At 60.0% G+C, this 57671-nt stretch carries 50 protein-coding genes (2 of these 50 running past the window's edge); 16 read left to right on the top strand and 34 right to left on the bottom strand.

Going from position 1 to position 57671, the window contains the following annotated elements; all coding sequences use genetic code 11:
• From EXY20_RS13260 to EXY20_RS13275, 4 genes are all read right to left on the bottom strand, one after another.
• Positions 1-704: the 5' portion of a Gfo/Idh/MocA family oxidoreductase gene (locus tag EXY20_RS13260; protein ID WP_135551717.1), read on the bottom strand. The gene continues 148 nt to the left of window position 1, outside the view; only the first 704 of its 852 coding nucleotides appear in the window; its start codon is at positions 702-704; its stop codon lies beyond the left edge, outside the window.
• Between the two features lie 114 nt (positions 705-818).
• Complete coding sequence (locus EXY20_RS13265) at positions 819-2354, bottom strand: extracellular solute-binding protein (RefSeq protein ID WP_135551719.1); 1536 nt, start codon at positions 2352-2354, stop codon at positions 819-821.
• A 99-nt stretch (positions 2355-2453) separates the two neighbouring features.
• Positions 2454-3362, bottom strand: a complete 909-nt coding sequence (locus EXY20_RS13270) for a carbohydrate ABC transporter permease (RefSeq protein ID WP_135551722.1) — start codon at positions 3360-3362, stop codon at positions 2454-2456.
• A 39-nt stretch (positions 3363-3401) separates the two neighbouring features.
• A complete protein-coding gene (locus EXY20_RS13275; protein ID WP_135551977.1) occupies positions 3402-4307 on the bottom strand; it encodes an ABC transporter permease in 906 nt (301 codons plus the stop codon).
• Between the two features lie 711 nt (positions 4308-5018).
• Between EXY20_RS13275 and EXY20_RS13280 the strand changes: the two genes are divergently transcribed.
• The 6 genes from EXY20_RS13280 (at position 5019) to EXY20_RS13305 (ending at position 13952) form a co-directional block, all read left to right on the top strand.
• Positions 5019-7898 (top strand): YbhB/YbcL family Raf kinase inhibitor-like protein, encoded by a 2880-nt coding sequence (locus tag EXY20_RS13280; RefSeq protein ID WP_135551724.1) that lies wholly within the window; start codon positions 5019-5021, stop codon positions 7896-7898.
• A gap of 246 nt (positions 7899-8144) precedes the next feature.
• The gene (locus EXY20_RS13285; RefSeq protein ID WP_167859203.1) at positions 8145-9971 is read left to right on the top strand and encodes an AfsR/SARP family transcriptional regulator; all 1827 of its coding nucleotides are present in this window, start codon (positions 8145-8147) and stop codon (positions 9969-9971) included.
• The gene (locus EXY20_RS13290) at positions 9968-11572 is read left to right on the top strand and encodes a PP2C family protein-serine/threonine phosphatase (RefSeq protein WP_135551728.1); all 1605 of its coding nucleotides are present in this window, start codon (positions 9968-9970) and stop codon (positions 11570-11572) included. The genes EXY20_RS13285 and EXY20_RS13290 overlap by 4 nt, the downstream gene beginning before the upstream one ends.
• Positions 11569-13005 carry a PP2C family protein-serine/threonine phosphatase gene (locus EXY20_RS13295; RefSeq protein ID WP_135551730.1) on the top strand — a complete coding sequence of 479 codons (1437 nt, stop codon included), beginning with the start codon at positions 11569-11571 and terminating at the stop codon, positions 13003-13005. The genes EXY20_RS13290 and EXY20_RS13295 overlap by 4 nt, the downstream gene beginning before the upstream one ends.
• 70 nt (positions 13006-13075) lie before the next feature.
• Positions 13076-13603, top strand: a complete 528-nt coding sequence (locus EXY20_RS13300; protein ID WP_167859204.1) for an ATP-binding protein — start codon at positions 13076-13078, stop codon at positions 13601-13603.
• Positions 13581-13952 carry an STAS domain-containing protein gene (locus EXY20_RS13305; RefSeq protein WP_135551735.1) on the top strand — a complete coding sequence of 124 codons (372 nt, stop codon included), beginning with the start codon at positions 13581-13583 and terminating at the stop codon, positions 13950-13952. The genes EXY20_RS13300 and EXY20_RS13305 overlap by 23 nt, the downstream gene beginning before the upstream one ends.
• A gap of 701 nt (positions 13953-14653) precedes the next feature.
• Here the strand turns inward: EXY20_RS13305 and EXY20_RS13310 are convergent.
• The 6 genes from EXY20_RS13310 to EXY20_RS13335 all read right to left on the bottom strand — a co-directional run bounded on the left by EXY20_RS13310 (position 14654) and on the right by EXY20_RS13335 (position 20541).
• Positions 14654-16252 (bottom strand): response regulator transcription factor, encoded by a 1599-nt coding sequence (locus EXY20_RS13310; protein WP_135551737.1) that lies wholly within the window; start codon positions 16250-16252, stop codon positions 14654-14656.
• The gene (locus EXY20_RS13315; RefSeq protein ID WP_135551739.1) at positions 16249-17520 is read right to left on the bottom strand and encodes a glycoside hydrolase family 10 protein; all 1272 of its coding nucleotides are present in this window, start codon (positions 17518-17520) and stop codon (positions 16249-16251) included. The genes EXY20_RS13310 and EXY20_RS13315 overlap by 4 nt, the downstream gene beginning before the upstream one ends.
• A 3-nt stretch (positions 17521-17523) precedes the next feature.
• A complete protein-coding gene (locus EXY20_RS13320; RefSeq protein WP_135551742.1) occupies positions 17524-17913 on the bottom strand; it encodes a hypothetical protein in 390 nt (129 codons plus the stop codon).
• 127 nt (positions 17914-18040) lie between these two features.
• A complete protein-coding gene (spoIIM, locus tag EXY20_RS13325; protein ID WP_235885819.1) occupies positions 18041-18685 on the bottom strand; it encodes a stage II sporulation protein M in 645 nt (214 codons plus the stop codon).
• A gap of 81 nt (positions 18686-18766) precedes the next feature.
• Positions 18767-19984 carry an endonuclease Q family protein gene (locus tag EXY20_RS13330; RefSeq protein ID WP_135551744.1) on the bottom strand — a complete coding sequence of 406 codons (1218 nt, stop codon included), beginning with the start codon at positions 19982-19984 and terminating at the stop codon, positions 18767-18769.
• The gene (locus tag EXY20_RS13335) at positions 19981-20541 is read right to left on the bottom strand and encodes an NUDIX hydrolase (RefSeq protein ID WP_135551746.1); all 561 of its coding nucleotides are present in this window, start codon (positions 20539-20541) and stop codon (positions 19981-19983) included. The genes EXY20_RS13330 and EXY20_RS13335 overlap by 4 nt, the downstream gene beginning before the upstream one ends.
• Positions 20542-20692: 151 nt before the next feature.
• On the opposite strand from EXY20_RS13335, the gene mciZ reads away from it, so the two are divergent.
• Complete coding sequence (gene mciZ / locus EXY20_RS13340; RefSeq protein ID WP_135551748.1) at positions 20693-20881, top strand: Z-ring formation inhibitor MciZ; 189 nt, start codon at positions 20693-20695, stop codon at positions 20879-20881.
• On the opposite strand, the gene EXY20_RS13345 is transcribed toward mciZ, so the two are convergent.
• On the bottom strand, positions 20878-21699 hold the full coding sequence (locus EXY20_RS13345) for a PPK2 family polyphosphate kinase (RefSeq protein ID WP_135551750.1): 822 nt from the start codon (positions 21697-21699) through the stop codon (positions 20878-20880). The two genes, mciZ and EXY20_RS13345, sit on opposite strands and share 4 nt — an antisense overlap.
• A 70-nt stretch (positions 21700-21769) precedes the next feature.
• Between EXY20_RS13345 and EXY20_RS13350 the strand changes: the two genes are divergently transcribed.
• Positions 21770-22249 (top strand): hypothetical protein, encoded by a 480-nt coding sequence (locus EXY20_RS13350; RefSeq protein ID WP_135551753.1) that lies wholly within the window; start codon positions 21770-21772, stop codon positions 22247-22249.
• Positions 22250-22558: 309 nt separating this feature from the next.
• On the opposite strand, the gene wsfD is transcribed toward EXY20_RS13350, so the two are convergent.
• From wsfD to EXY20_RS13370, 4 genes are all read right to left on the bottom strand, one after another.
• Positions 22559-23998 carry a glycan biosynthesis hexose transferase WsfD gene (wsfD, locus tag EXY20_RS13355; protein WP_135551755.1) on the bottom strand — a complete coding sequence of 480 codons (1440 nt, stop codon included), beginning with the start codon at positions 23996-23998 and terminating at the stop codon, positions 22559-22561.
• Positions 23999-24040: 42 nt separating this feature from the next.
• Positions 24041-25078: a glycosyltransferase family 2 protein gene (locus EXY20_RS13360; RefSeq protein WP_235885822.1), complete on the bottom strand. Its 1038-nt coding sequence runs from the start codon at positions 25076-25078 to the stop codon at positions 24041-24043.
• A gap of 157 nt (positions 25079-25235) precedes the next feature.
• Positions 25236-27779, bottom strand: a complete 2544-nt coding sequence (locus EXY20_RS13365; protein ID WP_135551759.1) for a S1C family serine protease — start codon at positions 27777-27779, stop codon at positions 25236-25238.
• 127 nt (positions 27780-27906) lie between these two features.
• Complete coding sequence (locus EXY20_RS13370; RefSeq protein WP_135551761.1) at positions 27907-29049, bottom strand: M20/M25/M40 family metallo-hydrolase; 1143 nt, start codon at positions 29047-29049, stop codon at positions 27907-27909.
• A 105-nt stretch (positions 29050-29154) separates the two neighbouring features.
• On the opposite strand from EXY20_RS13370, the gene prli42 reads away from it, so the two are divergent.
• On the top strand, positions 29155-29259 hold the full coding sequence (prli42, locus tag EXY20_RS13375; RefSeq protein ID WP_135551763.1) for a stressosome-associated protein Prli42: 105 nt from the start codon (positions 29155-29157) through the stop codon (positions 29257-29259).
• Between the two features lie 88 nt (positions 29260-29347).
• Here prli42 and EXY20_RS13380 read toward each other — a convergent pair whose 3' ends face one another.
• The 4 genes from EXY20_RS13380 to lpdA form a co-directional block, all read right to left on the bottom strand.
• Positions 29348-30688, bottom strand: coding sequence for a dihydrolipoamide acetyltransferase family protein (locus tag EXY20_RS13380; protein ID WP_135551765.1), 1341 nt, complete (start codon positions 30686-30688; stop codon positions 29348-29350).
• A gap of 45 nt (positions 30689-30733) precedes the next feature.
• The gene (locus EXY20_RS13385) at positions 30734-31717 is read right to left on the bottom strand and encodes an alpha-ketoacid dehydrogenase subunit beta (RefSeq protein WP_135551767.1); all 984 of its coding nucleotides are present in this window, start codon (positions 31715-31717) and stop codon (positions 30734-30736) included.
• A 3-nt stretch (positions 31718-31720) separates the two neighbouring features.
• Positions 31721-32737 carry a thiamine pyrophosphate-dependent dehydrogenase E1 component subunit alpha gene (locus tag EXY20_RS13390; RefSeq protein ID WP_135551769.1) on the bottom strand — a complete coding sequence of 339 codons (1017 nt, stop codon included), beginning with the start codon at positions 32735-32737 and terminating at the stop codon, positions 31721-31723.
• A 152-nt stretch (positions 32738-32889) separates the two neighbouring features.
• The gene (gene lpdA / locus EXY20_RS13395; RefSeq protein ID WP_135551771.1) at positions 32890-34311 is read right to left on the bottom strand and encodes a dihydrolipoyl dehydrogenase; all 1422 of its coding nucleotides are present in this window, start codon (positions 34309-34311) and stop codon (positions 32890-32892) included.
• Positions 34312-34553: 242 nt separating this feature from the next.
• Here lpdA and EXY20_RS13400 point away from each other — a divergent pair, with 242 nt between their 5' ends.
• Together EXY20_RS13400 and EXY20_RS13405 are read left to right on the top strand one after the other, a co-directional pair.
• Complete coding sequence (locus tag EXY20_RS13400; RefSeq protein WP_135551773.1) at positions 34554-34832, top strand: DUF2627 domain-containing protein; 279 nt, start codon at positions 34554-34556, stop codon at positions 34830-34832.
• A gap of 143 nt (positions 34833-34975) precedes the next feature.
• Complete coding sequence (locus EXY20_RS13405) at positions 34976-35260, top strand: hypothetical protein (RefSeq protein ID WP_135551775.1); 285 nt, start codon at positions 34976-34978, stop codon at positions 35258-35260.
• 51 nt (positions 35261-35311) lie between these two features.
• On the opposite strand, the gene EXY20_RS38895 is transcribed toward EXY20_RS13405, so the two are convergent.
• From EXY20_RS38895 to EXY20_RS13415, 3 genes are all read right to left on the bottom strand, one after another.
• Complete coding sequence (locus EXY20_RS38895; protein WP_167859205.1) at positions 35312-35935, bottom strand: phosphatase PAP2 family protein; 624 nt, start codon at positions 35933-35935, stop codon at positions 35312-35314.
• A gap of 104 nt (positions 35936-36039) precedes the next feature.
• A complete protein-coding gene (locus EXY20_RS38900) occupies positions 36040-36399 on the bottom strand; it encodes a hypothetical protein (protein ID WP_167859206.1) in 360 nt (119 codons plus the stop codon).
• Between the two features lie 18 nt (positions 36400-36417).
• Positions 36418-36678 carry a hypothetical protein gene (locus EXY20_RS13415; RefSeq protein ID WP_135551779.1) on the bottom strand — a complete coding sequence of 87 codons (261 nt, stop codon included), beginning with the start codon at positions 36676-36678 and terminating at the stop codon, positions 36418-36420.
• Positions 36679-37792: 1114 nt separating this feature from the next.
• Between EXY20_RS13415 and EXY20_RS13425 the strand changes: the two genes are divergently transcribed.
• Both EXY20_RS13425 and EXY20_RS13430 read left to right on the top strand, forming a co-directional pair.
• Positions 37793-38227, top strand: coding sequence for a DUF1641 domain-containing protein (locus tag EXY20_RS13425; RefSeq protein ID WP_135551781.1), 435 nt, complete (start codon positions 37793-37795; stop codon positions 38225-38227).
• A gap of 13 nt (positions 38228-38240) precedes the next feature.
• Positions 38241-39419 carry an NAD(P)/FAD-dependent oxidoreductase gene (locus tag EXY20_RS13430; protein WP_407944914.1) on the top strand — a complete coding sequence of 393 codons (1179 nt, stop codon included), beginning with the start codon at positions 38241-38243 and terminating at the stop codon, positions 39417-39419.
• A gap of 104 nt (positions 39420-39523) precedes the next feature.
• Here EXY20_RS13430 and EXY20_RS13435 read toward each other — a convergent pair whose 3' ends face one another.
• Positions 39524-39973, bottom strand: a complete 450-nt coding sequence (locus tag EXY20_RS13435; protein WP_135551785.1) for a YdeI/OmpD-associated family protein — start codon at positions 39971-39973, stop codon at positions 39524-39526.
• 130 nt (positions 39974-40103) lie between these two features.
• On the opposite strand from EXY20_RS13435, the gene EXY20_RS13440 reads away from it, so the two are divergent.
• Complete coding sequence (locus tag EXY20_RS13440) at positions 40104-41681, top strand: class I adenylate-forming enzyme family protein (RefSeq protein ID WP_135551787.1); 1578 nt, start codon at positions 40104-40106, stop codon at positions 41679-41681.
• Between the two features lie 204 nt (positions 41682-41885).
• On the opposite strand, the gene EXY20_RS13445 is transcribed toward EXY20_RS13440, so the two are convergent.
• From EXY20_RS13445 to EXY20_RS13475, 7 genes are all read right to left on the bottom strand, one after another.
• Positions 41886-44006, bottom strand: coding sequence for a bifunctional diguanylate cyclase/phosphodiesterase (locus EXY20_RS13445; protein WP_135551789.1), 2121 nt, complete (start codon positions 44004-44006; stop codon positions 41886-41888).
• A 29-nt stretch (positions 44007-44035) separates the two neighbouring features.
• Entirely contained in the window at positions 44036-44338 is a 303-nt protein-coding gene (locus EXY20_RS13450) for an STAS domain-containing protein (RefSeq protein ID WP_135551792.1), read from the bottom strand.
• A 1-nt stretch (position 44339) separates the two neighbouring features.
• Entirely contained in the window at positions 44340-46061 is a 1722-nt protein-coding gene (locus tag EXY20_RS13455; RefSeq protein WP_135551794.1) for a methyl-accepting chemotaxis protein, read from the bottom strand.
• Entirely contained in the window at positions 46058-46543 is a 486-nt protein-coding gene (locus EXY20_RS13460) for an ATP-binding protein (protein ID WP_167859207.1), read from the bottom strand. The genes EXY20_RS13455 and EXY20_RS13460 overlap by 4 nt, the downstream gene beginning before the upstream one ends.
• Complete coding sequence (locus EXY20_RS13465; RefSeq protein ID WP_167859208.1) at positions 46540-47679, bottom strand: PP2C family protein-serine/threonine phosphatase; 1140 nt, start codon at positions 47677-47679, stop codon at positions 46540-46542. Before EXY20_RS13465 ends, EXY20_RS13460 begins: the two co-directional genes overlap by 4 nt.
• 443 nt (positions 47680-48122) lie before the next feature.
• Positions 48123-49073, bottom strand: coding sequence for a carbon-nitrogen hydrolase family protein (locus EXY20_RS13470; protein ID WP_135551800.1), 951 nt, complete (start codon positions 49071-49073; stop codon positions 48123-48125).
• Between the two features lie 97 nt (positions 49074-49170).
• Positions 49171-50157 carry a hydroxyacid dehydrogenase gene (locus EXY20_RS13475; RefSeq protein WP_135551802.1) on the bottom strand — a complete coding sequence of 329 codons (987 nt, stop codon included), beginning with the start codon at positions 50155-50157 and terminating at the stop codon, positions 49171-49173.
• A gap of 314 nt (positions 50158-50471) precedes the next feature.
• On the opposite strand from EXY20_RS13475, the gene EXY20_RS13480 reads away from it, so the two are divergent.
• Both EXY20_RS13480 and EXY20_RS13485 read left to right on the top strand, forming a co-directional pair.
• Positions 50472-51827: an extracellular solute-binding protein gene (locus tag EXY20_RS13480; RefSeq protein WP_135551804.1), complete on the top strand. Its 1356-nt coding sequence runs from the start codon at positions 50472-50474 to the stop codon at positions 51825-51827.
• A 250-nt stretch (positions 51828-52077) separates the two neighbouring features.
• A complete protein-coding gene (locus EXY20_RS13485) occupies positions 52078-52923 on the top strand; it encodes a chemotaxis protein (protein WP_135551806.1) in 846 nt (281 codons plus the stop codon).
• A gap of 95 nt (positions 52924-53018) precedes the next feature.
• Here EXY20_RS13485 and EXY20_RS13490 read toward each other — a convergent pair whose 3' ends face one another.
• From EXY20_RS13490 to EXY20_RS13505, 4 genes are all read right to left on the bottom strand, one after another.
• Positions 53019-54740, bottom strand: coding sequence for a DUF2207 domain-containing protein (locus tag EXY20_RS13490; RefSeq protein WP_167859209.1), 1722 nt, complete (start codon positions 54738-54740; stop codon positions 53019-53021).
• A 162-nt stretch (positions 54741-54902) separates the two neighbouring features.
• A complete protein-coding gene (locus EXY20_RS13495; RefSeq protein ID WP_167859210.1) occupies positions 54903-55454 on the bottom strand; it encodes a GyrI-like domain-containing protein in 552 nt (183 codons plus the stop codon).
• Between the two features lie 64 nt (positions 55455-55518).
• The gene (locus tag EXY20_RS13500) at positions 55519-56460 is read right to left on the bottom strand and encodes a helix-turn-helix transcriptional regulator (protein ID WP_135551813.1); all 942 of its coding nucleotides are present in this window, start codon (positions 56458-56460) and stop codon (positions 55519-55521) included.
• A gap of 41 nt (positions 56461-56501) precedes the next feature.
• A protein-coding gene (locus tag EXY20_RS13505) for a HAMP domain-containing sensor histidine kinase (protein ID WP_235885828.1) crosses the window boundary here: on the bottom strand, positions 56502-57671 show its 3' portion. It continues 138 nt past the right edge of the window; only the last 1170 of its 1308 coding nucleotides appear in the window; its start codon lies beyond the right edge, outside the window — the gene reads right to left on this strand; the stop codon is at positions 56502-56504.

Here is a 57671-nt window from a genome sequence, read left to right on the forward strand (position 1 = left end):
AAAAAGTCCGACTGCACGGTCACAAACGCCGACTTCCCGCCGCCTTCCGCTGCCGTGCCGTGAAACGCCATGCCGAACGGACAACCGTCGCCGTACAGATGCATCGTCGCCTGGCGGCCGTCCGCGAACCCGATCACAAGCGCGGGCGTATCCGCCGTTCCCGTCCACATGACCCGCTCGGCTCCCGTTCCGAGCAGCGCCACGATCGGCTCTGCCTGGTGTACGGCGTAATTGCCGTATTTGCCCGGTCCGAAGCTGAGCACCGAACCGACCCCGGCCATGTCCAGCGCGCCGTATTCGGCCGCGTAGCGCAGCGCCGACGTCGAATACATCGGCGTGCCGTGCGCTTCCGCCAGCGCAAACAACCGCTTCGCCGTCGCCAGATCCGGAGCGAACGTCTTATCCACAAACACCGGCTTGCCCGACCGAAGCGGCAGCTGCGACAGCTCCTCGTGGTATTCCGGATTGTCCGGCGACAGCACGACCAGCGCGTCGCAGCGCTCCACGACTTCCGCGATCGAATCGAGCAGCGTAATGCCCTTGCGCTCGCACCATTCGGCGTTGCTCGGCCGGCCCGGCACATTCGCCAGACCGTACGCGTACGCCACCTTCATCCTCCCGGCCGACGCCTCCTCAATCCATGCCGGGTACTTCTCCGCATGCCATTCGTTTAAATAGTAATCGATAAAGCCGATGGTAATCATGATGCTCCTCCTTCAATTCAACCGTCGATTGTACTGTCCGATCCATTTTACACCGCCTCCCCCTCCCGGGGCAAAACAATCCCCCGCGGCGCACAGCCGCGAGGGGAACGGAGCTTATTTGTTCGAAGCGTACCACTCGTTGGCGGCTTTCGTCATTTCGTCTCCGCCTTCGGCTTTCCATTGCGCCAGGAACTTGTCGTAGTTTTCCAGAGGCTCGGCGCCGGTAATGTACTTCAGGAACGTGTCTTCCATCAGCTTCTGCAGCTTCTGGCTGTATTTGCCGATCGCTTCGAGCGGCGGCGCAAACGCCAGCGGATCGAGCTGCGTGCTGCCTTTGGCCATATCCTGGATCTTCGTGAACGCATCGGTCAGGATCGGATCCTTGCGCACGCGGGCTTGCCAGTAGATCGGGTAGTTCGTTTCGTCGACGCCGGTCAGGAACGTGGAGGCGTTGTTATATTCGTCGTTGAATTTCGGCAAAATCGGGAAGAAGTTGCCGTTCTCGACTTTGTAATGCACGCCTTCCTTGCCGATCGCCGCTTCCTTGAAGATTTCCTTGTCCAGCTTCAAGTCCAGATACTTGATGATTTCCTCTTTGTTGTCCGCCCATTTCGGAATGCCGACGTAGAAGCTGATGCCGGCTGTGCCCATGACGTGCGGCTTGCCGTCGTCGCCGTTGATGAACGGCAAATACGTAATTTTGGCGTTCGGCGTGTTTTTCAGCAGCGCGTTCTGTACGGTCGGCGCATTGGCCCAGTTGTTCGAGATCATTGCCGCTTTGCCGCTCGTAAAGTTTTCGATCACTTTGTTCGACTGATTGATGGACCATTCCTGGTCGATCAGCTTCTCGCTGTACAGCTTCTTCATGAACTCGAGGTATTTCTTCATGTTCGGGTTTTCTACCGCGTTCACGAGCTTGCCGTTTACATCCTGCCAGCCGGTGTTTGTGGACACATTCGTGATGCCGAACGTCGGGAGAATTTCCGGCACGAGCGGGGTTTTGCCGCCGGACAACGGAATAACGTTTTTCTTTTCTTTCAACGTTTTCAGCACGTTGTACAGTTCGTCGCGGTTCGTCGGCGCCTTCAGGCCGAGCTCGTCCATCCAGTCCTGGCGGACGATCAGGTCCGAGTTGACGGTCGTACCCGAGCCGGTTTGCGGAATGCCGTAAATTTTGCCGTTCAGCTTCGCGCCGTTCCACGATTTTTGCGAAATGACGTTTTTCATGTTCGTGCCGTACTTGTTGACGAGCTCGTCAATCGGCTCCAGCGCGCCGGACGAAGCCAGCTTCGAATATTGCGTGGCTCCGAGCAGCATGAACGAATAGTTTTCTTTGCTCGACATGAGCAGGTTCAGCTTGTCGTCCGGATTTTCGACCGGCAGCATGTCGTAGGTGACTTTATAGCCGGTTTTTTCGTTCAGGAACTTGGCGACGACTTCGGCGTTCGGATCGAAGCGGCCGTATTGCAGCAGCGCCTTGAATTCCGGCTTCGGCTTGTTCGGCGTTGCGGATGCGGATGCGCTTGGCGACGTCGATGCGGAAGGCGAAGCGGAGCTTGCGTTTTTGTCGCTGCCGCCGTTGCCGCAGGCGGCGACGACCGCCGCCAGCGTCGTGACGGACAGGACGGTGAGCAAAGATTTTTTTACCATGGTTGAGCGGGACCTCCCTGAATGTTGTGATTGCTTGCTGCCAGGATGAAGCGGGACATCGTTTGCCGCACCACCTCCTCTCCAAGGGGCATGCCGCCCTCAGCCTTTGACGGAACCGACCAGCACGCCCTTGACGAAATACTTCTGCAGAAACGGATACACGAGCACGATCGGCACGGTCGCGAGGATGATCGACGCGGCCTGGATCGACTGCGGCGACACGTTCAGCGAAGCGTCGATGTTCGTCCGCAGGAACGTATCCGTCGAAGAAACGAACAGTTCCTTCAAATACAGCTGCAGCGGCTTCAGATGCGCGGAGTTGATGTAAATGAGCGCCGTAAAATAGTCGTTCCAGAAAAATACCGCGTAAAACAGCCCGATCGTCGCCAGCACCGGCAGCGATAACGGCAGCATGATGCGGAACAATATCGTCAGGTTGCTCGCCCCGTCGATTTTGGCCGATTCCTCCAGTCCGTCGGGAAGCGTTTCAAAATAACTTTTGACGATCAGCATGTTGTACACGTTGATCATGAATGGAAGGAACAGCACCGGCAGCTTGTTGATCAGCTCCAGGTTGTTCATCAGCAGGTACGTCGGGATGAGGCCGCCGCTGAACAGCATCGTAAACAAGTACAGCAGGATAAAAAACTTGCGTCCCCGCAGCCGCGGCTTGGACAGCGGGTAAGCGGCGAGCGTCGTCATGATCAGCGCCAGCGCCGTGCCGGCCACCAAGACCGTTACGGACATGCCGAACGCATGCAGAAACTGCGAGTTGCTGGCGACATAACGATACGTGCCGAATTGAAAATCGACCGGCAGCAGCGTCACCATTCCCGATACGACCGCCGCCTCGCTGCTGAGCGATTTGGCGATCAGGTTGACGAACGGAAACAGCGTCGACAACCCGAGCAACACGAATACGGTGTAATTGAAAACCGTGAATATTTTTTCCGGCACCGAGGTGCGGATGGCGCGGCTCCGCTTCGACCGGGCGGTTGTCGTGCTCATGATGGTCTTCCTCCTTCGTGGCCTGTCCCCGGCGGGCTTCTACCAGATGCTGCGCCCGAACAGCTTGCGGGAGAGCGCGTTGCCCGAAATAATCAGCATAAAAGCGACGACCGATTCGAACACGCCGACGGCGGTCGAGAAGCTGTAATCCTGGTCGCCCAGGCCGACGCGAATCACGTACGTGCCGATGACGTCGGCGACGTTGTACACGCTCGGGTTGTACATGACGAGAATTTGTTCCGTACCCGCTTCGAGCACATAGCCCAGGCGCAAGATGAACATGAGCAGGATGATCGGCACGAGACCCGGCAGCGTGATGTGGACGATTTGTTTCCACCTGCTTGCGCCGTCGATTTTGGCCGCTTCGTACAGTCCCGGGTCGATGCCCGCCAGCGCCGCCAAATAGACGATCGTGCTCCAGCCGGTTTCCTTCCAGCCCGCCGTCGACACGAGCACGGTGCGGAAGATGTCGCTGTCGAGGAAAAAACGAATCGGTTCGCCGCCCAGGCTGACGATAAATTTGTTGACGATGCCGCCGTTGGTCGACAGGAGGTCGATGAACAAGCCGCTTACGATGACCCAGGACAGAAAGTGAGGCAAGTAAACGACCGTCTGTACGCTGCGCTTGAACCACATGGACCTCAGCTCGTTCAACATGATCGCGATGATGATCGGCAGCGGGAACAGGAACACGATTTTGTACACGGAGATGACGAGCGTATTGCGAAACACCTGCAGAAAGCTGTCCGACGAGAACAAATGGTTGAAATGCTTCCAACCTACCCAGGGGCTTGCCGCCACGCCGTCGAAAATGTTGAAATCCTTGAACGCGATGACGATGCCGTACATGGGCGTATACTTGAACAGCAGCAGAAACGCGATGCCAGGGATCAGCGCGATGTACAAATCCCAGTCTTTGCGAATATCGGCCAGCAGCCTCCGCATCGCGCCCCTGCCCGCCGCAAGCTCCGGTCTGGCGCCGCCATTCGCAGCCGCATTACCTTTCACGGTGCTTCCTCCTTCTTGCTGTGCGTCTGAAAACAAGTGTATCACCGAACGAATTTTTGCGAATTGGACGACGATTGCTTGTTTTGGTACTTTCATTTGTTTGTGCGAATGCGCAATCGCCTGCAAACAGGGCTGATTCCGAAAAGCCCCCTCTCCCCCCAATGTTGTCAGGTTAACGCGGAATAACAAGGGAATGGCGAAATAAGCAGGTTTTTCCGGCTTATTTGAATGGTTTCCCCAAAGTCGTTCGTTTGAGCGCGATGGCGATGGTGATGTTGGCGAGGGGCTGACATTCGTTATCCACCGTTAATCGACAGCCTCTGTTTATGGCCTATTTCGCCCCCAACCGAACGATGAGGCTAGGGAAACACACTCCTGTGGCACCAATGCTGGCTCGGCAATGACAGGGAACGTTGTCGCTTGAGCCAGGCCCGCATTCCCCCTCCTCTGGAGCGGAACAACCCGTATGTTAAGCAGCAATCGCTTAACTGACAACATTGCCTCTCCCTCCCCCGCCTCTCTCCGCTTTCATGCGGCCAAGTGCCACTGTCACACCGAGGTGTAAAATTTTTGTCAAATGCGTCGGCTAAAGTGAAAGCAACCCGGAAGCAAGCGGGGAAAACAGACGATGGGAACGGAGGAACTGCCATGTTGGCAAAAGCGAAGCGCGTCGGCGCAGCCGTGCTCGTATCGCTCGGCGTGCTGGGCGCCGCCGCAAACGGATACGGCGCCGCCCCGGCGGAAACCGGAGCGTCGATTCCGGCGACAAACAAGCCGGTCGCGGCGTTTGCGGACGTTAGCGGACACTGGGCGGAGAAGACGATCGACCGGTGGGCAAACAAAGGGCTGATTGATGGATACGAGGAGGCGGCGTTTCGACCGGATCTTCCCGTGAGCCGCGGCGAATGGATGGCGCTCGTCAACCGTTCGTTCGGCTACGGGGCCGCGGCCGATGTCGGGTTCGCCGACCTGAAGGCCGGCGATTGGGCGTACGAAGACGTGCGCAAGGCGGTCAAGGCCGGTTATGCCGAAGGGTACGAGGACGGCACAATCCGCTGGAACCAGCCGGTCAACCGCCAGGAAGCTGCCGTTATGCTCGCGCGGCTGCTGCGGCTGGACGGCGCGGCCGAAGCAGTCGCAGATTATGCCGATGCCGCCGACGTTGCGGCGTGGAGCGCCGGCGCCGTTGGCGCCGCAGCCCGCAGCGGAATGATGGAAGGCTACGAGGACGGTTCTTACCGGCCGACCCGTGCGATTACTCGTGCGGAAGCCGTCGTCGCGCTCGATCGGGCCGTGCTCCGGCATTCGCCGGTATATGACGAAGCCGGCGTTTACGGCCCGGCATCCGGCACCGCGTCAATAATCGGCAACGTGACGATTGCAGCCGGCGGGGTCACGCTGCGCAACACCGTGATCGCAGGCGACCTGCTGCTCGCCGAATCGATCGGCGACGGCGACGTGCTGCTCGACCGCGTCACAGTCAAAGGCGCTACGACGGTTCAAGGCGGCGGAGCGAACTCGGTTCATCTCCGCGACGCAGTGCTGGTGACCGTCATCGTCGACAAGAAAACCGGCGATGTGCGCATTGTCGCCGAAGGCGGCACATCCGTGCAGTCGGTCACCGTACAGTCCGGGGCCCGGCTGGAAACGGCCGACGAGGCCGGCGGCGCGTTCGGCGTCGTGCGGCTGTCGGAGCGGCTGCCGCAAGGCTCGCAGGTGACGCTGGCCGGCACCTTCGACAGCGTCGAAATTTCCTCGGCGGCGGTGCGGGTTGTCGTGCCGCAAGGCACGATCCGCCAGCTGACGACGGTGGAAGGCGCAGCCGGCGCCACGCTGGACCTTGGCGAAGCGGCGACGATTACCCGGCTCGTGCTGGAAGCGGCTCTGAGCGTGTTCGGCTCCGGCGCGATCGAAACGGCCGTTGTCGCCGACGGCGCTCGGCAATCGACGTTCGCAAGGGAGCCCGGCAAACGGGAGGACAGGAGCGGCGCCGCATCGCCTTCGCCGACAGCCAGCCCGTCGCCGTCGCCAAGCCCGGCTGCGACGACTCCGGGCGGGTCGAGCGGGTCGAATTCGCCGGGTCCCTCGGAGCCGGCGGCGGATACAACGGCGCCGACGCTATCCCGCACCACAACGGGCACCGTGTCGGTCGGCGATAATGTGTACGGGCAGAGCAACGAGGCGGGCACGCTGTATCTGGTGCCGAAAACCGCCTATACGTACGAGCCGCACCTGACCGCCATGTCGCAGCTCCCTTACGGCCAGCGCGTTACCGTAAGCGCCGGCGTGTACGCAAGCATCAATACAGCTGGCTTGTCCGCCGGCACTTATGTGATGTACGCCAAAGACAGCGCCGGCAACTTGTCCGCGCCTTCCGGCGATATTCGGCTCGAAGCGGCGTTTGCGCTCGTGTCGACCGCCTTCTCGGACGGCGGCGCCATCGGCCAAACTTATTCCCGGGGCGGCGGCAATATGAGCGTACCGCTCGCCTGGAGCAACGCGCCGGAAGGAACACGATCGTTTGCGCTGCTCATGTACGACACGCATCCGATCGCCGGCAACTTCATCCATTGGGCCGTCATCAACATTCCGGGCGACGCGACGACGCTGACCGCAAGCGTGGCAGGCGACTCGCTTCCTGGCGGCAGCACGCCGCTCGGCAACAATTCGAACCCGAACGAATCGGGTTACATCGGCCCGTACCCGCCGGCTTCGAACGATCCGGCGGGAGGCACGCACATCTACCGGTTCAAGCTGTTCGCCCTCGGCAACGAACAGGCGCTTGTCCCGGACGCCTTCGAAGCCATTATCGACGGTTGGATGAACGGGCATGTCGACAGCTTCGCCGCCGCATTCGGCGCCGACTTGCTGGCCGTCGCCGAGCTGAGCGGCACGTATTTCGCCCAGGCTGCTCAACTTCTGACGGGAGCGACGGCGAGCGCTGCGGAGGAGGCCGATTTTGCCACTCGGATCGCGTATACGCCGGCCGACGGCCATTCGCTGCGCGTGTCGGTCAGCAGCTTCTCCTTCACCGGCATGCAGCCGGAGCTGAACGCCGCGCCGCCCGAGCAGACGGTGCCTTATACGGCGGGAACGCCGATCACGGGGGTGCTGCCCGGCATGCATATCGGGCTGTACGAAGTCGACGGCGGCAACCGGGTCGTCAAGTTCGCCGACCTTGCGCTGGCCGAGGCGGACGTCCATACGATGCGGCTGGAATCGCTCGGGTCGACGCAATCGGAAGTAATGCTCTCCTTCACTCCGCCCGGCTTAAGCGGATTGAGCGAATGGACAAGCTTCCGAGTCGAATATTCCGCCGACGAAGGAGCGACCTGGCATGAGGCGACCATCGCGCTCCCGACCGATCCTCCGACCGTGCCGGCGCCTGTGATTACGTCGGCGTCGAATTCGGCTACCGTTTACATCCTTAGCCCGGATACGTCGTACCAGTTCCGGCTGGTCGCGGAGCTGTTCGGCGCCTCGGGCAGCTCGACCGTTTTAGTAAAACGCACCCTTCCCTCCTCCTGATGCCGCTCGCTCGGGCAACGCCATCCATCCGCCAGCAGCGGATGGATGGTTTTTATATGCATAAATAATGGATAACGAGACAGTCGATAAGCTGTAGGCTTGTTTCATGCGCTGCAGCTCCCGCTGGCTTAGCGCAGCGCATTTGGCGCATGTTTTCTTATTTTCCGACCGATAACAAGGATTCCCGGCATGCGCGTAGAAGTGGTATCGGGACAAGGATTACGGGCGACATCAGGAGGGAACGGCATGACCCCCGCCTATCACGACAGCCGGAAGCGCAAGCCGGAAACCATTCTGGAGGCTGAGCGCCTCCTGCTCTGCAGGGACGACCGGGCAGACTCCATTTGGGAGACGCTGCCTTACGATAGCATTGCCGCCTCCCCGCTGTTATCCGGAGCGTACGGCAGCAAGCTGCTGCGCGCCGGGCGGTTGGCGGAGGCCGGCGCCCTGCTCGCAAGCGCGATCAAAGGGCTTGCCGCGCTGCAGCTTCAAGCGCCGCTGCTGGCGGCCATGGCCGATTGCGCGCTGCTGCGGCTCAAAACGGGCGAACTGACGGAAGCCGGCACGCTGCTGCGCTTCCTCGCCGATCACTACGAACGCGGCGACGACGGCGAATCGGGGGCCGTGCCGCACGCGCTCGCCAAAGGCGCCCTGCTGCACGGCGATCCGCAGCGGCTCGACGGTTACGTTGCCGCCGCATTCGAACGATATGCCGCGTGCCGCGATCTCGCTTCGTACGGCGAGCTGCTGCTCGACCTGTGGACCGGACTCGTTGTCCCGGAACAGTTGCATCGCTGGGAACCGTACGCGAGCCGTGCGGAACAGATGATGCGGCTCCAACCGGGCCCGGCCGCGGCCGATTATCCCGCCTACCTGCTTGCCGCGGAACAGTTCCAAGGCGGCAACTGGCAGGAAGCGGCCGCGCGACTCGCCGCACTTGCGACAGCTCCGTTCGGCAGCTACTACGCCCATCTGGCGCGTATTTGGCATGCTCATGCCGCCATCCGCGCGGGCCGGGCTTGTCCGTCCGAGGAGTGGCGCGAGCTGGAACGGGCAATCGCCGCCCACGCCGCCGACCTGGAACTGCAATGCCGCTGGCAGCTCGCCTGCCATGCCCGGCATTGCTTTGCCGCCATTCCCGATGCGTCCGCAGCCGATGACGCGCTTCGCCGCGTCAGGACGCTCGTGTCGTGGCTGCCGCTGCCGCCGCTGATCCGCTCCTGTGCGGAAGCGGAGCGCGACCGACAGCCTATTGCCGCTCCCCCGGCGCCGGAGCGTCAAGCCGACAGCACCACCGCCGGCGACGATGATACCGAAGCCGCCGGCTGGAGCGTGCGTTGTTTCGGCCGGCTGTCGTTCGAACGCGGCGATTGCCGGATCGGGCCCATCCCCTGGAAGCGCAAAAAAACGCGCGAGCTGCTCGTTTATTTGTTGCTGCAGCCTCACTATGAAGCGCCCCGCGAACGCATTGCGGAAGCGTTGTTCGGCGACGTGCCGTTCGAAACGATTGCCGGGCCGCTGTATGCAGCGGTCCACCAATTGCGGCGTATCGGCCGCGACCGGCTCGGAACAGATCAGGCCGTTGCGATGAAAGAAGGCATGATCCGGCTCGATGAAACGATCGTCGGTTACCTGGATGTCGAGCATTATACGACGCTGTGGCGGGTAGGCGAACAACTGTGGCACGCGCGCGATCGCGACCTGGCGGCGGAGCTGTTCGAGCAGGCCGTTCCGCTGTATGGCGAGCTGGCGCCGGAAATTGCGGATGCCGACTGGCTTCACGCCGTGCGCGAGATGCTGCAGGAACGGCAAGCGACGATGCTGCAGCGGCTTGTCCGCCATGCGTCCGACTGCGGGGCGATCGAAGCCGCCGACGCGCACCTGGCCGAATGGCTGCGGCTACGGCCGCTGCAGGAAGAGGCGCATCAGGCGCAAATTGCGCGGCTCGCCGGCGCCGGACGACGCGAGGAAGCGCAGGCTTGGTTTCGCAAGTGGGAGCAGTTGTGCGAGCAAGAACTTGCGGCGCTGCCGCTGGCCGAAACGCGCCGGCTCGCCTTCGGTGCGCCGTCATGAACGATCCGCGCCGCGTGCTGCAGCGCAGGTTCGTTTGGTTATATGCGGCGTTCGGCGCCGCGTCCGTCGTATTCATGAACGGCTACAACGTCTGGGTCAGCGGTGCGCCATGGGCTCATGTTTTGCGAGTCGATTTCAAATTCGTGCTGTTGGCGCACGCCGTGCTTGTGGGTGCCTTGATCGGTTTTACTTCGTTTCGTTTCGCCGCGATTCGCATCCCGCTCGGCACACGGGACGCCGCAAGCGATCGCGACTCGCTGCGCAGACTCCTCGCGTTTCCGGGCGAGCTTGCGACCGTTGTCCTCGCCGGATCGCTGGCGTCTACCGCCGTTTACCACGTACTGGAGTTGTTCGTGCTCTATTTGCGGCCATACGACCTGATGACGTTTCGGCAAATCGTAATCGAGCTCGTGTATGGCCTAGCGGTTTCGCAACTGTTCCGCACAGCGGCGCGCATCATGATCCGGCCCTTCGCAGAACGAATCGCTTGCTCCGACCTGCAAGGCATCGCCGGCACAACGCTCGTGCGCCAGTGGCTGACGGCGCTCGCCAGCCTTTATATGCTGATCGTGCTTGCCTTGCTGTGGAGCGTCATCAACAAGGACGCGGACAACGGTTTCAACCGCCTGTTTGCGACGACGCTTGTCGGCTGCTGCGTACTGTTCGGGTATTTTGCGCTGCGAACGCTGGTTGCCGGACTGCTCGGCGAGCTGCGCGCGTTGACGCGGCGCCTGCGTTCCCTGCTTTCCGTTGTCGACGGGAAGCACGACACGATGCCGATTCTCGCCCGCGACGAAACCGGCGAGTTGGCAGAAGCGTTCAACAGCCTGCAGGCGCATATCGCCGACGGTTACCGCCAGCTGCAGGACGAGCTGGCGCTGGCGTATCGGGTGCAGCGCCATCTGCTGCCGCCGCGAACGCATGTCTGCGGCCCGTTCCGCATCGCCTGTGTCAGCGTGCCGGCAGGCGAGGTCGGCGGCGACGTGTACGACGTGCAGCCGCTGGACGAAGGCCGCTGCGCCGTCATGATCGGCGACGTCTCCGGCAAAGGACTGCCGGCTGCGCTCGTCACTTCGGCCGTCATTACATTGTTCCGCACGGCGGCGCTGGGCGGCGCATCGCCGGCGGACATGCTGGCGCAGCTCAACCGCGAGCTGACGGAAGCGCTCGGCGGCGACATGATGGTAACGCTCGGCGTCGGCGTGCTCGACAGCGGTGCGGCGTCGATCCGCTACGCCAGCGCCGGCCATTTGGCGCCTTACACGGTATTTGCCGGCACGGCGGTAATGCACGAGTTTCATTCGCTGCCGCTCGGCATCGATCCGGACGAACCTTATGCGGAGCGGACGATCGCGCTGCGGCCGGGCGAACAGTTCGTTTTGGTCACCGACGGCATCGTCGAGGCGGGCAACGCGGCGGGAGAAATGTTCGGCTTCGACGGGCTGGAGGATGTGTTGCGCCGACTCGATCCGGCGGCGGCGCCGGAAGAAGGAATCGAGGCGATCGAACGGGAACTGCCCGCAGACGGGCCGGCCCGCTACGCAGACGACCGGACAGTCGTCATCGTAGGGCGGTACAAGGAGGCGGATCGCAAGCGATGAGCGGATATTCCCTTTATAGCCGGCTGCTTGCTCTTTATGCGCTCGTCGCTGCAACCGGCATCGTGTTCATTTCCTGCTCCAACCTGCTCGTCCTGAATATCGCGTTCGCCGACCTGTTGACGTATTCCATCCCGGCAACCGGCGGCGGATGCGTTCTGTTCGCGGCGTTCCTGCAGACGCTCAGCTGGCGGCGTTTGCGGCGTTTCGCACCGCTGCTCCGCGAGCGGCGTGAAGCGCCGGCTTCGCCGGCCCTGCAGGCACAACGGCAGCTGGCGCTCGCGGAGCTGCAGCGCTTCCCGTCTGTCATCTTCGCCGCAACGCTTGCGTTTGCATTGCTGTTGTCGCTTGCTTACCATCTGTTGCAGGCAATACTGTTCGTCCCCGCGGAAGAGCGCTGGAGCCGCGGCACGTTGCTCGACTTTCTGTACATGATATTGTCGGAGCAGGCGCTTGCCCTGACGTTGGCGATTGTCGCCTACACGCTTCTGCGGCGGATGATGCGGCCCCATGTGCTGCGGCTGCGCTTCGCCGATACGGCAGGCATGCGCCGGACGGCGATCGCCGGGCCGTTCGTGCTCGCTTTTTTCTCCTGCCTGGCCATCGTGCTGATCGAAACGCTGCAGCATTTGCATGATCGCAGCGGCGAACCGATCCTCGTTCGTCCGCTGCTGGCTATGATCGCCATATACGCGCTGTTCTCCTTCGGTATCTTCGCCCTTCTCGCCTCCGGGTTGGGACGGGAGCTGCGCACCGTCATTGACGGCATGCGCGCATTGTCCGGCAAAATGCTGCCGCACCGGCTCGGCATCGTCCCGGTTGTGAACGGCGACGAGATCGGCCAACTGACCGAAGCGATCAACGCCGTGCAAGGGCAACTGGCGCTGCGGTACGAACGGCTGAACAAGGAATGGGAGCTGGCCCGCGCCGTGCAAGATCGGCTGCTGCCGCATGCGGCGCACACGGCCGGCGTTTGCCGGATCGCCGCGCGGCTGCGGCAGGACGGCGGCATCGGCGGCGACTGGTACGACGTCGTGCCGCTCGCTGCCGGACGTTTTGCCATTGCCGTCGGCCGCGCGCCCGGCAGCGGCATGCCGGCCGCACTGCTTATGTCGGCCGGGCTGCTGCTGCTCCGCCAGGAGCTGCGACAGGACGGGACGCCGCGCGACATGCTCGACCGGCTGGCGGCCAAGTTCGCCGCCGTCATGCAGGAGGATCGGGCCTACACCGTATGCGTTGCGGTACTGGACGCCGCAACGGGCGATGTGCAAGCTGCACGGTCGGACGGCAGCGGCGCCGAAAGCTGGCGGCTTGCCCCCGGCGAAAGCGTATCGCTCTTCGCCTCCGGCCGCATTCGCCGCATCGCCGCTGCCGGGCAAGCAGACGACGCCAACACCGACGAAACGGCGGTAGTCGTATTTTGCGAACAGCAGTAACTGCAAAATTTTTGTCAAACGCGGGAAGTAATATGGGGATAGGAACATTGACCGAAAGGAGGGAACGGATTTGAGCGATGCCGAACGGGCGGGCTGGAGCATCCACAGCGAATTCGGCCGGGAAAAGCCGGTGTTGGCGGCCATTTCCGGGATCCTCCTGACGAAGCCGGGCTGGAGCGAAGAACGCGTCGAAGAGCTGTTGACCGCCGTGAGCGAAGCATGTTTGAATGCGATGGAGCACGGCAACAAGCTGCGGCCGGGAAGCCGGGTCGATGTCGCCATTGAGGCGGCGCCCGATTCCTGCTTGGTGCGAATTTGCGACGAAGGAGCCGGGTTCGAGTACCCGCCGCCGCTCGCGGCATCGCCCGCCTCCCCCCGCTCCGGCAGCGCCCCGGTTGCGTCGGAGTCCGGCGACGTCTCCGTTTCGTCCGCTTCCGGCGACGACCTCGTCTCCCGCGGGTGGGGACTGTTGTTCATCTCCGCATTTGCCGACGAAGTGCGGCTGGATCGGGTGGACGGCTTGTTTTGCCTCGAATTGCATTTCGCCCCGCTTGCCATGAACAGGAGGTTGCAAGATGGAAACATCGTTTCGGATTGAAACAAGGCCGTTCCCCGAAGGCGTCATCGCCGATTTGTCCGGCGATCTGACCAAGCAGGCGGAGGACACCGTTTATTCCCTCGTCCGACCGGATGGAGGTCTTGGCGACGGACGGCGTTATCTCGTGCTCAACTTTACGCATGTGCCGTATATCAACAGCTCCGGCATCGCCGTATTGATCCGGATCGTCCGTTCCGGACGCAAGAGCGGATTTCTGACGTTCTCCTACGGCGTAACGCCGCATTACCAGAAGCTGTTCCGCATGGTCGGATTGACGGAATACATGATGCTTTATCCGGACGAATTCGCCGTACTCGCCCGAATCGAGGCTTTGCACGACAACGGGTAGCGCGCGGCCGCAGAGCGCCTACCCAGTGTTGTCGGTTGAGCAACGGCAGCTGTCCCGAACTAATTTAAGGCTGAAATCAGCCTGACTGCGTTGACGCGCAGTACAAAAGATGCGGACATTCATGCCAAACGATGCAAACTCTCTTTGCTGTTAGCTTGACAACATTCCTCGCGCTTTTTTGCGGCGGCAGGGGTTTGGCGGTTTCGCAGGCGACATTTTTGCTATGGCGGGGGACTTAAGTGCAATTTTGCTTTTAAAAATGACCGGGGAAACAGTTTTTACTTTTTAAGTGTAAAACTGCATTTAACACAATCAATTTTATCCATATAGCAGAATAATTGAGGTGGTTAAATGTATAAATGCATTTAAGCATAAGAAAAGGGCACTAATTGGGCAATTTAAATGCATTAATACGTTTAAGCTGGAGATCGCTTGTTGAGAATGGTACTCCAATGCGGGTACCGCTGCTGTTTTGAAGTAAGCGCTTTCAAATACCGACGCGGAGACGCAGTTACTGGGACAGATCGCAGCTACTCGCGCGGAAACCCGGTTACTGGGGCGGATCACAGCTACTCGCGTGGAGGACACGCAGTCACTGATAATGCGGGCACTGCTGCCAGTGCGAGGACGCCCTCACCGGTGCAGACGCAGCCGCCGCACGCAGGGCCGGCACCGCTTTGCCAGCCCCGTGCGCCCGGCGCTCACGCGCGCACTTCGCCGGGCGTGACGCCCCAATACTTGCGAAACACGCGCGTAAAATAGCTCACGTCGCGATAGCCGACCGCCGATGCCGCGTCGTAAACGCGCGCGCCGTCGAGCAGAATCGTTTTTGCCCGCTCCATCTTGCGCTCGAGCACATACGAGGAGAACGCCTTGCCCGTCTCCTCCTTGAACAGCCGGCTCAAGTAGGAGGAATTGACGTACAGCCGGTCGGCGACGGCGTGCAGCGTCATTTCCTGGTCGATTTCGTTCTCGACGAGGCCGAGAATCGTCTTCACCGTACCGTGGCTCGCCAGCTTGCGCCGCTCGCCCGCATACGCCACGTACGCCGTTATCATCCGCGTCAGCCAGCCCCAAATTTGCTCCTTGGCAGCCAAATCGCGATAGTGATGGAAGTGGACGAAGTCCTTCCCCGCCACTTCGCGCACCGACCAGCCCATCTTCTGGATCAGCCGTACGAACAAACCGGCAAAATACAAAATGTGCTCGTGCGTATCCTCCACCGTCTCCGCTTTGGCCATGCCGCCATCCCACAACGCCTTCAGCGCGGCCTGCGCTTTGGCCTCCTCGCCGGTGTCGAGCGCAATTTCGAGCGCCTTTTCGCAATTCGGCTGCATCGTCAACTCCGGCCCGCTCCCGCGCTCCCCGCGGTACGGAATCGCCAGATCGTTGCCGAGCACAAGCCGGTTTTGCAGCGCCCGCACAGCTTGCACGTACAGCTTGTTCATCTCGCCGATGTCGCCCGTTTCGCCGCTGATGCCGGCGCTGGCGGTCAGCTTCAGGCAGCTGCGTACGGTGAGAAGCAGCTTTTCGGCGATCGCATTTACTTTCTGCAGCGACGCGTTCGCCTGCTCGTCATCCGGCAGCCGGAACACAACGACCGTATACCCCGCCGGATCGGTTGCCACCCAGCACGGATACGGCTCGAGCGATTCCTTGACGATGCTGCCGAGCGAAAACTGCAGCAGCGGCGCATCCTTTGGCGTGAACCGCGTTTCCGCCTCCGGCAGCGGGTCCATATCGAACACCGCCACCGCGTATCGGTCCGAAGCGGAAAGCTCCAGCTGCAAGTCGCGGCTTTTCTGCTCGATTTCCCACGACTCGTATTTGCCGCCCAGCCATCCCTGGAAAAACTCGTTGACCAAATGCGGCAAATGCTGCCGCCAGCGCAGCCGCAGCTCGTCCATGTTGTGGCGATGCTCCAGCTCTTCCTTCAGCCGCTGCGCCGCTTCGCGCACTGTCTCCAATATTTCCTTATCCCCGGCCGGCTTGAGCAAATATTTCGTCACCCCAAGCTCAACGGCCGCCTGGGCATAAACAAAATCGTCATGGCCGCTGAGCACGATAATTTTCAGCAAAGGATCGACGACCCGGATGTGCCGGGCCAGCGTTAACCCGTCCATCTCCGGCATTTGCAGGTCGAGCAGAAGGATGTCCGGCTTCTTGCGGTCGATCAGTTCGAGCGCTTCGACGCCGTTCATCGCCTGACCGACGACTTCGACGCCGATCGTGTCCCACGGGATGTTGTTGACCAGCGAGTTGCGCAAACGCACTTCGTCTTCTACGATGAGCAGGTTCATGGCTGTAGACTCCTTCGTTGCGGCAGTTGCCGTAACTTCAACTGCCTGATGCGCCAATGGTACACAAACCGCTTCGCCTCCGCAAGCGAACGCGCCGCCTGCTGCGCCGACGCGGACGAAACGACACCGGCGGCATGAGCCTCGTCAAGCTGTGCCGCCAACCGCTCAATCGCCGCGATCGTCGCCGCCGCCCACTCGTCCGGCTCCTCCGCATCGCAGTCGCAGCCCTCGCGCAGCCGCGCATGGAGCCGCCGCATGCCGACGCCAACCGCCTCCGCGGCGTCACCCGCGGACGACAAACCCGGCAGCGCCGCAGCTACCGTCGTCGCCGCCGCTTCCAGCGGCCGCACGCCGGGCGACACCGCGGGGGCGCGCCACGGCCCAAGCCGCAGCGCCCGCAGTGTGTCGTCCGACACATGGCCGAGCGAAAACAACACCGTCCCGCCGGTCGTATCGCCGGCGGCAACCGCCTGCTCCACCGCCTCGAACGCGCCGAGGCCGATATACATCGGGTAGATGCCGGCGTAGACGGGCATATCCGGCGGCAACTTAGCCTGATGCTCTTGCACCGACTGCCGGACCTCGCGCGCCGTTTCATGGTAAGCCTGCGGGATGACGACATCGACATGTTCGGCCCAGCGGCCGATGTGCTCCGCTTCCGCCCCCGGCTCCGGTGCCGCCGATACGACCGCGTCCGGGCGCGCCAGCTTCACTTCGCGATAGACGTTCGCGACAAGTTCGTCCTCGCAGCGCGTCAGCCAGCTTGTCCACGCCTGCCACAGCTCCGGCTGAGCGCCGCGGTCGATCGCGAGCGGATCGATGCCGCATTCGCGCGCGAAAGAATCGCGGGCATGGCGGCTGAAGCAGTAATCGTCTCCGCCTTCCTCGGCATGCGGCTGCGGCAGCCGCATAAAATCCAGATTGATGCCGGCGATCCCGTACCTGCCGATCATTTCGCCAATAATGCCGCGCAAATACGCACGAACCTGCGGGTTCGTGACGTCCAGCCAGAAATAACCCGTCGCACGCTGCGCAACAGGTACACCGGCAACAGCGCCGCAACGCGGCAGCGCGCACCAGTCCGGGTGCACCCGCAGCACCGGCCCGCCCGATTTGTCGATGCCGACCATCAAGCCGTCAAGCCAGGCATGCACGGCAATGCCCCGTTTGGCCGCTTCCGCCACGAAAGCTTCCAGCGGGTCCCAGCCGCAAAACGCCGGGTGCTGCGCCTCGACACCAAACGCCGCCGCGGTCCGGCTCGGAAATATCGTTTACCCCCAATACCACGTTTCCACGTACAACTCGTTCATGCCGGCTGCCTGCATCCGGTCCAGCGTCGCCTTCACTTCGCCGGCGTTCCGCTCCTTCGGCCGGTACCATGCCCCGCGCGCTTCCGCCGCCCTGCTTGGCAGCGACAGACAGTACGCGTCGACCGCCGCTTCCGCCGCCTGCCGCGCCAAACGCAAACAAGCGTCCGTGTCGGCGCTCCGGTAACGCAACGCTTTCGCCAGCAGCCAGTTGGCCAGCTCCAGCCGCTGGCCGCCCACTTCCAGCGCTGCGGCATGACCCGCTTCGCCGTCTGCCGCCGTCAGCGACTTGCCGGCGGCGGCGATTCGTTCCTTCGCCAGCGCCAGCTGCCGTTCGCTCGACTCCCTCTGCATGTTGCCGCCCCCCATCGTGTGCCTACCCGTCAGTCCGCATATGTTACCGAACTTACCACAAGGGGAGACGACGCGATAGCGTACAACGATGACCGTTTCCGGTACTTTGATGACGGAACGAACGCCGCTAGGTTTGCGGCGCAAACAGCGGTGTCACCAGCCGGATCACATCCGGCGACACATACGTTTCATAAAGCGATACGCCGGTCAACAGAAAAATCGTGCAAACCGCAACCAGCGAACAATGAATAAACGGCTCGTAAATCGAGCCCGTCCGCTGCAGGATGCGCTTCCGGATCAAATGCAACGCAAAAGCGACGGCCGACACGCTGCACACGAGCAGCGCCGGAATGACGACAAGATTTTGCGGGACGACGGCGGCAAAAGAAAACGCGGCGCCGCGCCACGAAAATTCGCCGATCATGTAGCCGACGGTAAAGCCGATCAGGATGCCTTTGACAAACACCAGCCCAAAAATAAGCGGGAATCCCACCACCGTCAAGCCAAGCAGCCAAATAAGCACAATCCATTTGCCGTGATCGACGGCATGCTGCCACACCGTCATCTCGCCTGCCGCCGCCATACCGCCGCCGCCCAGTTCCTGCACATAGCTGCCCACATGCCGGCTCAGCTCCTGCTGCTGCTCGAGCGTAAGCGCACCCGCCATAACCGCTCCGAAGATGACGCCGGTCATCAACACGACTGCTGTAAACACATACAGCGGCAAGCGTTCCTTCACATAGCGGCGCATGGCGCTGTTCCAAACGGCCATGCCGATCCCCCCTCGTCCGATACTTCCATCGTATGAGACGAGGCGGTGAAAGATGCCCGGGAGTGCATGTTCGGACACGCCCTAGCCGATCCGGCCGTACGTGCCGCCGCCGCCGGAAATAACGCCAAGCTCGCCTCGGCGCGCCTTCACAATCGTTTCGGCCACTTTGTCGCCGGCCGTCTCCCGCAGCTCCGCTTCGTCCGCGCGGTGCAGCACGTTCATTTCGGTGCCGAATCGCGCCAGCAGCTTCTCCTTCATGCGGCCGCCGAGCCCGGGAATGAACTCGAACGGCACCTGGTAGCAATACGGCGGCCGCGTTGCCGGGATCGCCGGCTCGCTGCGGTCGGCGATGGCGCGAATGCGGTCGAACACGCCGCGCACGAGCTTCGGGCTTCCGCAATACGGGCACCGTTCGGCGGCGATGGCGGCTTCGTCGGCAATCGACTCGCAGGCGGCGCAATACGTGCGGTGGTATTTACCGAGCCGCGGATTGAGCCCGTAATTGGCCGCGATGCGGCGGCCGTCCCGACCGGCCAGCGCCAGCACAAGCTCGCGGAAGTTTGGCGCGGCAAGCGTCATTCGATTGTATTCGCGGCCGATGCGGCCGAGCGAATGCGCGTCCGAATTCGTGACGAGCGGCAAACGGTCGAGCTCGGAAATGAGCCCCGCCATTTCGGTATCGCTGCTGAGGCCAAGCTCCGCCGCCGCCAGCCGGTCAACGTCGAGTACGTCGGCGATGCGCGACGAGCAGCTGCCGTAAACGCTTTTGTGCGGCGTAAATACGTGTGCCGGGATCATGATGCCGCCGCGATCGAGCGCTTCCCGCTGCAGCTCGCGCGCCGTTACGTAAATGCGCTGCGAGCTGAGCGTCACATTGCGCATATGCCGGCTCATCCACGACGAGAACGAGCGCATATCCGCCAAGGCGGGCATATACACAAGCAGGTGCGCCGGCCCGAATCCGGGATCGCGCACCTCGATTTCGCTGCCTAGCAGCACCGTCGTACGGCGGTAGCGGATGCCGCCGCCTTCGATCGACTCCATTTCGCCGCTCTCCAGCAGCGCTTCGATATCGTCCAGCACCGGCGGCGACTGGCAGTCGATAATGCCGACGACGTCCATCCCTTTGCGCTCCGACGATTCATGTGCGATATTCGGAAACGTCAGATCGCGGGCGCCGCTGATTTTGACCGGATCGCCCTTGCCCGAACGGCCGATGTGGATATGAAGATCGACGTAGTAGTCCGCCAGCGCCGGCCCCGCTTGCACCGGCGGCGTCCCGTTTCCGTGCGCCGTCATCCGATCGTTCCCGTCAGCGCATACAGCTGCCAGGCGTACACAGCCATGATCGTTTTGGCGTCGCTGATGCGCGATTCGGCCATGTACCGCTTCGCTTCCTCCAGCGTAATCGCCTCGCATTCGAGAAACTCGTCTTCGTCAAGATGCACGTCGCCCGGCGTCAAGTCTTCGGCGATGTACAGATGCAGAATTTCGTCGGCAAAGCCGGGCGACGAATAGAACGAGCTGATGTGGCGCAAGGAACCGCAGCGGTAGCCGGTTTCCTCCTCCAGCTCGCGGCGGGCCGCCGTTTCCGGCGCTTCGCCGGGATCGAGCTTGCCGGCCGGAATTTCCACTTGCATGCGGCCAAGCGGCTTGCGGTATTGGTCGACGACAAGCATCCGGTCGCCAAGCAGCGCCAGCACCGCAACCGCGCCGGGATGGCGGACGATTTCGCGGGTGGCGATTTTGCCGTTCGGCAGCTTCACCTGGTCCACTTGCAGCGTAATGATGCGTCCTTCAAAAATCGTTTCGGTCGCAACCGTCGTTTCTTCGAATCGGTTCGGTTCCTTGTTCATCGCTGAAATTCCCTCCGGTATATCGTAATCGATCGAATCGGCCCGTTCCGGGTGGACATATCCGCCCTCCGGCCGGCATAAGGTGTACAAGCAGGCGAAACCGGAACGTATCGCTACGCAGCGTCCGGCGCCATGGAGGTGCCCAGGTCCAATGAAAAGCTACCGAACGCAAGACAGTCTCCGGCTTGTCGGCAAAGCGTGGGAAATCCGGCTCACCTTGCGCCGTATGGCTGAGAGTCGCCTGACGCTGCACGACTATTTGAACGCCGGCCGGCGCAGCGCGTCATCGACTTCGTCTCCGGCTTCGGCCCGCAGCGCGCGGCGGCCGGCCGGGCGTTAACGGTCCGCGTCCAGCTCGCGCAGCAGCGCGGCAACGTCAAGCTCCGGCACGCCCGGATAAGCCGGCTCCAGCTTGGCCAGCGTGCGCACGACGATCGACAGCACGACGTAATCGCGGTACCAGCGGTTGTCGGCCGGCACGATGTACCACGGGGCCGACTTGCTTGCGCAGCGGCGGAACACGTCTTCATACGCTTCTTCGTACTGGCGCCAATACTTGCGCTCCTCCACATCGGCAGGGTCGAACTTCCAATGCTTGTCCGGATCTCCAAGCCTGCTCTTCAGCTTCTCCCGCTGGAACGAACGCGAGATATGCAGGAACAGCTTGACGACCGTCACGCCTCCCGATGCCAGCAGCTTCTCGAACTGATTGATGTAGCCGATTCGCCGCTCCGCTTCCTTGTCGTCAATCGTGCCGTGCACGCGCGTCACGAGCACGTCCTCGTAGTACGACCGGTTGAATGCGGCGATGTAGCCGCGAGCCGGCGTTTCGCGATGCGCCCGCCAGAGAAAATCGTGCGCCGCCTCTTCGCTCGTCGGCCGCTTGAAGCTGACGGCGCGCATGCCTTGCGGATTGATGCCGGCCATGACATGGTTGATGACGCCATCCTTTCCGCTGCAATCCATTCCCTGGAAGACGAACAATACTCCGTTCCGCTTCTGCGCGAACAGCTTCTCCTGCAGCCGGGCCAACTCGACACGCAGCTCCCTGGTCCGCTCCTCCAGCTCCTCCTTGCCCGCAAACCCGCCGGTATCGTCCGGATCGAAACGCTTCAGCACCGCCTGCTCCTTGCCCGTTATCCGGTATTTGCCCAGCATACGCACGCCTCCCCGCTTCATCTGTGATACAATTGTACGCAAACGGCAGACGAAAGGAAAGGGGAGCGCCATGTCAAGCGCCATGAACGGCTCGATGAAAGCGAACAGACGCGTGGCGGCAGCCACGCTGCGGGAACGCATCGAAACGGTGCGCGCCCTGCAGGAGAACGAAATCGACGCCTACGAAATCGTCAAGGACCGCACGAACGGCGAACATTATTTGCTTTACTATTATTTGCATCTGAACGTCGCGGACGGCAGCAAGGAAACGTACTACCACCTGATGCCGATCGACAACGACGACGTGCTTGCCATCGTGCTCGGCGAGCAGCCGTACGAGTATCCGGCGCACTGGCACCGCCCGTTTCTGCGCAACAGCGCGGAGGACGACGGCTACGTCTGGTTCGACCCGTCGGCGGCCGACGTCTACGATTCGTTCGAGCAGACGGGGCTGAAGCTGCAGGAAGCGCTGCTCGAATTCAAACGAAACGGCTCCCTCGACGAGGAAGCCGTACGAAAGCTGCTGGAGAAGCTGGATCAGACGGAATAACGACGGGGGCGGCCCGCCAATGGTGTCAGGTTAAGGCAGCAAGGCAACCTTGGACACCGACAGCATGGCGGTAACCCGGAGGGCGTAACAGGAAAACCTCCTGTTATTTTTTCATTTTTTCGTGAAAAATTAAAAATAGAGGGAAAACCTCCTGCTATTTTTCCGTCAATCGCCGAAATTCGGCGAAAAGGCGAGAATTAGACGGAGGTTTTCCCGTTATTTTTGGAAATTCGTGATTTTGGGGTGAAATAGCGGGAGGTTTTCCCGTTATTCGCCTGCCGCCTGTCGCCTGCCGCTGCCGCGTCCCAGCTAGCGCCAGCGATAGGCGTCAGACGAACGGCTGCTGCGGCCCATCCCGAGGAACGTCACGATCCGGTTGACTACAAAAACGATAGCCGACACAACCATCGCGTCGAAACAAACCTCGTACAGGAACAAGTGCTTCGACAAATCCGCTTCGCCGTCGCCGATCAGCGGCACCATCATCGCGATCGCGCCGACAAGCGCAAGGACGAGGAACAACTCCGCCAGCAGCTTCCCGCGCCGGTCGACGCTGCGCAGGCGCAGCACGACAGCCGTCAGCACGTACGCCGCAAAGAAAAGAAACACGGCCGCGAACGAATGCGGCAGCTTGAGCTTGAATTTGCTCCACCAGCCGAACGTATGCGTCACGGCGCCGGGCTCGTGTCCGGCGCTCTTCGCGTAGTTGCCGAGGTACATCGGCCGGTTGTACATGCCGCTCTCCGCCGCGCGGTCCAGCTTCTGCAGAAAACGCGCCGGATGCTTCGCATAGAACAGCGCCACCTTGACATGGCTGATTTTATCGTAAAACAACTGCTTCATCTGCGGGTCGTTCGGCTGCATCCCGGACCGCGGCGTAAAATAGTCGGTGCCCGCCAGCGACGCCAGAGCCGGATCGATCCCGAGCTCGCGCAAATCTTGCTGCGGGTCGGGCGAATCTTTTAAGATGCCGTAAAAGACGGTTTGGTACTGATTGATGACCCGCAGCTCCTTCGGCGCGGCAAAGTAGGTCGCCAACGACAGCAGTACGAGCACAACCGAGCCGATGACGGTCGCGTTCCGCCAGGAGCGGTCCTCGCGCAGCCGCACGAGCCGGAAGCCGAGCAGCGCAATGGCAAGCCCGACGGGCGCGTATTGCAGCTTCGAACCGGCCAGCATGCATGCACAAACGAAGAAGCCGGCCAGCAGCCAGCGCGAAGGCCGTTCCGCCGCGGCCAGAACGAAAGCGAAGCCGCCGGTCAGAAGCGCAAAAACGAAAGTAACCGGCTCGCCGAACAGCGAGTTGTAGTATGCGGCATACCCGACATCGGCGAAAATGAACACGAACAGCAGCGCGGCGATGAGCCGCACGGCCGGCAGCTTCAGCCCGCTGTTGCGCAGCAGCAAATACATGCCCGCGAGAAACAGCGCAATGTAAAGCGAGCCGAGCAGCCGGATGTCGAAGTCGGAAGAAAAGACGCGGCCGACCAGCGCAGCCGCGCCAACTACGATCAACTGTGTCGATATATACCCGCCGAGCCCCATTTGATGAAACGCGTATTGCAGATGAAAAAAACGGAAATATTTGTCCTCGAACGATTCGTCCGCTTGCAAGTAATCCAGCCCGACCGTGCGCATAATGCGCAAAAAATCGCCGTTGTCGGCAACGCCTATCGCCGGGTGCAGCATCACGAGCCAGACGAGCAGTCCGGCGCAAACGAGCACTGCCCCTTTTTCCAACCTGTACATGCCGGTGTTGTCACTCCCCAGACTTGGCAGCAGGCGGTCGCATCAGCCTGCAGGCACGCGAGCCGGTCCTTCGGCATCCTTCCGCTCCGGCGATTGCCCGCCGGCGCCCCCCGCCCGGCCAAGTTCTTTTTCGATCAAGTAAAGCGGCCGCCGCTTTACTTCCTTGTAAATTTTACCGATGTATTCGCCGATCAGGCCAAGCGCAACAAGCTGAATGCCGCCGATGAACCAGACCGACACCATCAGGGACGCCCAACCCGACACCGTATTGCCGAGCAGCTTGCTGACGATTGCATAAATGCCGGCCAGCAGGCTGACGACGAACAGCCCGAAACCAGCGGCGGTCACCAGCCGGATCGGCGTTACGCTGAGCGACGTAATGCCGTCGAACGCGAAGCCGAGCATTTTTTTCAACGGGTATTTCGATTCGCCGGCGAATCGTTCGTGGCGGTCGTAATACACTTCGGTGGAGCGGAAGCCGATCATCGGCACGAGGCCGCGCAGAAACAGGTTTACTTCCTTGAACTTCTCCAGATGCTCCAGCGCGCGCCGGCTCATCAGTCGGTAATCGGCGTGGTTGTAGGTGATGTTTACCCCCATCGCCTTCATCAGACGATAGAAGCCGACCGCCGTGTTGCGCTTGAAGAACGTGTCGGTTTTGCGGCTTTGCCTGACGCCGTACACGATGTCGTACCCGCTGTGGTATCGCTGCATAAATTCACGAATCGCATCCACGTCGTCCTGCAGATCGGCATCGATCGAAATGACGCAGTCGCTCGTCTCCTTGGCAAGCATCAGTCCGGCCAGCAGCGCCCGTTGGTGGCCGGCGTTGCGCGCCAGCTTCAGCCCGGTCACGTACCGATTGCTTCCGTGGAACGATTCGATCATCGACCACGTCTTGTCGCGGCTGCCGTCGTCGACGAACAGCGCCACGCTTGTGCCGTGCACAAGCCGATCCGCGATCAGCCTGTCCAGCACGGCGGTAAGCCGCTTGACCGTCTCCGGCAGCACTTCTTCTTCATTGTAGCAAGGCACCACGATCGTCAATCGCGGCAGCTTGTCCGTATCCGTTCCGCTCACAGCCTGGACTCCCTTCCCACTTTGTTCTTGTTTCATCTTATTGAAAAAGCAAGTCTTTGGCAAGCGGCCGGGTTCTGGACTTTCCGCTCCGGGTACGGCCACATGAAAACGGGTGCGTCCGCTGGGGACGACACCCGCTGTCATGGCAGCCAAACCGTCAGTTCGTAAACGTGAACGAATGCGTCGCCTTGTCCAGCTGCGCCGCATTAAGCTCCGTATCGACCGCTTCGTCGATGAGCGTCGTGATCGTGTAAGTGATGCCGGCTTTGCTGAACACCAGCTGCTGCGAGCGGAACGGAACGTCTTTCGTCTTGTACTTCCACGAGAACGATTTGCCGCTGGCGCCGTCAACCGTAATGTCGGCCCGTTCGACTTTGTAATTCGCGTCGATGCCTTCGTTTTTCGCGTGCGAGTCGTCGATCTTTTTGACCGCGTCGTCGAACGCCGTTTTTTCCGCCTTGACCGTAAACGATCCTCCCGGAAACGAATACGTCGCAAGGCCGCTGGCAAGTTCGGCGTACTTGTCCTCGTCGATGCCGATCGTGCCGAGCATGCTGCGCAAGTTGGACCAAACTTCCGGCACTTCAATCGTGTAGCCGTATTTTTTGTTCCGGTAGACGACCGTTTTCGTCTGATCCGTCAGTTCGTCCTCATCCTGGATGAAGCCGAGCGAAGAATCGACGTCGCCGCGCTCGATGCGGATCGTGTCGATCATTTTCAACTGATTGATGATGGCTGCTTGCTCGTCGAACGTATCGTCCTTGTCGTAATGCATCGTAATCGCGTATTTGTAGCCGTCCTTGACGAAGTACAGCCGCCGGTCGACCGACCATTCGCCGTCTCCCATCGTCGAAGAGAACGTATTCGATTTGCCTTTCAAAGCGCCTGCCGTAACGTCGGACACCCCTTCAATCTTGCTGTACGCTGCGGTGAAATGCGCTTCGAACATCTCTTGCTCGCGTTTCGCCCACGCTTCAAGCGTATCCCCTTCGGACAACGAGGTCACCTCGATCGACACCGATTCGTCGCCTCTTGCGGACGAATATTCATTGCCTCCGCTGCCGTAATTGTCGTCCGTCCAGTCGTTCGGCACGCTGATCGTGACGCCGTAGTCGTTGATGAATTCGCGGTAGCCTTCGAAGCTGGTCGAGATGTCCTTGAGCGACTTGTCCTTGGCGTCGAACGCCATCTGGAAGCTGTCGAGCAAATCTTTGTGGCTTTTGCTTTTCGAGCTGCTCTTGAACGCCTCTTCGCCGTTCACGTACAAGCTGACCACGTATACCCGGCTGTCGTTAGCGTACCCCCGCGTCTCCATATACGTATCGCTTTCGGGATCCTTCATGATGACGCGGGCGTACGGCACCGGCTCCTTGTCCATATATTGCTTGTCGAGCACGAGCGAACCGCCTGTCGGCGCAATCAACCGCAGCAAACCGAGCTTCGAAATTCCTTTCGTCTGCAGCTCGGATACGGCGATTCCCAAACCGAACTCGCCTTTGGCATCGTAGAAGTGGACGGAATCGCCCTTCTCCGACTGGTAGCTCTTCACCAGGCCGTTCGGGTATTTCATCGACCAGCCGAGCCGGCTGTCGCCGATCCGCGTTTTGCCCTGGTCTTCGTCGATGTTGGCGTCGTCCTTCGTGTCGAGCCACGTTTGTTTGCCGTACACTTTCTCTTCGCCGAGCGTCAATTCGCGTTCCGCCGTTACGGCGCCGGTCTTGACCGTCAGCTTCACTTTTTGGCCGGGGGCGTAATTTTTCAGCAGCTCGTTCAAGTCGACGACCGCGTTGACGGCCACGCCGTCGAATTTCACCAGCACGTCGCCCGCCTTCACCCCGCTGTCCGCCGCCGGCGAATCGGGATCAACGAACGAAACGCGCAGCGCTTCTTCCGTCGGCAAGCCGACCACGGCTTCCCAGCTTTCCTCCAGCTCGAAGCCGAGCGACGGCCGGCGCACATGGCCATTGTCGAGAAATTGTTTGATGACGTACTGCACCGTATCGGAAGGAATGGCAAACCCGAGGTTGTCGATATCGGAATCCGCGTATTTGAGCGAATTGATGCCGATCACTTCGCCCTTCATGTTGACCAGCGCGCCGCCGCTGTTGCCGGGATTGATCGCCGCGTCCGTCTGGATGAGCCGGTAGGTCGAGTTGACCGAGCGGTCGATGCCGCTGACGACGCCGTATGTAACCGAGTTGCGCAATGCAAACGAGATCGGCGTGCCGATGGCGATGACCGATTCGCCGACCTTGACGTCCGACTTGGCGGCAAATGCGGCCGGCCTCAGTCCTTTCGCCTCGATTTTCACCAGCGCCAGGTCGCTCTCTTCGTCCAGATGCGTCGTGCGGCCCGGATACTGCTTGCCGTCCGAGGTAACGACGACGATGTTCTTCATATCCTTGACCACGTGGGCGTTGGTTACGATCAGCCCGTCCTCGCGCACAACGACGCCGGTGCCGTGGGCAAGATCGAAGCGGCTGCTCGACCATGGGTTGCGCGAATCGGTCGGTTTGCCGATGATGGCGACGACCGACGGCGTCGTTTGGGCGATGATCGATGTCAAATCCAGCGCGCCGGCGGGGGCGAGGACAGCGGGAGCCGCGTCGGCCCAGATCGTCCCGGCGGCAGCGTTCGTACCGCCCATAAGCAGCGTAAAAGCGAGAATACCGGTTGCGGTGCGTTTGCTTGCTCTTGCCATTCGGCTATAATCCTCCCAAATAATGGATTCGTCTGCCTATTCAAATTACCATATGCAAGCCAATCTTTCAATCCATTTGCGAGATTGGGAGAAAGAAAAACCCCACGCATGTGGGGTTTGGGTCGCCTCACCGGCGCTTGCGTAGTTTGGCCGCCTCCTGCACGATGGCGATGATCGCCCGTGCGGTGTCAACGATATCGGCTGCGGCGATCGACTCTTCCTTCGTATGGATCTTTTGGTAGCCGACGGCCAGATTTACGGTCGGCACGCCAAGGCCGTTGAAGATGTTGGCGTCGCTGCCGCCGCCGGAATGGAAAGGGCGCGGCGTTTTGCCGATGGAGGCGAGCGCCGTCATGGCCAGCTGCACGACCGGCGAAGAAACGTCGTACTTGTAGGCCGGGTACACGATCGTGCTCGAGAAACTGGCCGCGGCGCCCATTTCCGCCGCCGCGGACTCGCTGGCCTGGCGCATGGCGGCCACTTGCCGCTCCAGCTTGGCATTGTCCAGGCTGCGCGCTTCCGCCTTCAGCACGACATGATCGCACACGACGTTCGTTGCGCCGCCGCCGGCGAAGCTGCCGATATTGGCCGTCGTTTCGTGGTCGATTCGGCCGAGCGGCATGCGCGATACCGCCTTGCTGGCTACCGTAATCGCGCTGACGCCGTCCTCCGGGTTAACGCCCGCGTGAGCCGATTTGCCCATGATGACGATGTCGATTTTCGATTGCGCCGGCGCGGCAACCGCAATGTCGCCGACGCTGCCGCCCGAATCGAGCGCGAAGCCGAATTCCGCTTCCAGCCATTTGGCATCCATGGCACGGGCGCCGACGAGCCCGCTTTCTTCGCCGGCCGTAATGATGATCTGGATGCGGCCGTGCCGGGTCCCTTGCTCCCGCATCGCCTGAATCGCTTCGAGAATGGCGGCGATGCCGGCCTTGTCGTCGCTGCCGAGAACCGTCGTGCCGTCGCTGCGGATGATGCCGTCTTCTCCAAGCTGCGGCTTGATGCCATTGCCCGGGGCGACCGTATCCATATGGCAGGTGAAAAAAATAACCGGCACCTCCGCCCCGTCCGCCGTCGCTTCGAGCGTGCAAATCAAATTGCCTGCGCCGTGTCCGGTCGCCGCCGCCGTATCGTCTTCTGCGACACGCACGCCGAGCGCGGCGAACCGCCTTTTCAGCTCCGCCGCAATCGCCTGCTCGTGTTTCGTTTCGCTGTCCACGCGGACCAGCTCCATAAAGGTGCCGATCAGCCGCTCTTCCACAATCATCGCTCTTTCCTCCCGGGTGGCAAATGCGCTACAATGAAGAGAAGGTCTTGTCTCCACCCGCGCTCATTGCGACTATTATACGATACTCGGTAAGGAGTGAAACGCATGTCCTCCCGCAAAGCATGGTTTCGCATCGTCGTTTGGCTGATGCTGGCCTCCATGGTGCTGTCCGTCGTGCTGGCGGCCGCCAGCTTCCTGTTCACCAACTGATCCGCAGCGGCTCGCCGTACAGCCGCAGGCCGACAACAGGCCGGAACGAGCTGATGCTCGTATCCGGCCTTATTGGCGTCTGCCTTATTCAATACAGCTTCGTTTCCGGTCCGTAGCTTTCGAGGTTTTCCTTCACCCGCTGCAGGAATCGCCCGCAAATCACGCCGTCAAGAATACGGTGGTCGAGCGACAGGCACATGTTGGCCATGGAACGAACCGCGATCATGTCCTGGATCACGACCGGCTTCTTGACGATCGATTCGAACGTGACGATCGCCGCTTGCGGGTAATTGATGATCGGATACGACAGAATCGAACCGAATGACCCCGTGTTGTTGACGGTAAACGTGCCGCCCTGCATATCGGCCAAACCGAGCTTGCCGGCGCGCGCCTTTTTGGTCATGGCGTCGATTTCGCCCGCCAGGCCGGCGATGTTGAGCTGGTCGGCCTTTTTGATGACGGGGCTGAGCACCGAATCTTCCGTGCCGACAAGCAGCGACAGGTTGATATCTTTTTTGACGATAATTTTGTCGACGGCCCATACCGAGTTCATGATCGGGTAATCCTTAATAGCATTAACGACCGCCTTGAGCACAAACGCCAAATACGTCAGATTGAAGCCTTCCTTGCGGATGAATTCGTCTTTCACCTTGTTGCGCAGCACGACAAGATTGGTCACATCGACCTCGATCATCGTCCAGGCGTGCGGAATTTCCGTCACGCTCTGGCGGGTGCGGCTTGCAATCGCGCCGCGTGTCGGCGTCACGTCGATGATGTATTCGCCGCGGCCTTCGATCGTATGGTCCTTGGTGACGACTTGCGGGATCGCCGGCTCCTGCGACAAATGCAAGCCGGTCGTACGAACCGGAGCGCGCAGCGTCTCCGCCTGTGTCGGCATCGGCATCGTCTTCGGCGCGGCGATAGTCGGCGCCGCCGGGGCGCCCGCTGCCGGCACGCCGCGCTCGATGGCGTCAAGCACGTCCTTGCGCGTGATGCGGCCGCCCAGGCCGCTGCCGGACAGCTGCCGCAAATCGAGCCCGTGCTCGCCGGCCAGCTTCAGCACGGCCGGCGAATACCGCGCCGCCAGCGGCTCTTCCGCGCTTGCAACGACTGCGGGAGCGGCCGCCTCGACGGATGCCGCCTGCGGCGCCGCTCCGGCAAGCTCGGCGCCGGGCTCGCGGATGATGCAGATCGCTTCGCCGACTTCGGCGGTGCCGCCTTCCGCAACGAGCAGCTCGACGATCGTGCCTTCCACCGGGGACGGCATATCGGTGTTCACTTTGTCCGTAATCAGCTCGCAGAGGACGTCGTATTGCTCGACGTAGTCGCCCGGCTGTTTCAGCCATTTGCCGATCTGGGCCGATACGAGCGTCTCCGCCAGATGGGGGACCGTCACTTCCGTGCCGGATGAAGCCAATTTCTGATTCATGGAATTCCTCCTGATCGGGCAACCGGCCGATTACCGCGCGCCGGGTTAAATTTGCGCCAGCTTGCGCATGGATTCCTTCGCCTTCATGACATTAGGCATAAAAAACTTTTCCGTCGTCGGGCTCATGCCGACCGCGGGCACGTCCAGTCCGGCCAACCGCATGATCGGCGCGTCCAGTTCGTAGAACAGTTGCTCGGCGATAATGGCCGCCACTTCGCCGCCAATGCCGCCGGTTTTGTTGTCTTCGTGGATGATCAGCACCTTGCCCGTCGCCGCCGCGGCTTCCAGAATCGCCTCGACGTCCAGCGGCTGAAGCGTGCGCAGGTCGAGCACGTAGGTGCTGATGCCTTCCTCCTGCTCCAGCTCGGCCGCCGCTTTCATCGCGTGATGCACGGTAATGCCGTAAGTAATAACCGTAATGTCCGTTCCCGTGCGGCAAACGTTCGCCTTGCCGATCGGCACGATGAAGTCGTCGTCCGGCACCTCGTCGGTAATCGACAGATAACATTTCTTATGTTCGAAAAACAATACCGGATCCTGGTCGCGAATGGCAGCTTTCATCAGCCCTTTGGCATCGTACGGCGTCGCCGGCGCCACAAGCTTCAGGCCCGGCGTGCCGAAAAACACCGACTCCGGACATTGCGAGTGGTAGAGCGCTCCGCCGCCCGTCGCGCCGTAAGGAGCGCGGATTACGATGGGACAGCTCCAATCGCCGTTCGAGCGGTAATGGATTTTGGCCGCTTCGCTGATAATCTGGTTCGTCGCCGGAAAAATGAAATCGGCGAACTGCATTTCCGCCACCGGACGCATGCCGTGCATCGCCGCGCCGATGGCGACGCCGGCGATCGCCGATTCCGCAAGCGGGGTATCGAGCACGCGATCTTCGCCGAACATGTCGCGCAGCCCCTTCGTCGCATTGTTGACGCCGCCCTTGCCGACGTCCTCGCCGAGCACAAAGACGCTCTCGTCGCGCTGCATCTCTTCCTGCATCGCCGACCGGATCGCTTCCAAGTATGTGATGACCGCCATGACTTACGCCCCCCCTACCGGCTGCGCATACACGTGAAGCAGCGTATCTTCCGGCTTCGGATACGGCGCCTTGTCGGCGTCGTTCGTCGCCTTGCTGATCGCCTGCTTCAATTGCTCGTGCAGCTCCGCATCCTGCTCTTCGCTCCAGATGCCGCATTCGATCAAGTAGCGCTTGAACCGCGGCACGCCATCCTTCTCCCGGTTCATGTCCACTTCTTCCTTCGTCCGGTACAGCATGTCGTTGTCTGCCGTCGAATGCGGCGACAGCCGATACATCATCGCCTCGATCAGCGTCGGCCCTTCGCCGGCCAGCGCGCGTTCGCGCGCTTCCTTGACGACGCGGTACACTTCCAGCGCGTCGTTGCCGTCGACGCGGACGCCGGCGAAGCCGTAGCCGATCGCCCGGTCGACAACGCGTCCGGCGACTTGCTTGTGCACCGGCACCGAAATCGCGTATTGGTTATTTTCGCACATGAGAATGACCGGAAGCTTGTGCACCCCGGCAAAATTGCAGCCTTCGTGGAAGTCTCCCTGGTTGCTCGACCCTTCGCCGAACGTCACGAACGCCACTTTGTCGTGTTCGCCGCGCATGCGGGCGGCAAGCGCAAAGCCTACCGCGTGCGGCACCTGCGTCGTCACGGGACTCGAGCCGGTGACGATGCCAAGCCGCTTGCAGCCGAAATGGCCGGGCATCTGGCGGCCGCCGCTGTTCGGATCCGCCGCCTTGGTGAAAACGGATAAAAACAGCTCGTACAACGTCATGCCCATGGTGAGAACGACTCCGTAGTCGCGGTAATACGGAAGCAAGTAATCCTTATTTTTGCGCAGCGCAAACGCCGCGGCAACCTGGCCGGTTTCCTGGCCGATGCCGGATACGTGGAAGGCGATTTTGCCCGCCCGCTGCAGGAGCAGGCAGCGCTCGTCGAACTTGCGCGCCGTCAGCATGTTCGTATACATTGCAATCGCCTGTTCGTCGGTCAGCCCCAGCTCGCGGTGTTTCGTCAATTGGCCAATGGACATGAAGATTACCTCCTTCAATACGAAAGATCGGGCAAGCGCAAGTCGAAACGGCGAGAAAATTATCACCTGGTACTAATACTTGACCTTATAAGTATATTATAATCGGTTTTTCGTATGAATACAATTTGCGAATTAGCCTTTGAACAACCTCTTTACAAATTGACGGAATGCCCGTCTATGGCCAGCAGCGCGTCGCCGAACGCTTCCGACAGCGACGGATGCGGGCGAATGACTTGCCCCGCTTCCCAGGGCGTTGCGTTCAGCAGCTGGGCAAGCGCCGCTTCCGAGATGAGATCGGTCGCGTGGGGCCCGATCATGTGAACGCCGACGATGTCGTTCGTTATGCGGTCGGCTACCACCTTCACGAAGCCCGCCGCTTCGCCGTATACTTGCGCCTTGCCGAGCGCGCTGAACGGGAAACGGCCGACGGCGACTTCCATCCCGCGTTCCTTCGCCTGCCGCTCCGTCCAGCCTACCGAAGCGATTTCCGGACGCGTGTAAATACAGCGCGGGATGCGATGCGCTGCCGCCGCTTGCGGCTTCTGTCCGGCGATATGCTCGGCGGCGACGATGCCTTCGTGGCCGGCGACATGCGCCAGCTGCAGCCCGCCGATGACGTCGCCGACGGCATAAATATGCGCTTCGGCCGTCTGCATATAGCCGTTTACTTTGATCGCGCCGTTCTCAACCACCACGTCGGTATTTTCCAATCCGATGCCTTCCACATTGGCCGCCCGGCCGATCGACACCAGCACGCGCTCCGCCTGCAGCGCGATCGTTTCTCCCCGGCGTTCCGCCTGCAGCGTGATGCCGGCACCGTCGGCCGCCGCCGTTTCCGGCAGCACTTTGACGCCGGTCAGCACGCGAATGCCGCGCTTGACCAGCACTTTTTCCAGTTCCTTGGACACGTCTTCGTCCTCCGTCGGCACGAGCCGGTCGGCGTATTCGGCCACCGTCACCTTCACGCCGAAGTCGCCCAGCATCGACGCCCATTCCACCCCGATGACGCCGCCGCCGATAATGAGGATCGATTCCGGCAGCTGCTCCATGGCGAGCGCTTCATCGCTCGTCATGATGCGTTCGTCCTCGAACGGAATGCCTTGCAGCTGGCGCGGACGCGACCCGGTAGCGATAATAAGCTGCTCCGGCACAAGCGTTTCCGATTCGCCGTCCGCCAGCTCCACGGCCACCGACCCGCTGCGCGGCGCAAAAATCGAAGGCGCAATGATCCGGCCGTTGCCGCTGATTACCTCAATGCGATGCTTCTTCATCAAATACTGCACGCCTTTGTGCAGCTTGTCGACGATGCCCGTCTTCCGCTGCTGCACGCGATCGAACTGCAGCGAAACGCCGGTTGCGGCGATGCCGTATTGCTCGCTTGCCTTCATTTGCGCGAACAGCTCGGCGCTGCGCAGCAGCGCTTTGCTCGGGATGCAGCCGCGGTGCAGGCAAGTGCCGCCCAGCTTGTCCCGTTCGACCAATGCAACGGATTTGCCGAGCTGCGAAGCGCGAATGGCGGCGATATAACCGCCCATGCCGCCGCCGAGCACAACGACGTCGTATGTTTTGTTCATGTGCGATTCCTCCTAATATAGGGTAATATAGGGAGTTTAGCTTGCTAAACTCTCTCTGCTTGCTTGCTAAACTCTCTCTGCTTCGGCGCAAATCTGATCCTATTGTACCTCGATTTCCCCATGAAAATATAGTAGCCGTCCGGTCCGGCAAGTTAGACAGATGAGCGCTTTCCCGTTAGAATAGGACAAGAGGCGAGCATTCGAACGAAGCAAGCCCGACTTTTGGGATGAGGTAGAGTAAGATGAAATCGACAAGCTCCCGCATTATTGCGGCATTGCTGCTCGTCATTCCCGGCGTGGCGGCAACTTACGGCTTCCTGGCGATGAAGGATGCCTTTTTCGCCCAGTTCGGCCCCGCCGAGAACAATCCCCACATGTTATGGGGCAAGTTCGCCGGCGGATTCGTGCTGTTCGCGATCGGCGTCGCCTTCATCGGCGGCTGGACGTTTTTTCGCGACCGCAAGCGCAATTACGTCGCACCGCGTTTCAAGGCGAAACGCAAGCCGGGCGGCAACGGCTGAAAAGCGGTTTTTCCTCGCCATACGAGCAAGTCATTCCTTCGGGGAATGACTTTTTTGCGTTTGGCGCACAATAATCGGGCCGCACCGACTTATTCGCCCGCCCATTGCCATCATGATTTTATCCCTGATTCCGGAGGAATCCTATGACCGAAACCAATCAGCACCAAATGCCGCTGCAGCACGCTGTCGATCATGCGCGAACCGCGGTCAAGCAAGTGATCGACGCTTCCGATGCGTTCCGCGAAGCCCGGCAAAGCGCCGATCCGCGCGACATTCAGCGCGCAACCCAGCAACTGCTCGACGCCAGACGGAACGCCGAAGAGGCGCAGTCGCAGCTGTTTGCGCAATCGCAAGGCGCCGGAGAAGCGCAAATCAGCCAAATGGCCGAACAGCTGGGCAACGCAATCGAAACGTCCTGGCCGGAATGAACAACAACGTCCTCGCTCCCGAATAAGGGGCAAGGACGTTGTTTTGGCGTTTCAGGGCCTGACGTTCTTCCACCCCGTGCGGTACAGCGCGATGCAAACAAACAGCCACGCCGCTCCTCCCGCATAACCCGCGATCACATCCGTGGCGTAATGCACCTGCAAATACACCCGCGAAGCTCCGATCAGCAGCACAAGCAATACGGCGGCGGCATACACGGCGGCTCTGCTTTTGACATGGATGCCGACTGTATAAGCCAGCATGCCGTAGAAAGCCAGCGACACCATCGCATGGCCGCTCGGGAAGCTGTACCCGTCGGCGGCGGCCAAATGCTCCCATGCCGGGCGCGATCGCTGCACGATCGCTTTGATCGTTTCGTTCAGCAGCTTGGCGCCGACAAGCGCCGCGACAATGGTGAGCGTTTCGCGGTAAAAGCGGTACCGGAACAGCATGACGGCGGCAACGATCAGGCAGATCGGCACCATGCCGGCAGCCGAGCCGAACGTGGTAATGACGACGAATGCCGTCGTCAACGTATCGTTCGCCATACGGTCGAACCATTCCGAGACGCGCACGTCGAACGTGATCAGCGCCGCTGCGTCAAACCAAATTCCCAGCGCCGCGCACCCGACGGCAAACGCCGCAGCGGCAACAAGCAGCGGAAGCCGGCGTTTCATGAGCCATTCCTTTCTGCCGCGGCGTTCGCCTGTGCATATCCGAAGCCTATGTAGCAACGCTCCTGCTCCATCCGATCGTTCCTTTCCTTCCGACGATAGCCGGCTCAGCGCAAATTGTTCGGCTGCTGAGGCGGCACTACCGGCTGCGTTTCCTGCATATGTTCGTCGGGCTGCGGCGGCCGGGTCGTCTGCATTTGCTGCTGCCTGCGCTGCGCCTCCACTTCCTGTTTGGCTTGTTGGCGCGCCTTCTTCAGCTCTCTCAGCTTCATCTTGTCCCGTCTTCTGCTTCGCACCAGCATATTGATCAGGCCGCTCAGGGCGATAATCAAACCGACAAAGGTGATAAACGCGCAAATGCCGAGCCGCAGCATGCCGTCCCATTCTTCAATTTCATTGTTCGGGTAAGAAAAATAACGGAAAATGCCAACCGCCATCAAGGCAAGCCCGAATATCATCGTTTTCATGCCAGTGTCCACCTCGAATCAAATCGGCAAAAAGCCGTTTTTGGCCGCTTTCGTCTTGCATTCCCGGCACAGGCCGACTACCTTGCCGCCGGGATCGGCGTAAAACGCGACTTTGTCGGTTTTGCGGCCGCAATGCGAGCAACGCGTCGTTTTGCCGCGCTGCTTCTTCATGGACATCACATTGCCGCCGCGCGCGCGCCTGCCGGCAAGAAGCGTCCGGGCCGCAAGCGCCAGCGCCAGGGCGGCGACAACAACGGCCACTCCCCAGATCCACCCCATAGTATCCCCTCGAAACCGTCATGCTGACTTGCCCTTGGACCAATCGCTCCCATCGTAACATAATTAATGCCGCCGCGTCATCTGTCGCATGTTTCCGACCAGGGCAATCGCTTACGAATGGTTACGATTCACCGTCACCCTGCTCTTGAGACACGATTCCATGAGATAGCGGAAGGAGATTCCGCTATTGCTCCAAAGTTGGCTGTTGAGCACCGGGTAGCGGAAAGAGGTTCCGTTATTCCTCCAACGTTGGCCTTCCAACACGCCTTAGTGGAAGTCGGTTCCGCTATTGCGCCAAGGTGTCTTTGAGGCCCTGGACTATGGCTCGCTGTGAATCGTAACGATACCTTTTCAGGAAGCTGGGGGACGTTCCGTACATCATTGGGATCCAAGCCGCAAATGTTCAGCTTCACACCGGTCATGTCCAGCGTCTCGTGCAGGGTGTTTTCAATCCTCCGGTGACTGGCGTACCTGCAAGAGTGGCTCGGCGGTTGACCCTTTTCACTGTGAATGAAATAGCTGGCTTCAATCGATTGGGCTCCCGTTGTCCCGCGGCTTGCAACGGAGCTTTCGCTTGGGGAGCACTTCGTGTTCCCTGTAATCCGCCATGTCTTCTCGCATCGTTTTTATCGTTGACTTGCAGGACATAGTCGGCCCCTTGTTCGATGATCGTGGCTGCAATCTCTTTTTGAGTGCGCATCGCATCAATCGTGACGATACTTCTTTTGAGATCGAGCAGGTGTGATCAACGGCAACTCCCCTTGTCTTTTTCCAGCTTGGGTTTACTTTCGTAAGCGATTGCCCTGTGTTTCCGAAGCGGCGGCGGCACAATACGGGGATCGGCCGCTTGTTTTTTGAAAACGCATGAAAATCGCACTTTTCTAATGTTGTCAAAAGGTGTAGAATAAAGCCGAAGGTTTGAAGCCCGATCGCACAAGCGCTGCCGCTGTCATTTTCTATCAAGTTTCCTCCTGTCTTTCGCGTGGAAGAGTTGGTTTCGTCCAGCTACTATGTGAAAAATGTTACAAACTTCCGGGAAATGGCACCTTCGCAGAGGCTGGACCAATTGGACGGCAACCGGCACTACTTCCATTGTAAAGGAGGATTTTTTCCCATGTCTGTCACAACCGCACCGGAACAAACGGCTATTCAAGCCGCGGGACAACAACCGCTTGACGTGCTTGATCAGCTGATGAAGCCGGAAATTCAACAATCGCTTACCGTGCTGGTCGATTCGCTCCCCAAGCTGGCCGAGCTCGTCGGCGTCCTGACGAAAGCGTACGACTTCGCCCAAAGCGTCGCCACCGACAAGGTGCTGCTGAACGATTTCTCCCAAGGCATCGGCGAATTCGTCAAACCGATCCAGGACAAGGCAAAATCCATCGCCTCCGCCGCCATTGAAGCGGGCGAACGTTCGAACGAGGAGGCCGCGGCGCCGATCGGCTTGTTCGGCATGCTCAAAATGCTGAAAGATCCGGAAGTGCAGCGGACACTTCGCTTCGCGCAATCGTTCTTGCACATACTTGCGGAACGCAAACAACAAGGATAGAAAGAGGATGGTCATGAAACAAGTTGTCATTTTGGGCGGCGGATACGGCGGCGTGCTGGCGGCGCAAACGGCGCGCAAACATTTGTCGAGCTCCGAGGCGAACATAACAATCGTCAACCGCTATCCGTCCCATCAAATTATCACCGAATTGCACCGGCTTGCCGGCGGCACGATCGAAGAGAAAGCCGTTGCGCTGCCGCTTAAGAAGCTGGTCGGCGCAATCGACGTCAACGTCGTCGTCGACACCGTCACCGCAATCAAGCCGGACGACAAACAAGTCGTGCTGGAAAGCGGTTCGGTATTCCGATATGACGCACTTGTCGTTGCGCTTGGCAGCGAAACGAATTATTTTGGCATTCCCGGGCTGGAAGAAAACAGCCTCGTGCTGAAATCGGCGGCAGACGCGAACCGCATCCGCCAGCACGTGGAAGAGCGGCTTGACGCTTATAAAGCATCGGGCAACACAGCCGATGCGACGATTGTTGTCGGCGGCGGCGGCTTGACCGGCGTCGAGCTTGTCGGCGAATTCGTCGACAAACTGCCGGACGTGTGCCGCAAGAAAGGCATCAACTTTGCGGATTTGACGATTTATTGCGTCGAAGCGGGTCCGTCGATCATTCCGATGTTCCCGAAAGTGCTGATCGAACGGGCGATGGAAAGCCTCTCGAAGCGCGGCGTCATCTTCCTGACCGGGGTCGCCATTACGGAAGCGACGGCGAATACCGTTTCGCTGAAGAGCGGTCAAACGCTGGAATCGAACACCATCATCTGGACCGGCGGCGTCAAAGGCCATCCGATCGTCGGCGGCTGCGGCATCGCCGAAGATCGCGGACGTGCGACGGTAACATCGTCGCTGCAATCGACGTCGCACCCGGACGTATTCGTCGCCGGCGACTGCGCGGTCGTCTTCCCGGAAGGCGGCGACCGGCCATTCCCGCCAACCGCTCAACTCGCCTGGCAAATGGGCGAAACGATCGGCGTCAACCTTGCCGCTCTGTTCCGCGGCGGCGCGATGGAGAAGTTTTCGCCGGTATTCTCCGGCACGCTTGCCAGCCTGGGCCGCAAGGACGGCATCGGCTTCATCGGCGGCAACAACACCCAGCTGAAAGGCTGGCCGGCATCGATGATGAAAGAAGCGAGCAACGTGCGCTATTTGTCCCATGTTCACGGCCTGTTTTCGCTGGCTTATTAGAATTCCCGGTCATTCGGCCAACAAACGAAGGCGCTCTTCCGTGAAGGAAGGGCGCCTTCGTTTGCTTGACAGGCACAACATGCTGCACGGACCACAACCGCAGATCAGGGCTGCCGCCCTTCCGCCAGCGCGGCGACGGCTTTGTCGATGCGGCGCTGCCGCGTTTCCGGCGTTTTCGCCTCTTCGACGGACAAGACGATCCGCCTCCGGTTGCTGTACGACAATCCGTCGAAGTACGATTTTGCCGCCGAATCGGTTGCCAGCGCCCGGGTCAGATCGTCCGGCACGTCCAGCTCGCGCGGCGCCAGGTCGAGTTCGACGTCAACCTCGATTTCGTCTCCCGCCGCTACCCCCGCCTTCGTCCGGTGTTCGGCGCTAAGCGGAAGCATGAACCGGCCGCCCATCGACGCAATCGTGCTCCGATACGAGTAGGAGCCGATCGTGACGACGACTGCCGGCTTTTTGCCGGAGCCGAGCGCGGCCACGATTTCATCCGGCACCCCGATGCCGGTGGCGGTTTTGCCGCCCAGTTCGATGATTGCGGTGAATTTCATTCTCATACCCCTCCTCCAGTCAACGTCATAACCAATTATTGGGCTTCCCATCAGAAATCCGGATTTTACGCCCCATCACGTCCATGATACGGTGATTGCAAACAATCCGCAATCGTGGAGGAACAACGACATGCTGCTCTCCCGCCTGCTGCCTCGCGCGGCTTCGATGCACCCGGAACGCCCCGCCATCCAAAGTGTTCACGGCATGCTTACTTACAAACAATTGCTGCACCGCGTCAACTGCATCGCCGCCGGCTTCGCCGGCCTTGGCGTTCGTCCGGGCGACCGGATCGCCCTGCTCGGCGACCCTTCCGCGGAGCTTGTCGCTGCCGAACTGGCGGCCGCTGCCGTCGGCGCCATCCCGTTCGCTTTATTTCCCGGCTTGACCGATCATGAGTTGAATGCCATTGTGCAGGACGCCGCCCCGGCGGTCGTCGTTTACGATGCCGGCCACGCCAACGCCGCCGCTTTTACCGCCAAGCTGCAGGGGATGCTTCTCGTCGCCTGCCGCGACACCGACCGGGCCGCGCCCTTATTGCTGGAGCGGTTCGTCGAAGACAACCCGCCCTTGTCCGATTGGCACGATGGCGATCCCGACGACATCGCGCTGCTTATTTACACCGGCGGCACTACGGGCCGCTCGAAAGGCGTCATGCACACGCACCGCAGCATACGCAGCTGGTCGTTCCTGAATCCGGACCATGGCGGCGGCCACCGCCCGGACAAAAAAACGCTCTTGGCCAACATGGCCCACCTCACCGGTCAAATGATGCTTTGGCTGACGCTGTTTGAAGGCGGATGCCTCATCATCGCGGATAAGTATCCGCTGCAATTCGAACAAGTGATGGCCATTGTCGAACGGGAGAAGTTGGTTTCGCTTGGTACGGTTGGGCTGATGTTCAAGGATATAGCGGAAACGAGCTTGCGCGAGCGACGGCCGTTGCCGTCGCTGCGGGCGATCACCTGCGGCGGCGCACCGATCCGCGAGCAAACGCTGCGCAAGGCGCAAGAGGCGTTTCCGCACGCCACGATGATCGAGGTATACGCGCAAACCGAAAGCGGGCAATTCATCAGTTTCCTGAATCTGACGCAAACGCTCAACGAAGGAAAGCTGCATCGGCTGCACTCCGTCGGCAACCCGACGCATGTGGCCTATTGGGGGCAAAAGCCGTTCGAGGTGCGAATCGTCGACGAAGACGGCCGCGAGCTGGCTGCCGGGGAAACGGGCGAAATCGTATGCCGGGGCGAGGCGATGATGCGAGGCTACTGGAACAATCCGGCGGAGACCGAGCGAACGATCCGGAGCGGTTGGCTGCACACCGGAGACATGGGGAGGTTCGACGAAGACGGCTACCTGTATGTGGTAGATCGCAAAAAAGACATGATCATCGTCGGCGCTTCCAATGTGTACAGCTCGGAGGTCGAAGCCGTTGCAGGCCGTCATCCGTCAATCGCCGAAATCGCCGTCGTCGGCATGCCGCGCGAGGAGGAAGGCGAGGAGATTGCTGCAATCGTTGCGCTTCGCGACTGCACGGAGCTCACCCTCGATCAGCTGCGGGCGTTTTGCCGCCAGTTGCTGGCCGAATACAAGCTGCCCACCCGGCTGCACATCGCCAGCGCGCTCCCGCGCACGGCCGTCGGCAAGCCGGACAAAGCGGCGCTCCGCAAGACGCTGCGGAGCGAGTCGGCACGGCGAAATAACCAGTGAAAACTGGCTTATTCGCTCTTTTTTAGGCAGCTCAGCTCAAATAGCCGGCGAAAACACTGGTTATTTGGGCCAAATCACTCCAAAATCGAACTTTTCACAGAAATAGCCAGTGAAATCGCTGGCTATTTCTTCAAGACAGCCCTATTTTAATGGAATAGCCAATGAAACATGGCCTATTTCGTAGTGAAGCGCACGCCGCCGACTTTACCGGCCCGCCGCTTCGCGATCGCCCGCCAGCAGCCGTTCCATCGCCTCCGCCGCAACCGGACGGCCGAGCAGGAAACCTTGCACGCGGTCGCAGCGCAGCTGCCTGAGCACGGCCAACTCCTCCTCCGTCTCCACCCCTTCGGCAATCACCTGCAGGCGCAAGCCATGCGCCAGATCGGTGACGGCCCGGACGATCGCTTCGTTCTCCGGATCGTTGTGAATGCCTTCGATGAAACATTTGTCGATCTTGACGATGTCGATCGGAAACCGTTTCAGATAGCTCAGCGCGGAATGCCCTTTCCCGAAATCGTCGATCGCCACGTCAACGCCGATCGCTTTTAATTCCTGCAGCATGATCCGAATCGATTCGACCTGGTACATGCTGATCGTTTCGGTAATTTCCAGGCACAACCATTGCGGCTCGAGCCCGGTCTGGCGCAGCACGTCGCGAATCTGGTCCGCCAGATTGCGCTGCTGAAACTGAATGGCCGACAGGTTGACCGACACTTTGACCGGCCGGCAGCCGGCAGCCTGCCACGCCTTGTTCTGCCCGCATACCTGGCGCAGCACCCAATCGCCGATTTCGACAATCAGCCCGGTTTCTTCGGCCAGAGGAATGAATTCCGCCGGCGAAATCAAACCAAGCTCGGGATGCTTCCAGCGCAGCAGCGCCTCCATCCCGACGATCGTTCCGGTGTGTATGTCCATCTGCGGCTGGTAATACATGTGCAGCTGATCCTTCGCCATCGCATCGCGCAGCGCGCGCTCCAGCTCCATGCGCCGTTTCAGTTGGTCGTTCATATGCGGCGCATACAGCTGGAACTTGTCGTTGCGCCGGTTCTTGGCATGATACATGGCCAAATCGGCATGCTGAATGAGCGTTTCCGGGTCGTCGCCGTCTTCCGGATAAACGCTGACGCCGATGCTCGCCGTGGCAAAATGCGTATGCGGCCCAAACGTAAACGGCGCGTCGAACTGTTCGAAAATATGCTTCACGACATGAATCGCGTCCTGGGCAGCCGAGATGTGCGGCAGCACGATGATGAATTCGTCGCCGCCCAGTCTGGCGACCATGTCGTTTTTGCGCACGCACGATTTCAGCCGCTTCGCCGCTTGCTGCAGCAACTGGTCGCCGTAGGCGTGCCCGAGCGAATCGTTGATGAATTTGAAATTGTCGAGATCGATGAACAGCAGCGCCACGCGCTGGCGCTGGCGGCCGGCGAACTGCAGCGCCTGCTGCAGCCGCTCGCGAAACAACGTCCGATTCGGCAATTCGGTGAGCGGATCGTAGAGGGCCAAATACTTCAGGTGCTCCTCCGACTTTTTCCGCTCCGTGATGTCCGTAAACATCCCGACATAATTGGAGATGCGCCCGTTTTCTTCGCGCACGGCGTTAATGCTGAGCCATTCCGCATAGATGTCGCCATTTTTGCGTCGATTCCAGATTTCCCCCTGCCAACAGCCGGTAGCGTGAATCGCGGCCCACATGTCGACATAGAACGCGGCATCCTGCATGCCGGAATGCAAGATGCGCGGCGATCGCCCGACCACTTCCTCGAGCGTATAGCCGGTTGTCGCCGTAAAGGCCGGGTTGACCGAAAGGATGCGGCCGTTCGTATCGGTAATCATAATGCCTTCGCTGGCGCTTTCGAACAGACGGGCATACAGCCGCAAGTCGATGTCGGCCTGTTTGCGTTCTGTCATGTCTGTGAAGATGCCGACATAGTGGCGGATCGCTCCGCCCTCGTCGCGAACGGTGCTGATCGACAGCTTCTGCGGATAAAGGTCGCCGTTTTTGCGCCGGTTCCAAATCTCGCCTTCCCAGTAGCCAGCCGCGTGAACGGCCGCCCACAAATCGACGTAAAACTGCGCTTGCTGCACGTCCGATTTCAGCAGATTCGGATTGCGCCCGACCGCTTCCTCCTCCGAATACCCGGTAATTCGCGAAAAGGCCGGGTTGACGGAGACGATGCGGCCGCCCGGGTCGGTAATCATGATGCCTTCCGCGGCGCTATGCAGCACGCGGGCAAACATGCGCAGCTTCTCTTCCGCCTCCTGCTTCCCGGGCGTCGGACGTGCCCAAGCCTCCCTGCTGCTGCGATTCCATCGGCGTTTCATACCGCTCGCTCCCCATCCGCAAGTTCGTTCTATTCGATAGCAAACACTTTGGTCAGCCGTGTGAGCTCAAACAACTTTTTTACCTCGCCCTGCAACCCTTTGATCGTCACCCCGCCGCCGGCTTGCAGCGCCCGCTTCTGCACGGCGACCAGCACTCCGAGGCCGGAGCTGTCGATGTAGTCGACATCGAACAGATGAAACACGAACTCGTTGTACCCCTGCTCCAGATAACGAAACAACTTCTCCCGGATGACAGTCGCTTCGTCCACGTAAATTTTGCCTTTCAACGCAACGATCACAAGGCCGCCCTCGATCTGCACATGGTGAATCATGCTACGCTCCCCCTTCTCCAGTGCGAAACCATTCCACCCTCAGCTTCAGTTCCGCCGCGCGGATACTGAGCTGTTCCGTGCTGTCCGCCACATGCTGCATGGAGACGGAAGTCATTTCCGTAGCGGCCGACACATCCTGCGCGCTGGCGGCGGCAATTTCGATAAACGTGGCAAGCTCGTTGATCAGCCCGACGATTTTGTCCGAAGTCGCCACCTCGTCGTTCGTCACGTGTACGATCCCGCTCACTTCCCCAACCGTGCTGCCGACGGCGCCGGCGATCCGCTCCAGCGCGTCGCCCGCCTTGGCGACCGCGGCCGTGCCCGCTTCGACCTCCGTCCGGCTCTGGACGGCGGCCGCCGCCGTCGCCTGCGTCGATTGCCGGATCTTGGCCAGCAGCGCCTCCACCTGGCTCGCCCCATGATCGGCTTGCGCGGCGAGCTTCCTTACTTCCATCGCCACTACGGCGAAGCCTTTGCCGGCATCGCCCGCCCGCGCCGCCTCGATCGCTGCGTTCAGCGACAGCAAATTCGTTTGCGCGGCGATTTCGGTAATCGTCGCGGCGATCGAACCGATCGCTTCCGAATAATCGTTCAAGCCTGCGAGCAATTGCTCCGTTTCGACGGCGCTTCGTTTGATCCGCTCCATTCTGGCGATGGCGTCCGTGACGATCGCCTGCCCTTCCGCCGCGGTTTGCAACGTCGTATGGGAGCTCGATTCGGCGGTTTTCGCTTTTTTCTTGGCGATCTGGATCAGCGAGGACAGCTCGAGCAGCGCTTTCGACGCGTCGACGATCGCCGCGTTGCCGCGCTCCGCGTCGGCTGCCAGTTGCTGGGCGTTGCGGGCCACGTCCGTCATCGCTTCGTTCACATGACCGGCCGACGTTTCCATCGCGCGCGTAGCCGTCGCCACCTCGTCCGACGTTGCCGCAACCGACTTGACGATTGTCGACAAGCCGTCCACCATCGTGTTGAAGCTGCCGGACAGCTGCCCGATTTCGTCCTTGCCCCGGGTCGCCAGCTTCTCCACCCCCAGATCGCCGGCCGCCACTTGCATCGCCAGATGATTCAACCGATGCAGCGGACCGACCATGCGCCGGATAAGGAGATAAGCGACAAGCGCCGCGATCAGCGGGAACACGCCGCCGGTTTGCAGTGTAAAGCGCAGCATATGCCAAGTCCGATCCTTGATGACGGATGCGTCGAAATCGATCGCCATAACGCCGACAATCGCCTTGCTCGGGTCGTGATCCTCAAAGATCGGGGCATAACCCGTCTTGCGTTCCGCGCCGCCGAACGTATAGATGCCGGAATAGGTAGGGTGCTTCATCGCCACCAGCATGTCCATCGCTTCGCGGTCGATCCTGAACGTGTCTCCCGCACGGAAGCCTTGCTCTGCAAGCCGCTTGTCCACGGCTAACAGCTTGCCGTCCGTCGTCATGACGGACGCGTTCTTGAAAATCGGCTTGTGATCGATGATCCAATCGATGTCACGCTCGATTTCGCCGCGTTTCGCGTCGATCCCGGCGGCCAATTGGGCAATGTCGGACGGGGAAACGAGGCCGCTCGTAATGCTGGCGCACCCGATCAGTTCCTCGCCGGCCGCCTGGTCAATCTGCTTGAAATTGACCCGGAAACCGATCGCCACGAGCGATGCGACGCTGAAAAAAACAACGGCGATGGCCAAAATCGTAATTTTCCCGACGATGCCAAGCTTCCAGTTCATTCGCCCAATCCTTTCTGACGGCCAACGACCGGCTGAACCGCAAAGTACGACGCCATATCGGGCAGATCGGGCATATGCCGGGGATGCCGGTCGGTTGCCATATTTTTTACCAGCAGCACTTCGTTTCCCTGGCGATTGTATGTGACGCGGTCCAGCACCGCGCACATGATCCGCAAGCCCCGCCCCGACTCCTGCCACAGTTCCTGCTCCGTCGGAAACTCGCGCGCCAGGCCGGCCACCCGGCAGTTGCCGGCGAATCCGCAGCCGCCATCCTTGACCCGCATAATGAGCCGTTTGCCGTTCATCACCCGGATGGTAATGTCGACCCGGTCGCCTTGCCGGAAGGCGTTGTTGACCGCTTCGTTGAGCGCCGCCTCCACCTGAACCGGTTCCCGCAGCAGCGCATGCAGCCAATCGCCGATGCAGTGCCGCACCTGCTTATATCCTTCCCTGCCGTAACATTGGAAGTGAATGCCGTTCATTCGTATCCCCGCCTCTTCTGTCCGAAGTCCTCTTGTTCGGTCACATGCACGCACAGCGCGGTTGCGTCGTCCTTGATCCTGCCGCCGGCCAGCGCGCGCAATTCCTGCATGGTGGTCTCGAAATCGGTCCATCGTGCGAACATCGTATCGCCCAGCATTTCCATCAATCCGTCCGACATGAAAAAGAAGCCGGCCGCTCCGGACAGCGGCAGCCGATGCTCTTCGTAACCCGCTTGTTCGCTCATGCCGATGAACGGTCCCGCCACCTCCATAAGCCGCATCGTTCCGCCCGACAACAGGAGGAAACGGTTGATGCCGCCCGAGGCGTAAACGAACCGGTCCCGGTGAAAATCAAGCTCGAAGCAGATCGCAGCGGCAAACGTATCCTGGTGAAAATAACGGACCGCCTCGCGGTTGATCCAGACCAGCTTGTCCCGCAAGCAGCCGGAGATCGCCTCCGCTTGGCGGAACAACGCGTGCAGCAGCGGGATTTGCAGCGCCGTCGCCAGCCCGTGCCCCATCAGATCGACGACGTATCCGAACAGCACGCCGCTGTCGGGATGCCATATGTAATCGAACATATCGCCGCTCACATACTGAGCCGGCCGGTAGATCGAGCGGATCGCAAAGCGCTCGTTCGTCCTGTCTTCGCGAATGAACCTGCGCTGCAGCTCGCCGGTCAGCTGCACGTCTTTCCGTATTTTTTCGCGTTCGGTAATGTCCTTCAGGAAAGCAATGTAATGAATAATTCGCCCCTGGCGGTCTTTGACGGCAACGATCGTCATTTCCTGCAAGTAAGGTTCGCCGGACTTGCGCCGGTTCCAGATCTCCCCTTGCCATTGTCCCCGCTCCGTCACCTCGGACCACATCGTCTCGTAGAACGGCTTGCCGTGAACGCCGGATTGCAGCATACGCGGGTTGCGGCCGATCGCCTCCTGCTGCGAATAACCGGTTATCGACGCAAAGGCCGGATTAACCGATTCGATCGTTCCTTCCGCGTCCGTCATGACGAAGCCTTCCGCCATATGCCGGAACAGCTCGTCGATCAGCTCGCGCCTGACGCCGGCGATCAGCCGGTCCGCCCATTCGCTGCCGGCCAGAAGCCGCAGCGAATCGATGCTGGTTGCGCCATCCATTACGGCCACCTCGCGAGCTGGGATTATGTACCGCTGCATTCGTTTGTTTTGTTATCGTTCCTTATTATGGTTCATCGGGTCGGTTCCCGCTGTGACATATGTCACAATGGGCGAAGGAATGGAAGCCGCGGAAGCGGATTCGTGGAAACGATTTCAACAAAAGGCGGAGGCTGCACACATACTCTCACGTCCTCATCGTTCTGCCGGGAGCAAAATAGGCCATGAAAAATGGCTTATTGCCCCCGTTTTGGAGGACTCATCCCAATTAGCCAGCGAAAACACTGGCTATTTGAACGAAATGGCCCCAATCCGGGCAGTTCGACACGAATAGCCAGTGAAATCACTGGCTATTGGATGGCTACAGCCCGTTTCAGACCAAATAGGTCATAAATCATGGCCTATTTCGCAATCTCTTCCTGTTCCGGCGCGGCAAACGGTTCGGCTTACGGCTCCATATGGCCGGGTGCATGGCGTTCGGCGAGCGATCGGGCGAAGTAGTCGTCCAGTAGCTCGAGGCCGAACTCGGCGACGATGTCGGCCGCCGTAAACGAAGCCGATTCGCTGGCGATCATGACGCAGCCGAGAAAACCGGGATCGTGGATTGTCACTTCCGGACCGTATTTGCGTTTGATGGCGGGGAACCGCGCGCCGTTCTCGTCGATATGGACGATCGCATAATCCAGATTGATTCGCGCCGTTACGAAAGGATAATAGTTCGTGCTGTGCGCCGCCACTTCGCCGAGCGGCGTGACGATCGTACAAGGCAGCCCGGCAATCGCCCCGGCAAAATACGAGCGGCACGAATAAGCCCAATATTGCTGCATAAGACCGCCGTGATACATGGAAGGAAACACGATCAAATCCGGCTTCGCCCGGACATACTGTTCGCGCAGCTCGTCGAAGTTGAGATCGAAGCAGATGGCGGCGGCGACGCTGCCGAAGTCGCAGGCGAACAGCAGCGCGCTTTTGCCGTAACGGATGCCGCCTTTATGGTATTCGTTCGGCACGAGATGATTTTTGTGATAAGCGCCCATCGGAAGGCCGGCCCGGTCAAGCAGCTGCATCGCGTTGCGCAAGCTGCCGTCCTCCGCTTCGGTATGGGCCGGATAAGTGATGTAGCAGCGATGCTCGCGGGCGATGCCGCCGAGAAAATCGCGGAACCGGTCCCCCCGCGCCCGGTAATAAGCAAGCTGCTCGTCTACCGGATACAGCGCTTGGTTCGGCCGGTCGCACGCTTCCGGCAGCACGACCAGATCGGGCCGATCGGGCAGCACCTGCTCCAGCTGCCGGCGCCAATGCGCCATCATCAGCGCCAGCGCCTCTTCCGCCGGCGTGCCCGCTGCGATGTCGAGCGGTTGCGGTCCCAGACAGCCGACCGTTATATAACGTGCCACTTCGACTCCTCCTCAAGGTGAAAATAAACAGCATGCCGACCGGCCCGACAACAGTAAAATACGGCTCGCACGCAATCGTTTGTTTTGAACCTTCGCTTCAGGCGAGAAGCTTCAATTCTTCCTCCCTGACTTCACCTTTCATCGGCTTCCCTGCGAGAAACGCTTCCAGATCGTCGAGAATCGACCTTGCGACGCGCTGCAGCCCATTGTTGACGGAACCGGCGATGTGCGGGGTCAACACGACGTTCGGCAGCGAACGAAACCGATGGTCTGCAGCCGGCGGCTCGTGTTCGGTTACGTCCAGGCAAGCGAAGAAGCGGCCTCGTTCCAGCTCCTTCACGAACGCGGCTTCGTCGATCACCGCACCGCGGGCGGTGTTGATCAGGATGCAATCGTCCTTCATCCGCCTGAAGCTCGATTCGTTGAACATATGCTTCGTCTCCGGCAGCGACGGCACGTGAATCGAAATCACGTCGCTTGTTGCCAGCAGCTCCTCGAATGTCACCTTGGCCGCTCCCATCGCGCCGGCTTTCTCCGCCGTCACGAACGGGTCGTACAGAACCGTTTCGACGTCGAATTGCTGCAGCAGCTTGATGTAGTGCGAGCCGGCCATGCCGGCGCCAACGACGCCGATGCGAACGCCGTACAGCTCCCTGACCGCAGCTACCGGTCCCCAGTTCCCTTGCCTGCTGGCCTGGCCGAGCCGCCACATATCCTTGAGCGACGCGATCGTCATGCCGAGCGCCGTTTCCGCCACCCCTCTGCCGAGCGCCGCCGTGGCATTCGTCACGCGGATGCCGCGCTCCCACATCGCCGGGGTGCAGATCGGCTTGACGGTGCCGGCGGCATGCAGCACGAGGCGCAGCTGCGGCGCCCTGTCGAGCACATCCGCGCCGAGCGGCGATACGCCCCACGACGTAATGGCGATATCGGCGCCTTCGATCGTTTGCCCCAGCTGCTCCTCCGTTTGCCAGCCGCTCGTTTCGTTGACGGCCACTTCCCCCCACTTGCCAAGCTCCTCCAGATGGGCGGGTGTAAAAATGCGCTGCAGTTGGTCTTTCCCTTGCAAACAAGCAATCTTCATCGGCTGACTCCTCTCTTTGATGCGGCGAACATCCTGAGTATCCGGTACTATTTAACCTTAATTAAACCAGCTTAATTGCAAGGCAGGTTTTTATTTTGAAAACGTCATTTTTGGTATACTTTAGATTATAAATTCGAATGTGCTTTACCGTCAAACACTTTTTTTGCCAAAAAAAGACTGTCGGCCCGCAGAAAACGATAGCGAACCGATGACATTGGCGCAACATTGCCCTATAATAAAGAACAAAACTATACCAGACTACATCCCGGCTTGTACATATCGTGTGATTAGGACTATTGGAGGCTTACGCAGCGATGAAACCAAAGCGAACTACTTCGCGCAACCGATTGGAAGAAATGATTCGGACCTTGCGCGGCGACATTGCCGCCGGCCGTTATGCCGAAGGGGATTTCCTGCCTTCGGAACTGGAACTGTGTGAACAGCACAGCCTGAGCAAAAATACGGTGCGCAAAGGACTAGACGTGCTTGTCCAGGAAGGCAGCATCGAAAAGGTGCCGCGCATTGGCGCCAAAGTCGTCGGCAGCCGGCAAACGTTGCCCCGGGCGGCAGTGACGCTGCGTTTCGGCTACTATTCGTCGCTTGTCCATGAGACCGACATTTTGCGGCTGGTCGACCGGTTCAACGAGACTCATGACGAGATCCGCGTGCAGCCGATCCCGGTGTCGTTCCCCCGCTCCGAGCAGCTTGTCGAGCAATATTTGCGCGAAGATATTTTCGACGTGCTGACCGTCAACCTGTACGACTACGAATTCATGAAGGGGCTGCTGGAGCCTTTCGAGCCGTTCGAGGAAGCGTACGATTTTCTGAACGAGCCGTTTATCGCCAGCAACAAGCAGCATGTGCTGCCTTTCGTGTTTACGCCGGTCATTCTTTGCTACAACAAGGACCATTTCCGCGAGCGCAACGTGCCGGAGCCGCATAGCGGCTGGACGTGGGACGACTTGTGCGAAGCCGGGCGCAAGCTGGCGGCGGGCAAGGAACGGCTCGGCTTTTATTTCCACCTGATGTCGGAAAACCGCTGGCCGATTTTTCTGCTGCAGAACGACGTGCGGTTCGAACGGAACGCGGACGGCAAGCTCGAGCTGAACGACCTCAAGATGAAGAGCGCCGCCGAAGCTTGCATGCGCATCGTGAATGACCAGTTCCCGTCTTACCTGTCGCAGAACGACTCGGATGCGATGTCGCTGTTCCTTAACCAGAAGACGTCGATTGTGATGGCGACTTACTCGTTCCTGAACGCGCTGCGCGCGGCGGAATTCGAATACGATCTTGCCCCGCTGCCGCATCTGGAGCATTCGCGCACGATGCTCGTCATCATCGGACTCGCCGTCAACAAACGCTCCGGCCAGAAGGCCGCCGCCAAAACGTTCGTCGACTTCCTGATGTCCTACGAGACGCAGCTGTACGTCCGGCAGCAAACGCTCAGTTTGCCCAGCGTCAAGCGGGCGGCCGAATGGACGGGCCCGGAAGTCGTGAAGCGCCCGTACCGGTTCCATATGTACCGGGAGATTGCGCATACGTTCCGGCGTTACTCCGACCTTCGGCTCACCGCAAACGAGCTGCGGGCGCTCGGCGACGAGCTGCGCTACTATTGGTCGCAGCTGGAGAGCCTCGATTCGATCCTCGAGCGAATCGAGCACAAGCTGTAGCGGCGCTGGAGAGAGTGTCACCTTACGCTTCACCATACCTCATCATTCGGACGGATTGAAATAGGCCATGAAAAGTGGCTTATTTGCTCCATTTCGCCCACTTCGTCGAAAATAACCAGTGAAAACACTGGTTATTTGGATCAAATGCCGGAAACATACGGCGCGGAACTGCCGCCGGCAGAAACCTCTAACCAAAGCGGTGAAGCGACATATGCTGGAGTAAGTCGTCATCGCTTTGGAGGGAACGGAATTGACAAACAAAGTAGCCGTCATCGTGATTCACGGGCTGGGCAGCCAGAAGGAAAATTTCGCTGACAACTTTATCCGCCTGCTGGCCGATCAATATGCCGCCGTATCGGGCGTCGGCGACCCGCTTTCGCATTGGGCCGTCAAACCGGTGTATTGGGCGCAGGTGCTGGAGGAGAACGAAGACCGGTTCAAATACAAGCTGAACCCTTATTTCCTTCGCTATAACGCCTTGCGGGACATCGTCATTCACTATTTGGCCGATGCCGTCGCTTACCAGCCGCTGGAGACGAACAATCAAATTTACCGCGATGTCCATGGCAAAATAAGCGACGCCCTGCACGAATTGGCCGGCGAAACCGGCGACAACGCCCCGCTCTGCGTCGTTTCGCATAGCCTTGGAACCGTTATCGCCAGCAATTACTTTTACGACCGGCAATTTTCGGACGGTTGGCAGCCGGCGATCCATAATCCGCAATCGCCGCTGGAGCGCGGCGATACGCTGACATCGTTTTATTCGGTCGGCACGACATTGCCGCTCTGGAGCATGCGCTACCGCGATTTCGACAAGCCGGTTCATGTGCCGGCCGATGCGATGCGCGCCTCCGACCCGAATGTGTACGGGGAATGGATCAACTTTTACGATCCGGACGACATTCTCGGCTACCCGCTGCGCTGCATCGACGACGCTTACGCGGCGGCCGTAAAGGAGGACATACCGGTCAACGTCGGCGGCTGGCTGCGGAACTGGAACCCGTTGTGTCACGGCGGTTATTTGGCCGACCGCCACGTGGTCGCCCGCATCGCCGAAGGGCTGCATCACACCTGGCAATCGATCGGTCGGCGGTGACGGCATCTTTCGCTTTTAACCCGGCTGCGGGGTCGTGACTGCTCCCGCCAAAAGCAAAAAGCCGCATACGATAGCGGCTTCCGTGCCTGTACTGCCTAAAAAGCGCCGCGTCCGCCGCCTCCGCCGCCAGCGCCGCCGCCGGAAGAAAACGTGCCGCCGGAGGAGTCTCCCGAAGAACGGTCGGATTGGTTCGCCGAAGCGACTGACTTTTCGAACGACTCGGTCCAGTACTCGTAGTGAGCGTAAAATAAACTGTCGAACATATATCGCTCCGTCGTTTCCCCGCGTATTTTCACCCGGGTGGCGGCGACCATCCGTTTCGCTTCCCCGAGCGGAATGGCGTAAACGAACTCCCGCCCCTGCTCGTGAACGGCCAACGGTTCCTGCGTCGCCACCGCGCTGTCACGGCGCAAGTAACGCTGGAACGCTTTCCATTTGGCATATTCGGTCTGCCCTCTCCTTGTCCTTCGCTTGCTCTTCGGGATGAAGGCAAACAGCGGGAGCGCGCAAAACATCAGCCACCGCCATGCTTCCGGAGCCACGAACCAGAAGCCGAAAAACTCGGCGATTGCGGCAAGGATCACCAGCCGGGGCAGCCAGGTTTGATTTTCGACATACTCCAGCCGGTTGGCGGCTTGTCCGACTTCATTCTGCCACTTCGCCCAACGCTTCCTGAATTCGTCCGCGGAATAACGCGCATGGTGGCGAATGCCGGCAAGCGTTACTTTCCCGTCGCGTCCGACTTCCCCGAACAACCAGTCGATCAGCATCGTTTCGTGCGGCTGCAGCCCCTCCGTGCTTCGGTCCGGTAGCCGGAAGACGTAATTGTTTTCGTTCCGCGCCGCGCCGCGGTTGACCTGCCGCATCTCCACCTGCTGTTTTCTCACCAGATCGACCAGCGTGGCCATCAAGTCCCGCGGTTTGACGCGGAATTCCATCAGGTAGGCGACAACGGCGGGCGTCACGTCGGCGGGAATCTCACGATCGCCGTTGCCGACCCAGTCCGGCTTGAACGTGCGGCCGAACTTCGCATAAATCCCGAACGCCAGATTGACAACCAACAGCGCCAGAGCGCCATAAACGCTGGCCGTTCCATCGTCGTCGTCGGCGGCAGCCGCATCCTGTTCCTCCTGCCTGATCGCTTCGAGCATCGCTTCGTCGCTTCTTTTGCCGCTGCCGGGCACGGCGGAATCGGGGAATAAAATCCGCACTTCCAGAAGTTCTCCGGCAGGCAACGGAGTAACCTGATACCGCACAGTGCCGTTGTTTGCGATCTCGACCGCTCCCTGGCCAGGACCGTGCCCGTACGCCTCGATCTCGTCCTGCCCCACGCCGTCGGGAAGATCGACCGCAAGCGTCACCGTCTCCAGTTCGCTTGCGTTCGCCTCGTCAAAAAACTTCCAGTACAACTCCGCGGTGTCCGCGTAAACTTGCACCACATTGTGGACCGTATAGGTGAATCGGAATACTTTCGACTCGTCCTCCGACTGGCTGTACACCTTGTACTGAAGCTTGTCGCCGTCGCCGGACAGCTCGGAACGAAGCGGAATTTCTTGTTGCAAGGTAACGTCGAACGCCTGAAAATCAACGATGCCGTCCGACTTCGACCGGTTCAGATCGACGACAATGCCATTGAATGCTCCGGCAAAATGGTAAGTATCCTCCTCGGCAACATGCATGTCGCCATTGCTGTCGATGCGGGCATGAATGTCCGCCTGGCCAATCCGGTACGAACGTTCGGCGGCATGGGCGGGTTGGGCGAACAGAGGCAGGAGGAGCACAAAAAGCAAAACGACGATTCGGGTTGCCGAAGCCATGGACGGTAATTCCTCTCCGGTGCGATATGATGGGCGCTGTATCGCCTCACATGCCATTGCGGGGCAAATGTATCGGATGCAGTCGTATCCAGCATAGCGTGTTTCGGCAAATTTTTCTATATGGTATTGCCCCCGCCGAGCAACAGCGAGGGCAATGAGTAATCAGCGTATCGCGATATAAATCTCCACTTGTCCGTCGTTCGGATCGGGATTCGTGCCGTAATATTCGAAGTCGCCCGTAAAGGTTCGCTCGTAGCCGGATTGTTGCGCCCATTGCCAGATTCCTGCCCATGCCCGCTGCACGCCTTCCACGATCGGCCCTTTCTCCGTCACGAATACGGCGTATTTCGCAGCGGGAACAACAAACGTTTTGACGGATGCCGCCGGCAGCTCCCGCAAGCCGTCTCGCACATGGACGCTTACCATCACTTCATAATGTCCGGCAACGCCCCGTTCATAGTTGAAATAGCAGCTGTAAAGCCCGGGCTGTTGAACAAATGGCGCCAGTTGTCCGCTGATGTCGGCGGAGTAAAACTGTTCAAACAGGCGGCCGATTTTGCCCGCGCCGCTCCATTCCGCTTCATTGGTCGTAACCGCGCTGATGCCGGCTAATGCGAAGGAGGCGCGCTCCTCGATACGGGCAGGCAGAATTGGGTTGCGGGCTGCCGGTTCGGCGGACAGCGCCTTGTCATCGTTGGATTCGTTTTGTTTCATTAAGTCAATCGCTCCTTGTATGGGAATGCATTCATTATAAAACAACCAACTTGACAGCATTCTGTCAGGTTGGTTGTCCGTTTCGATATAAATTCGCCATATACGCGGCGCGACTGGCGATAATGGCCCGCAGGTGGACGGGCTCCAGCACCTCGGCATGGTGACCCAGGCCAAGAATGAACCGGTATAACCATTCGTCTTCCGGGTACGCCTTCTTCACTTGCCAACTGCCGTTCTCCACCGGAACCAACGCTTCGATGCCGAACAAATCCTCTGCCAGATGAAGCGCTTCGGCCCGGAAACGCAAGACGACCTCTGCCACCCGAAGCGGCTTGGCATCTTCAAGCTCTCGCGGCGGAAGCTTCCGGCGCATGAATGTCCTCCCCGGAACAAGCTCCAGTTCTTTCATCCGGTTCAGCTTGAACAGCCGAAACTGTTCTCTCTCCAGGCAATAAGCTTGCAAATACCATTGCCTTCCTTTCAATATGAGCGTATGCGGTTCAACGCTCCGACGCGATACGTTCCCGTCCGCATCGGAATAGAGCAGTTCCACTATCAAGCAGCTATCCACCGCTTCCTTCAACAGCTGCAATTTCGGCTGCAGCCTTTCGTTGCCGTCCCAGGGCGAGTAGTCGATCAACACGCCGCTTGTCTTGTGTTGGAACTGTTCGGAGTAATCGGGCCGGACGACGCTGTTGATTTTCTCCACCAGATTGGCATGCTGCTCGTTGCCGTAAGAGGTCGAGATGCTTCTGAGCGCGGTGACGATCGTTGCAAGCTCGTCGTCGGTCAGCACATTGCGATCCAGGCGGTACCCGTCCGTCAGCCCGATGCCGCCGTTCGTTCCTTGATACGTGACGATCGGAATGCCGGCGGCATGGATCGCTTCGATATCGCGGTATATCGTCCGAACGGATACCTCGAACCGTTCCGCGAGCTCCTTCGCTTGCACGATGCGGCGATTCAGCAGCAAAATAATAATGGCCAACAGTCGTTCCATTTTCATCGGTCCGCCCCTCCCCATATACAGGCATGTTATCTGCAGCGTCATAGCGCATGCTTCGGAAAATCGATCATCACCGTAAATTGATCGCCTTGAATATCGATGCGAATTCGGCCGCCCTGCAGTTCTACGATACTTTTGGCGATGGCCAGACCGAGCCCCGATCCTTCGGAATGGCGCGACTCGTCGGCTCGTTTGAACCGCTCGAACAATTCCTCCGCAGCAAAATCGATTTCGTAGGAAGACGTGTTTTGGATACGGAATGCAATCCATTCTCCTTTCTCTTCGAGCGACAAGTAAATGCGCGTGCCGGGAAGCGAATACTTGCTGGCATTGCCGATGACATTTTCGAAGACGCGCTGGGTTTTGTTGCCGTCCAGATCGGCGTAAAGGTGCGGCTTGCCGATATTCACCCGAAGCAGCGGCGCAATATCTTCGATCGAATCGCCCAATTCGGCCAATGTCTGGTTCAGCAGCGCCGCAACGTCGATCCGGCGAATGTCGAGCTCGACCGCCCCGCTGGCCATTTTGGACGCTTCGAACAAATCGTCGATCAACGTTTTGAGCCGCAACGATTTGCGGTCGAGCACATCGACGTAAGCGCTTGCTTCATCCGGCGTCAAGTCCTTCTGTTTCAGAAGGTTGACATAATTGATAATCGAAGTTAGCGGGGTCTTCAAGTCATGCGATACGTTCGTGATGAGCTCGGACTTCAGCCGTTCGCTTTTCATTTGCTCTTCCAGCGCCGCGCGGTACCCGGCCTTCATATTATTGATGCGGGACGCCAGCGCGGCGAAAGCGTCTTTGCCTTTCACCTCGATCGCCATTTGCAGTTGGCCGGCGGCGACCGCCTCCACGCCGAGGCGAATCCGGTGAAACTTGCCGATCAAATGCCAGGCATAAGGAAGGACAACAAACACATAGACGACAACAGATAAAAGATACCATTTTTCTTCGGCATGATAATGCCAGGTGGACAACTTCCACACGCTAATTCCCGCCCAAGCCGATAACAAAACAAATCCGCAAACTACAAGGGCAAGATTTTTTTCCAGGTATACATATTTCCAGGTCGAGTCAACATATTGGCGTACATAGCTGCGCCGCCACTGCTCCCGCAGCGTCGAAGCGCTGACGAGCAAATGGCCCGCGAATAGCGCGGCAACCCCTAAGGCCAGCCAGAGCAAACCTTCCATGACGTCGCGAAATAAATA

Origin of the sequence: Paenibacillus cymbidii (assembly GCF_004764705.1) — a bacterium.
Taxonomy (GTDB): domain Bacteria; phylum Bacillota; class Bacilli; order Paenibacillales; family NBRC-103111; genus Paenibacillus_AN; species Paenibacillus_AN cymbidii.

Coding starts and splice junctions, on each gene's coding strand:
- EXY20_RS13265 (WP_135551719.1), bottom strand. CDS start 2,354: ATGGTAAAAAAATCTTTGCTCACCGTCCTGTCCGTCACGACGCTGGCG.
- EXY20_RS13270 (WP_135551722.1), bottom strand. CDS start 3,362: ATGAGCACGACAACCGCCCGGTCGAAGCGGAGCCGCGCCATCCGCACC.
- EXY20_RS13275 (WP_135551977.1), bottom strand. CDS start 4,307: ATGCGGAGGCTGCTGGCCGATATTCGCAAAGACTGGGATTTGTACATC.
- EXY20_RS13280 (WP_135551724.1), top strand. CDS start 5,019: ATGTTGGCAAAAGCGAAGCGCGTCGGCGCAGCCGTGCTCGTATCGCTC.
- EXY20_RS13285 (WP_167859203.1), top strand. CDS start 8,145: ATGACCCCCGCCTATCACGACAGCCGGAAGCGCAAGCCGGAAACCATT.
- EXY20_RS13290 (WP_135551728.1), top strand. CDS start 9,968: ATGAACGATCCGCGCCGCGTGCTGCAGCGCAGGTTCGTTTGGTTATAT.
- EXY20_RS13295 (WP_135551730.1), top strand. CDS start 11,569: ATGAGCGGATATTCCCTTTATAGCCGGCTGCTTGCTCTTTATGCGCTC.
- EXY20_RS13305 (WP_135551735.1), top strand. CDS start 13,581: ATGGAAACATCGTTTCGGATTGAAACAAGGCCGTTCCCCGAAGGCGTC.
- EXY20_RS13310 (WP_135551737.1), bottom strand. CDS start 16,252: ATGAACCTGCTCATCGTAGAAGACGAAGTGCGTTTGCGCAACTCGCTG.
- EXY20_RS13320 (WP_135551742.1), bottom strand. CDS start 17,913: ATGCAGAGGGAGTCGAGCGAACGGCAGCTGGCGCTGGCGAAGGAACGA.
- spoIIM (WP_235885819.1), bottom strand. CDS start 18,685: ATGGCCGTTTGGAACAGCGCCATGCGCCGCTATGTGAAGGAACGCTTG.
- EXY20_RS13330 (WP_135551744.1), bottom strand. CDS start 19,984: ATGACGGCGCACGGAAACGGGACGCCGCCGGTGCAAGCGGGGCCGGCG.
- EXY20_RS13335 (WP_135551746.1), bottom strand. CDS start 20,541: ATGAACAAGGAACCGAACCGATTCGAAGAAACGACGGTTGCGACCGAA.
- mciZ (WP_135551748.1), top strand. CDS start 20,693: ATGAAAAGCTACCGAACGCAAGACAGTCTCCGGCTTGTCGGCAAAGCG.
- EXY20_RS13345 (WP_135551750.1), bottom strand. CDS start 21,699: ATGCTGGGCAAATACCGGATAACGGGCAAGGAGCAGGCGGTGCTGAAG.
- EXY20_RS13350 (WP_135551753.1), top strand. CDS start 21,770: ATGTCAAGCGCCATGAACGGCTCGATGAAAGCGAACAGACGCGTGGCG.
- wsfD (WP_135551755.1), bottom strand. CDS start 23,998: ATGTACAGGTTGGAAAAAGGGGCAGTGCTCGTTTGCGCCGGACTGCTC.
- EXY20_RS13365 (WP_135551759.1), bottom strand. CDS start 27,779: ATGGCAAGAGCAAGCAAACGCACCGCAACCGGTATTCTCGCTTTTACG.
- EXY20_RS13370 (WP_135551761.1), bottom strand. CDS start 29,049: ATGATTGTGGAAGAGCGGCTGATCGGCACCTTTATGGAGCTGGTCCGC.
- prli42 (WP_135551763.1), top strand. CDS start 29,155: ATGTCCTCCCGCAAAGCATGGTTTCGCATCGTCGTTTGGCTGATGCTG.
- EXY20_RS13380 (WP_135551765.1), bottom strand. CDS start 30,688: ATGAATCAGAAATTGGCTTCATCCGGCACGGAAGTGACGGTCCCCCAT.
- EXY20_RS13385 (WP_135551767.1), bottom strand. CDS start 31,717: ATGGCGGTCATCACATACTTGGAAGCGATCCGGTCGGCGATGCAGGAA.
- EXY20_RS13390 (WP_135551769.1), bottom strand. CDS start 32,737: ATGTCCATTGGCCAATTGACGAAACACCGCGAGCTGGGGCTGACCGAC.
- lpdA (WP_135551771.1), bottom strand. CDS start 34,311: ATGAACAAAACATACGACGTCGTTGTGCTCGGCGGCGGCATGGGCGGT.
- EXY20_RS13400 (WP_135551773.1), top strand. CDS start 34,554: ATGAAATCGACAAGCTCCCGCATTATTGCGGCATTGCTGCTCGTCATT.
- EXY20_RS13405 (WP_135551775.1), top strand. CDS start 34,976: ATGACCGAAACCAATCAGCACCAAATGCCGCTGCAGCACGCTGTCGAT.
- EXY20_RS38895 (WP_167859205.1), bottom strand. CDS start 35,935: ATGAAACGCCGGCTTCCGCTGCTTGTTGCCGCTGCGGCGTTTGCCGTC.
- EXY20_RS38900 (WP_167859206.1), bottom strand. CDS start 36,399: ATGAAAACGATGATATTCGGGCTTGCCTTGATGGCGGTTGGCATTTTC.
- EXY20_RS13415 (WP_135551779.1), bottom strand. CDS start 36,678: ATGGGGTGGATCTGGGGAGTGGCCGTTGTTGTCGCCGCCCTGGCGCTG.
- EXY20_RS13425 (WP_135551781.1), top strand. CDS start 37,793: ATGTCTGTCACAACCGCACCGGAACAAACGGCTATTCAAGCCGCGGGA.
- EXY20_RS13430 (WP_407944914.1), top strand. CDS start 38,241: ATGAAACAAGTTGTCATTTTGGGCGGCGGATACGGCGGCGTGCTGGCG.
- EXY20_RS13435 (WP_135551785.1), bottom strand. CDS start 39,973: ATGAAATTCACCGCAATCATCGAACTGGGCGGCAAAACCGCCACCGGC.
- EXY20_RS13440 (WP_135551787.1), top strand. CDS start 40,104: ATGCTGCTCTCCCGCCTGCTGCCTCGCGCGGCTTCGATGCACCCGGAA.
- EXY20_RS13445 (WP_135551789.1), bottom strand. CDS start 44,006: ATGAAACGCCGATGGAATCGCAGCAGCAGGGAGGCTTGGGCACGTCCG.
- EXY20_RS13450 (WP_135551792.1), bottom strand. CDS start 44,338: ATGATTCACCATGTGCAGATCGAGGGCGGCCTTGTGATCGTTGCGTTG.
- EXY20_RS13455 (WP_135551794.1), bottom strand. CDS start 46,061: ATGAACTGGAAGCTTGGCATCGTCGGGAAAATTACGATTTTGGCCATC.
- EXY20_RS13460 (WP_167859207.1), bottom strand. CDS start 46,543: ATGAACGGCATTCACTTCCAATGTTACGGCAGGGAAGGATATAAGCAG.
- EXY20_RS13465 (WP_167859208.1), bottom strand. CDS start 47,679: ATGGATGGCGCAACCAGCATCGATTCGCTGCGGCTTCTGGCCGGCAGC.
- EXY20_RS13475 (WP_135551802.1), bottom strand. CDS start 50,157: ATGAAGATTGCTTGTTTGCAAGGGAAAGACCAACTGCAGCGCATTTTT.
- EXY20_RS13480 (WP_135551804.1), top strand. CDS start 50,472: ATGAAACCAAAGCGAACTACTTCGCGCAACCGATTGGAAGAAATGATT.
- EXY20_RS13490 (WP_167859209.1), bottom strand. CDS start 54,740: ATGGCTTCGGCAACCCGAATCGTCGTTTTGCTTTTTGTGCTCCTCCTG.
- EXY20_RS13495 (WP_167859210.1), bottom strand. CDS start 55,454: ATGAAACAAAACGAATCCAACGATGACAAGGCGCTGTCCGCCGAACCG.
- EXY20_RS13500 (WP_135551813.1), bottom strand. CDS start 56,460: ATGAAAATGGAACGACTGTTGGCCATTATTATTTTGCTGCTGAATCGC.